This is a genomic window from Thermoflexibacter ruber (genome assembly GCF_900113045.1).
GTDB lineage: Bacteria > Bacteroidota > Bacteroidia > Cytophagales > Thermoflexibacteraceae > Thermoflexibacter > Thermoflexibacter ruber.
Window position 1 is genome coordinate 1 of record NZ_FONY01000023.1, and the last position, 57,671, is coordinate 57,671.

Here is a 57,671-nt window from a genome sequence, read left to right on the forward strand (position 1 = left end):
ACCCTGACAAGGAAAAGATTTATGTGATTTGTGATAATGCACGATATTACAAAAATAAGCACTTACAAGAAAAATTGGCAAGTAGCAGGATAAAACAGCTTTTCTTGCCTGCTTACTTGCCTAATCTTAATCTAATTGAAAGATTATGGAAATTTATGCGTAAAAAGGTCATTGATACTTGTTTTTATAGGAAGTTTCAAGATTTCAAGGAAAAGGTCTGTGAGTTTTTTACCCATATTGCCCAATATAAGCAGGAATTAGAAACCTTAATTTCTTGGAATTTTCATATCCCTAAAACCAAAACCAATTTTTATTGAGTATATATAAATTTGGAGTAACAGATGCTAATTTTAAAAGGATGAATGAAGCAATAGACGAAATGGGAGCTAACTTTGGGAAAGCAAAATTCTCTTATATTATGCCTAAAAACCAAGCCCATTTGATGGAAAAATACCTAAGAAGTTTGCATTATACCTCCACAGGGCAGTGGAGATTAGATGGAATGAAAGTTCCTTTTCCTCATGATTTAAACACGGGGAAAAGAATTCCAAAACCTTAAAAATCACTTCAATGAAAAAAAATATAGGAAGAACCTTATTTTGGTTCAAAGATGGAGATGAGAAGCTTCATAAATTAGCTGATAAATATTTTGGTTTAGGCACTTTGCTCAATAGATTGATGAATGAAGTCTATATTGGTAAAAAAATTATTTTTATTAATATTAATTTCTATTCAGAATTATCATATAAAATATATGATGGCTTACTAAAACATTATACCCATTTTGGTGGGCAAAATTTGACTCATAATGCTGTTTTGGATTTTGAGATGTTCTATGCCTTAACAGAGGAAGAAAAAGAGCATTTTCTTTGGAAAAGAGGGTATGAGATTTTGCAAGAGGCTGCTATTGTTATCAAGAATCCGTACTTGGCAGAGGCAAGCAAGTACGCATACCAAAAAGGGCTTGAAACTAATCTAAACCTTGATTTTAGGGTACTCGAAGTAGATATAATGCTTTATGATGTTCCTTTGAAAGCCTGTGTTTGGATACGTTTTACCAAAGAAGAAATGTACTCACAATTTACTTTGGAAAAAAATGGTATTATTATTTTTGAAAAACATTTGATGACTACTGTACATGGGGTTGAATTTTTCTTGGAGATGTATAAAAAGATAGAGGTAAAAGATAACATTATTCTATTGAGAGGCGCAAAAGAAGCAAAATTACCAATGAAAATTCCTATTGAGGAAGAAATTGTAAAAGGCAAAGATTGGTAAGAGTATGTTTAAATTACCGTTTGCGATAGATTTGAGCAATTTTCACTTCCGTTTTCTCAACCTTCAGCACTTCGGCAAGACTTAAAAAAGTCAAAAATAAATATAGGTTTAGCCTTAAAATCTGTAACTTTGACAAAATTAGATAGACTATGAAAGCATTAGAATTCTCAACAGTAATTGATACCACTCGTCAAATAGAAATTCCTCAAAATTACTGGAATCTGCTTTCCAAGCAGTCCAAGGTAAGAATTATCATACTGATAGATGAGCCTGAAAAAGAAGCAGAAGACTGGGATAAACTAACAGCACAACAATTTTTAGAAGGCTATGCCGCAGAAGATGCTATGTATGATAAACTATAAATCTGCCTCTTATGTATCGCTTTGGAGATATGGTATTGATAGCTTTCCCTTACTCTAATAATGAAGGAAACAAAAAGCGACCCGCACTTGTGCTTTTAGATGCAGGAGATGATGATGTACTCTTGGCAAGAGTTACCAGTCAATATACTAATACAAATTTTGATGTAGAGATTAACGAATGGCAACAAGCGGGTTTATTAGTTCCTTCGTATGTTCGTTTGCATAAACTTGCTACTCTTGAAAAAGTCTTAATAGACAGACGATTGGGGTATCTATCGTCCAATGACTTATCAAAGGTAGCGTCAAAACTCAATGAAATTTTTGGCGATTTGTAAGATTTATTCCTTACTTGCTCATTATTGGCGTATAAGTATATAAAGATAAGAAGTAAGCTATTATTTGTTGATAACCAATATTTTATAGCTAAGTAAATAAATCTTACCTTTTCATTCCAGATTCCTAATTTAGTCTTTCGGCTTGGGCATGAAGGGCTTGGATTATGTGCAGACGGCGAGTAAGGAGAATAAATGGCAGTTCAATGGAAAAGAAAAGCAGACCGAACTTGGGCTACACCACTATGATTTCAATTTACCCTCATTCATCTAATCAGAAACAAGCCTTTACTTATGTATGAAGTTTTTTTATAATATTATCGAAACCTCCTGTTAGTCCGAATTTGCAATGCGGATGTCCTTTATCAACTCTTTGTAATCCGACTTTATTTTGGGTTTATAACCATGCCTTTTCATTTCAGATTTTTATTTTCGCCTTTGTTGATATTGAACGCAGCATGCAATGCTAACAAAGGCGAAAACTTTAGAAAAACTTTATTATATGAAAATAGAATATCGAGCTAATAAAACCAAAACCCTGATGAGATTAACTACAATATGGGAAGAGAGTAAAGTCTTTGATTATCAAGAAGTCTCTCCTCTTTTGGGGAAAGATTTAGATAGGGGCAAAAGGCTGTTTTAATTTGCTTTATTACTTAATTCATTAGAAATTTAAACATAATTTTAGGCAAATATTTTGTATTTTTGCTAAAACATTGATGAATCGCTTATGCCATTTTTCTCTATTGTTATTCCTACTTATAACCGAGCGCATCTCATCGTGCCTACTATCCAGTCCGTCCTTGCCCAAGACTTCCCCGACTTTGAAATTTTAATCATAGACGATGGTAGTACAGATGACACCGAAGAAGTCATAGAAACTGTATTTGGACATCATGAGAAAATTTATTACATCAGAAAGAAAAACGAGGAGAGGTCTATTGCTCGAAATACTGGCTTCCATTTAGCAAAAGGAGAATACGTTGTTTTTTTTGATTCAGATGACTTGCTTCTCCCCCATTATTTAACTACTCTGTATGAAGCTATAGAAAAGTATCCTGAATGTAATTTCTTTGCTACCAAATACCAGATAGCTACTGATGGCGAAGTTGCTATGAACGAAATCAAGGACTTAGCAGAAGGCTTTTATGATTATCGCCTTTTGCTCAAGGGGAGTATTTTGGGGACGATGGTATGTGTAAAACGGCAAATTCCTAATTTCTGTCCATTCCCTCCTGAGTTCAATATGTGTGAGGATTGGATTTTTAACATGCTAAATCTAAGAGAAAATAAAATCTATTTGATTGATAAAGTGGGAATAACGATTGTTAATCATAATACTCGCTCTATGGCAAACAACCAAAAAGCTATAGAAGGACGACTAAAAGCAATGCAATTTATTAAGGAAAAAATATCGTTTTTGCCACAAGAAGCAAAAGAACTTACAGGCTATTCCTATTATTTTTGTGCTACCCACAGTTATATAGAGGGCAAAAGAAAACAAGCCCTCATTTTTTGGTTTAAAACGATTAAAAATTTAGGCATACAAACAAGCACTATCTTACTGTTTATCAAAATACTGATAGGCAAAAAACTGATAAACAAGGTACGGAAAAGATGAAATACCCTCAGGCGTTTACTTCATGCTTAAAATATTTGGCTAACCAAGTTTGGTAGGCAGGTACTTGCCAATGCGTATCTAAGTCTTTTTTACTCTGAACAGTATTATTGAATACCAAAGTTTCAGACAAAAACTCTCCTCTGTCAATTTTTTCCTTTAATTCCTTACTTTTTAGAGTCTTAATTTGTCCATTTTCCCAATAAGCAATGGTAAGTCTATCAAACAGTTTCAAACCAAACTCTTGCTCTATATGTCTAATAACAGCTACAGACTTATCTATGGAGCAGCCACTTGGCTCATAGTGGTCTTGATTGACAGCCAATATGATAAATCGGTGATAAAGAATTTGATACGAAGCTTGGAGCGGGTGTTGATGGGCTTCCCAGTTTTGAGTGAAGTAACGAAGTGCAAAATCTATAGTTTCTATTTCTGAAGCCTCTAAGAGTCTATCCGATTGGTAAATCCAAATACGGCTATGTACTGGTAATTGCTCAAATGGTATAAACATATTGATAATGAGTTTTCTATCTTTCTAACAGAAAAGATATGCCCTCAAGCAGGTGCTTTCAGACATATCTCATAAACCTATTAAACCTTATCTACCTTTATAAACCCTGTGCAGAGGCGATAAGTTCAGATAAATCGTAAACTTTTATTTCTGCTTCTTTTTCTTTGCGTTTTACACCGTCTATCATCATGGTCATGCAAAAAGGACAAGCTACTGCTATCGTATCTGCCTTGGTTGCTATAGCATCTTCTATGCGCTCGTGATTGATTTCTTTTTTGCCTTTCTCGGCTTCCTTGAACATCTGCGCTCCGCCTGCTCCACAGCAAAGTCCGTTCTTTTTGCTTCTTTTCATCTCTACCAAGTCAGCATCAAGGCTTTCTAAGAGCTTCCTTGGGGCTTCGTAAATATCGTTGGCTCTGCCCAGATAGCAGGAATCGTGGTAGGTGATGCGTTTGCCTTTAAAATCTCCTCCTTCTTTGAGCTTGATTTTTCCCTTGTCTATGAGTTCTTGTAAAAAAACGGAGTGATGTACCACCTCGTAAGTACCTCCTAAAGAGGGATATTCATTTTTTAGCGTATTAAAGCAATGAGGGCAAGCTGTAACTATCTTTTTTACTCCGTATCCGTTAAGCACTTGGATATTACTAATTGCCTGCATTTCAAAGAGAAACTCATTTCCAGCACGCTTAGCAGGGTCGCCTGTGCAAATCTCCTCTGTACCAAGCACCGCAAAGCTAATACCCACCTGATTCAAAATCTTTATCATAGACCAAGTTACGCGCTTGTAGCGGTCATCAAAAGCACCTGCACAACCTACCCAAAAAAGAATTTCTGGAGTTTTTCCTTGTGAGGCAAGCTCAGCCATAGTAGGTATTTGTATCTTATTTTCGGTCATCATATTTTTTGTTGCAATCTTTTTATGCCTTGTTTGTTGGCTCTAAATTAAATCAAAATTCTTTGGAATAGAAAAGTTTTGAGGAAAAGTGTTTCTTATAATCGTTATTTTTCTTATTAAATTCTTTCGTTTTTCATCTCCTCCCGTAAAAACAGCGCAGTGTGGCTATTTTTGTGCTTAGCTACCTCCTCGGGAGTGCCTTCGCAGACAATCGTACCACCACCCTCTCCGCCCTCAGGACCCATGTCTATAATATGGTCTGCAACCTTGATGATGTCCAAGTTATGCTCTATGATGAGAACCGTATTACCCTTGTCTGTCAGCTTGTTAAGTACGTCCAAAAGGTGTTCTATGTCTTGGAAGTGCAAGCCTGTGGTTGGCTCGTCCAAGATGTAAAGCGTTTTTCCTGTGTCTTTTTTGGAGAGTTCTGTGGCGAGTTTTACTCGCTGGGCTTCTCCGCCTGAGAGCGTAGTGGCGTGTTGCCCAAGCGTGATGTAACCCAAACCTACGTCATTGAGTGTCTTTAACTTGCGGTAAATTTTGGGCATTGCCTCAAAAAATTCTAAGGCATTTTCTACTGTCATGTCGAGTACATCAGAGATGGATTTGCCTTTGAAGCGCACCTCTAAGGTTTCTCTGTTGTAGCGTTTGCCCTTGCAGTTTTCGCAGTCCACGAGTACATCGGGTAGGAACTCCATTTCTATGGTTTTTTTGCCTGCACCTTCGCAAGTTTCGCATCTGCCACCTTTCACATTGAAAGAGAAACGACCTGATTTGTAGCCTCTTATCTTTGATTCGGGTAGTTCAGCAAAAAGATTTCTGATGTCGGTAAACATCTCGGTATAGGTCGCAGGATTGGAGCGTGGTGTTCTCCCTATGGGCGATTGGTCTATTTCTATCACCTTGTCCAAGTGCTCCAGTCCCTCTATGTTTTCAAAGGGAAGTGGGTCTTTTTTTGCCCTAAAAAAGTGTTTATTCAAAATTGGATACAAGGTTTCGTGAATTAGAGAGGATTTTCCGCTTCCCGATACGCCTGTAATGCAAATCATCTTGCCCAAAGGAAGTTTTAAAGTTACGTTTTTGAGATTATGTCCTGTGGCATTTTTTAGTACAATAAACTTCCCATTGCCCTTGCGTCTTTCTTTGGGAATGGCTATTTTTTGTGTTCCATTCAGATAATTAGCTGTTTGAGAGTGTTTGGTCAAAAAAACTGGGGGACTTCCCTCTGCGACTACTCGCCCTCCATGTACGCCTGCTCCTGCCCCAATGTCCAAAATGTAGTCCGAAGCCAACATCATATCTTTATCGTGTTCCACCACAATTACCGAGTTTCCCAAATCTCTCAAATCTTGCAATGCTTTGATTAGCTTTTCGTTATCTCTTTGGTGAAGCCCTATGCTTGGTTCGTCTAAAATATACAAAACGCCAACTAATTGCGTACCTATTTGTGTAGCCAACCTAATTCTTTGCGCTTCTCCTCCCGAAAGTGTTTTCATTTGGCGGTCTAATGTCAAGTAATCCAACCCCACGCCTAACAAAAAGCCCACTCTTTTGTTAATTTCCTTCATCACTTCGCTTGCGATTGCTTTCTGCTTTTCAGAAAATTGGGGTTCTGCATTCCTGAACCAATCTGCCAACTGGTTGATGTCCATTTGTGCCAACTCTGAAATATTTTTTCCTACTATTTTGAAGTGCAAAGCTTCTTTTTTTAGCCTCATGCCGTTGCAAGTAGGGCAAGTTTGCGCAACCATGAACTCATTTGCCCATTCTACCATTTTGTCAGTACCGTATTGATATTGGTCTTTTACGAAATTAATTACCCCGTTAAACTTGGTAGTCCACTCTGTTCCAGGGTATTTCACCGAAGGCACATTGACTTCTAAATCAGAACCATACAAAATTTCATGGATAATTTCTGCAGGAATTTTTTTAATTGGCGTGGTCAAACTCAGTTTGTGTTGTTTCAAAAGCGATTCTAATTGCTTGAAAATCCATATTTCCCGATACTCTCCAATGGGTGCAATTCCCCCTTGCGAAATACTTAAACTGTCGTCAGGAATGACGGATTCTTTGGTGATTTCTTCTATATAACCCAAGCCGTTGCACGTTTCGCAAGCTCCATAAGGAGAGTTGAAAGAGAACAAGTTAGGAGCTGGTTCGTTGTAGGCAATGCCCGAAGTAGGACACATCAAAAATTTAGAAAAAAAGCGAGTTTTTCCGTTTTCGTCTAAGGTAAGCATAATTCCGTTGCCTTCTTTTAAGGCTGTGCGAACCGAATTGGCAACTCTGGTGCGTTCTGTTTCTTTGGGGACAACCCTATCTACCACAATCTCAATATCATGGATTACGTAGCGGTCAAGTTGCATCTTGGGCTTGATGTCCTGCACTTCACCGTCCACACGCACTTTGGTATAGCCTTTTTTGCTAATTTCTACGAACAGTTCTCGGTAGTGTCCCTTGCGACCTTGTACTACGGGAGCAAGCAAGACCAATTTCTGTCCCTTAAAAGTTTCAATAATGTAATCAATAATCTGGTCTTCTGACCATTTTACCATCTTTTCACCTGTAATGTAAGAAAAAGCCTCGCCAGCACGAGAAAAAAGCAGTCGCATGAAATCATAAATCTCTGTAACTGTGCCAACTGTACTGCGTGGATTTTTAGAAGTGGTTTTTTGCTCAATGGAAATCACAGGGCTGAGTCCATTGATTTTGTCCACATCAGGGCGTTCCATGTCGCCAATAAAGCCACGCGCATAAGAAGAGAAACTCTCCATGTACCGCCTTTGCCCTTCGGCATAGATAGTGTCAAAAGCCAGAGAAGACTTCCCACTCCCACTTATCCCCGTGATAACCACTAACTTATTGCGGGGTATAAAGACATCTATATTTTTGAGATTGTTTTCCCTTGCTCCAAAGATTTCTATAAATTCCTCTGGCGAGGGGTTAGATGGTTGGATAGTTGAATTATTCTTTGAATTAATTGTTGTTTGATTATTGTTAATTGATAATTGTTTCTTTTTTGCTGACATGGTGATTTTTTGATTAAGTAGAGTAGATTAGTCTTTTAAGTGAAAACACGTAAAAGAAGGAATATAGTACCTCTGTACGTATTTTCACGTGCAGAGCAAAAATCTATAAAAATTATCTTACCACGAAGGCACAGAGAAATTTTAAAATACAAATCTTAGTAGCTCTGTGGCTTAGTGATAAAAAATATAAACAAGGAAGTGATTGATATGGTTTTTAGCAAAAATAAGGAAAAAACATGAGTTTTAAAGAAAAAATAAATAAAACGGTTCGCCGTAGCGATTGTAAGGAGTGAATTAAGAATTGAAAAATAGATTCAAGCAGGATTATTTGAAAAATAAATTCTCTAAAAACCGCTAAAAAATAAATCAAATCGTGTGAATGCCTCAAACTCAAATCAAAGGATATAAGTGCCGCTTTATATATTTTTCAACTGATGCTGACACTGAAAAGCAACAGGGTCAGGGTAGAGAGTACTATCTAATCCCTTCTTTTACAAACATTTTTCCGTTGAGGTCATTATAAAGACTACGATAATGCTCTAACGTTGAGGGACTTCTACTCCTATTCTGATAATTACAAATCCTCTCTCACTGTATAACTAAATAAAATTTTTGAAAAAATTTGTGCAATCAAATAATTGCATTTATATTTGCAATCAAATAGTAGTATAAAACAAAATGAAAACAAGACGAGACGTTTTTCAAGCCATTGCCGACCCTACCAGACGGGCTATCATTATGCTATTAACCGTAGGGGCAATGACACCTAATGCTGTTGCAGAACATTTTAACAGTAGCAGGCAAGCAGTATCCAAACACTTGCAAATACTTGCAGAGTGTGAAATTGTAATACCTGAACAGCAGGGTAGAGAAATTCATTACCATTTAAATGCAAAAAAAATGAACGAAATAGAAAAGTGGTTAGAGCAGTTCAAACAACTACTTTCTAAGCGCTTTAACCAATTAGATGATGTATTAGAACAACTTAAAAATAGTAAATAATGAACAATCCGATTACGGTAACTGCAACCATTAATGCAGACTCCAACAAAGTTTGGGAGTATTATACCAACCCCAAGCACATTGTTAATTGGAACTTTGCAGACCCAACGTGGCACTGTCCCAAAGCTCAAAATGAGCTAAGAAAAGGCGGACAGTATTTTGCACGAATGGAAGCCAAAGACGGCAGCTTTGGTTTTGACTTTATAGCTATCTATACCGAAGTAATTGTCTGGCAATCATTTACTTATGAGTTTGGTGGACGCAAAGCAACAGTTCAAATAAATAAAATGGACAATCAGACTGAAATTACAGTAACATTTGAGCCTGAAAGCGAACACCCAATAGACATTCAAAAAGCCGGTTGGCAAGCCATACTTAATAATTTTAAAAACTATACCGAAACTAATTAAACCCCATTTTTATGCACAAAGCCATTTTATTCAATTTCATGGTTGATAAAGACAACAATCAAATAAAGGTAGAACGCTCTTTCAATGCGCCCCTTGATTTAGTGTGGGATGCATGGACAAAAGCCGATATTTTAGACCAATGGTGGGCACCAAAACCTTGGCGAGCCGAAACTAAGTATATGGATTTCAGAGAAGGTGGTTATTGGCATTACGCTATGGTTAGTCCTGAAAATGAAAAGCATTGGTCAAGGGCAGACTATTTAGCAATTAATCATCAAAAATATTTTGCAGCCATAGATGGCTTTGCTGATGAAGCAGGTAAGCCAAATAACACGCTACCCCGCAACAAATGGGAAAATAATTTTATTGACAAAGGCGAGCAGACGCAAGTGAATATTCTTTTAACCTTCAATAGCCTAACTGACCTTGAAACCATTATTCAAATGGGCTTTAAAGAAGGGTTTACCGCAGGGCTTGAGAACCTTGACCTATACATAGAAACTCAATTCAAACTTCGTAAACAAAATAAAATCAGTAACATGGCACGAGTATCCACTTATCTCAATTTTCCGGGCAATACGGAAGAGGCATTCAACTTCTATAAAAAAGTTTTTAGGTCAGAATTCATCAACGGTATTCAGCGTTTTGGTGAGTTGCCGGCAGACCCTAACCACCCACCCATAGCAGAAGAAGTCAAGAAAATGGTGTTACACATAGAGCTACCGATTATGGACGGACATATTCTAATGGGAACAGATGCACCCAAAGAAATGGGCTTCACGGTAACAAAAGGCAACAATATGCACATACAAATTGAACCCGAAAGCAGAGAAGAAGCGAAAAGACTTTTTGACGAACTATCGGAAGGAGGTAAAGTAGAAATGCCCATCCAAGATATGTTTTGGGGGGCTTACTACGGTAGTTTTCAAGACAGGTTTGGAGTGAATTGGATGATAAACTTTCAAAATAAATGAGTAATGAATGCGAATATATAACTATTTTTGTTGAATTAACTCTATGAAAATTAGGATAAATGATTGATTGCTCGTTAAGCGTATCATTACAGGGCATTTTATAAGTAGCTAAATCAAAATCATTATTTTTCTTTCTACTACCTTTGCCTAAAATTACATATACAAAACGCTATGTTTGACTTTATAGAAGGTGAAGTACTACTCGTAGATAAACCGCTCAAATGGACATCTTTTGATGTAGTAAAAAAAATTCGCAACCAGCACAAAGCCATCAAAGTAGGTCATGCGGGTACACTTGACCCTTTGGCTACGGGCTTGCTTATCATCTGTACAGGGAAAAAAACCAAGCAGATAGAACATTATCAGGGACTTACCAAAGAATATACAGGTAGGATTTTATTGGGGAAAACTACTCCTACCTTAGACTTAGAAATGCCTTTTGATAGCGAGCATGACATTAGCCACCTGACCAAAGAGGATATTTTAGAAGTAGTAAAATCATTCACGGGCAGACAGTTGCAAGTGCCTCCTGTGTTTTCTGCGATTAAAATAGACGGCAAAAGATTGTATAAAAAAGCTCGTAAAGGCAAGGAAATAGACATAGAGATTAAGCCAAGAGAAATAGAAATTCATGCTTTTGAGATTACTGACATGAGCCTGCCTGAGATTAGCTTCAGGGTAGTATGCTCTAAGGGGACTTACATACGCTCTTTGGCAAGAGATGTAGGGGAAAAGTTAGGCGTAGGCGCTTGCCTATCTGCACTTAGGCGTACTAAAATTGGTGATTTTTCGGTAGAAAATGCTTGGCAGATTACAGATTTGATTGAAAAAATCAAAGAAAATAAGCAAATAGCAAATACACAACAAAAATAATTTTCATGTTTTTTATTTTTTTGGTGAATGTTGTTATTATTTTTACGATGTGAAAGACGGTAATAAGTCAATCAAATCCTTCAATAAAAATCTTGGTATAACATGAGAGAAATACAATTTAGAGAAGCACTAAGAGAAGCTATGTCAGAAGAAATGAGGCGCGACCCCAATGTATTTTTGATGGGAGAGGAAGTAGCTGAGTACAATGGTGCATACAAAGTAAGTCAGGGAATGTTAGATGAGTTTGGGGCAAATAGAGTAATAGATACACCTATTGCAGAGCTGGGCTTTGCAGGAATTGGAATTGGAGCGGCGATGAATGGTTTGCGACCTATCATAGAGTTTATGACTTTCAATTTTTCTTTGGTTGCTATCGACCAAGTCATCAACTCAGCAGCAAAGATGCTCTCTATGTCCGGCGGGCAATATGGAGTGCCGATTGTTTTTAGAGGACCTACAGGCAATGCCGGACAGCTGGCGGCACAGCACTCTCAAAACTTTGAAAATTGGTACGCCAACACGGCTGGATTAAAGGTAGTAGTTCCCTCTAATCCGTATGATGCCAAAGGCTTACTAAAAACGGCTATCCGCGATGATGACCCTGTCATTTTTATGGAATCAGAAGTAATGTATGGTGATAAAGGTCTGGTTCCTGAAGGCGAATACCTTATACCTATTGGAGTAGCTGACATTAAAAAAGAAGGTAATGATGTAACTGTGGTATCTTTTGGAAAAATGATGAAAGTAGCCCTGCAAGCCGCAAGCGAGGTTGCCAAAGAAGGTATTTCCGCAGAAGTAATTGACTTACGCAGTGTTAGACCTATAGACTATGCTACGGTGATTAAATCAGTACAAAAAACCAATCGCTTAGTAATTGTGGAGGAGGCTTGGCCGCTTTCTTCTATTGCTACAGATATTGCGTTCAATATCCAACGTCATGCTTTTGATTACTTAGATGCACCTATATTTAGAGTCAATTCTATGGACGTACCACTGCCTTATGCGCCTACTTTGATAGAGGCAGTACTTCCAAACGTTAAGAGAACGGTAGATGCGATTCATAGAGTACTTTATAGAAAATAGATAAAAACTATACAAATGAAAAAGGGTTAGCTCGTATCAAAGCTAACCCTTTTATTTCTTATGAAAATGGCTTTTTATTTTTCCTCTTTCTTTTTGAAATCTATAGAAAGAGAATTGACGCAATAACGCAAACCTGTTGGATTAGGACCGTCCTCAAATACGTGTCCCAAATGCCCATCACAACGAGCGCACATAATCTCTGTACGAATCATGCCATGGCTGGTGTCTAAGGCTGTTTTAATCTTACCCGCAGCAACAGCATCGTAAAAGCTGGGCCACCCACAACCAGAATCATATTTCTGCTCCGAAGTAAATAATTCATTGCCACAACCCGCACAAATATAAATGCCTTTTTCTTTGTGTTTATAAAACTTTCCGGTAAAAGCATACTCCGTTCCCTTCTTTCTTAGAATCTGAAACTGCTCAGGTGTGAGTATCTTCTTCCATTCCTCTTCCGTCTTTGTTACCTTATCGTTAGGATTTATTTTGCTATTGTCTAAGGTTTTGTCTTTGATAATCCATTTGCTTTCGTCCATAGTATTTTTAGAATTTTGAGTATTACTTTGATTTTGGGCATGGCTACAACTACTAATGCTAAAAAGTAGTGTGGCAAGGAAATAAATTTTTATCAATGAATTTTTCATAGATTTTGGGATATTTATTTAGTCAATAATTTATGCTATTTCTTTCAATTTACGTGCAAAGCCATACCGACTATAGTAAAGTAGCTGACATTTTAACAGTATTTGTAAGTAAGAAGTTTAAAGATTTGGCATAAAAACAAAAAAGCGAACCTAATGATTCGCTTTTTTGGGTAATGAGTAACTTACGATTTATTAGTTCTTTTCTGAGGCACTTTCTAAGGTGAAACCATTGCGTTCTAAGAAAAATTGGTAGATTTTCTTGAACTGCTCAGTACCCCCAGAGAGTTTGATAGCTTCTTCGTAAGCATGAATAGCATCGGCATATAGTTCTTTGTCCTCAAAGAATCTTGCCTCTATCAACTTGCCCAAAGCTCCTTGAGCCTCTTTGCTAATTGTTCCAAGCTCTATACTTATCTGCTTGCTTTCAGCATTGTCCAATCTTGTCAAAGCAACTCCATCTATGGTGTGAGTTTTTTCTAATTCTTGACCATTCTTGTCCAAAGGAGTTACTTTGCAAATGATAATGTTCTCAGTAGAAAGTTTATCCTTGCTCAAATCAATCACAGCAAAATCCTCTTTCACCTCTTGAGCAAACAGCAAGTCATCACTTAGGTTGAAAAGTTGTACTTTGTATCTGTCTATTGCTTCTTTAGGAATACCGCCTTCCTTGATGTACCATCTTAGGGTCAAGGTATTTCCAAAGATTTTTTGCTTTGCTTCCAGCATAGGAACTACACTACCGACATCTCGTTTTACCGAACCTGTTTTGTTCATGTGCTGAAAACGATTTTTGGCAGCTATACCATCACTTCCAGCTTCTGTCAATTCGTCAATAACAAATTTGCCATACTGACTTGCAAAACTTCCAGAGGAATTTATCTGTGCGGTAAGGTCTTGTACTTTGTAAGTACCTTTTTTGGTTAGTTCTATGGTTTTTCCAGAACTGTGTGCCAAGCCAAGATAAGAACCCTCACCCACCTCGATGGTTTGATTTGCTGTCAATTTAGCACCTACTTTGATAGATGCCCCACCAGCGATAACGTTATGACCTCTGCTACCTAATACCTTAAAAGCATAATCTTGTGCAGATACACTTCCAACTATCAAAAAAAACATTGCACAATAAGCAAAAAATTTAATCTTCATGTTCGTAGGGAATTAAATAAAATGTATTTTAGTTTCTTTAATTTCTGTTTTTAAGATTTATTAGCAATAAACGGTGAAACGATGCAACAGGTTTTCTTTATAAAACTATTTTTTTGCATATTAAATTCCAAAAGATGCTTCATCCTTACAACTTCTTTAAATATTCCAATTCTATCCTGTTTATGTGCTAAAATTTGTATTAGCTTAAATCTCATGCCCTTTTAGCATTTTGGGCTTTCCTGTCAAATACTTGGACAAATTTTGTACCATTACTTGATAAATCTCAATCAATTCACCTGCCAAAAGAATCACAATAAAAGTAAGTGTTAGGTCTAATTTGATATTTTGATTGATAAAAAAGTATAGCATTACATAAACAAGTAAAATCAGTTCTATGACTTGAATGAATTTGGACACCACTCCATACCAAGGTCCCCAAAACTTATGCTCAGTGAGCCATGCAAATACAGCTACATTGAGATAGCAAAAAATAACAGCTAAGAGCCAAGTGAGCCAATTAGGAATGGTATCTATGTATTCTTTATTCAAAATCATGGAAATAATATTGGCGTGAACCACCACCCCATACATATCAGGGGGGACTCTGCCCACCGGCTTTTCGTTTAGTGGAGAGTAGTACTTATCATCGTCCCATGTACTTCCTGTGTACTCATCGCCTAAGTATCCCATAAGTACGATTTTACCTTTGATAGTTTCAGCAACAAAATTGGTATCAAGCACGTCGCTCACATCTAATTTAGTGAATTTGTCTAAGTTCCCACGAAAGTTAATGATTTCTATAGGGTAGTCCTTATTCCTGTTAATAAAGGTCTGTGCTGCCAAAGAGTCAAATTTTTGAGTGATTTTGGTAGCAAAACTGTATTCTACTTGTCCGTTGGAAAGATGCTCGATAGAAGAAGTTTCTCTCCAAGTTTCGAATTTGCTTTCTCCTTCGGTTAGGGCATTGGTATAGCCATGCTCGGCTACATTGGCAAAGCGGGGAATAGTAAGTAGTAAAGAATCCCAAATGATTTTCTCCTCATCTTCGGGGTCTGGTTGCCCATTGATTACTTTGCTCCAAAGGATTAGGTTTTTGGTTTTGGCAAAAGCATCAGCCAAAAGAGAATCCTCAAAAGCATCTTTCTCCTCTGAAAACTCTACGTCTATGCCTATCACGGCAGGTTCAAAATGGTTTAGTATATTTACTTGTTGAGCTATTTCTGCTCGCCCTAATCTTCCAATATTTACAACTACTATATTGGTATCAGAGCTTGCATTAGGGACTTTGAATTGGGAAAAAGCTATATCTGTGGTATTGTAATCATCTATGACTTCTCCAAATACATCTAAAAAACTTAGATTGAAGGCTATCTGCCCCAATGCCCACATAATTAAAAACACAAAAGCAGTTCCGCCAATGCCATTCCAATTTAAAAAAATTTTCTTCATTAATTCTCTGCTATTTACTTAACTTATTTTTTACCAAGATTAAATAAAGGGGGAAGGATACTTTTATTTGAAAATCTAAAATTAGCAAAATGATGCTAAAATATTGCGATTGTAAGGAAAAACTTTAAAAAAATTTTCATTGCATAGGTCTATACTTAGATTTTTCAAAAATAAGTTGTGCTTTTGGCTCTGACATTAGTCGGGTAAGCGTTACTTCAGGGTTATTTTTGAGATAACTCCTTACGATTTGCCAACCCACCCAGCGTCCTATACGACCGGGACAGTCATCACCGATTTCGCTGGTAAAAGGTCTTTCTCCGATATACCTATTAAGCATAGCATAGCTTTTTTCAAAAAATAAGTTTTTTTCTACAAAATGCGCCCATAAAATATCTTGATTAGCAAAACATTTGGCTATTCCTTCACTGGAGTAGCTGATAATCAAAGAGTCAGCTACATGGGGGGCAGTCATTTTGGCAAACTCATAGGTCTTTCCCCAAGCAATCATCTCAGCCAACAAAGTCTTGTCCATAGGGTCTCTTTCATTGAACTGTTGGGAAACAAGAAGCATGACGGCAGGGACGATGTATTCTTTTTGGTAACGGTCAGTCATATACTGAGGAAGTCGCTCCCCGCGATGATTCCTAATAGTATAGCGAGTATGCTTTCCCAAAAAGTAATCCAAGCCAATAACGACCATGCTACTATCTACATACAAATCATTGCTAAAGCCTGTGATGATGGTATAAATAGTCGGTATGTGAAAGTCGGGATAGTAATATTTCACTACTCTAAAGGCTGTTTCCAAATCATTTCTGATGTCTTCCATTTCTCCGAAATAAGCTTCTACTTCTTGGGAAAGCGTGTCTATGTACGGGCTTTGAGAAAGCCTGTAAATCTCCTCTGCTTGAACGCTATCAGGGAAAGGAAGATAGGCTGTAGCAAAGTCCGAATACTTCTTGATAAAATTAAATGCTTCTGCAGGGTCTTTAAAATTACTTATTTCCCTGTCTAAGCGATTGATTTTCAAAGATAACTTGACTTTTGATAAATCTGGTAGTTTTTCCAACTGCTCGTCGGAGGAGCAGGATAGTAAACTTATAAGCAGAAAAACGAAGGCACTTGCTTTATACAAATATGCTTTACTCATAGTAAAAAAACAGACATTAGTAAATTTAACATTATTACTGATTAATAGCTTTTTTTGCTAAAAGTTACCCAAACTTACATTCTACCTCTATCTCCTCCAATTCCTTGATTAAATTTGTAGAAGGGTTGATTTTGAACTGGTGGGCGGCAGTAGGGACAGAAAGTCCTTCTTTACGGTCAAAGAGCTTTACTCGCAACTCATTACTGCCTTTATTTTTCTGTAAAACTTCCATGAGTCTATCTAAGAAGTCTTGGCGTTGAAGAAGTTGAACATCTATGCTTACTTCCACGCTTACATTGCCTGCTTTAAGCTCGGAAAGAGGCTTTACTTCCATTGGGTCAAAATCCCAAGTTCCGGGTTGGTTGTAGCGTTCCCTGACTTTACCTTTAATCACTACAAAAGCACCTGCTTTGAGTTGGTCTTTCACTCTTTCATAAACGTTGTTGAAAAAGGTAACTCGGCTGGCTTTTTCGTAGTCCTCAATGTTTACAAAGGCGAAGTTTCTACCATTTTTGTCGGTTCGCAAATCTACTTGGCTAATAATACCACCCACCAATACTTCCTTGCCTTTGAAAAGTTCAATATTTGCCAAACTGATGACTTTATTTTTATCCATCGCAATTTTATATTGGTCGAGAGGGTGCCCTGAAAGATAAAAACCCAGCACCTCTTTTTCTAATTTTAGTTGCTCTAACTCTGAATATTTCTCACAATCAGGAAGTTTAGGATTGCTAATGCCGTTGCCACCGCTTGCACCAAAGAGAGAAGCCCCTGAATGGTTCTTATTGGCTTGTTCGTTTGCACCATATTTGAGAATTTTCTCTATGCCAGAGGTTTGTTCATTGGGAGGTGTAAAGAAAAACTGCGCCCTGTGTATTTCATTGAAACTATCAAAGGCGCCTGCTTGGGCTAAGGATTCAAAGGTTTTTTTGTTTACTGTTCGCAAGTTTACCCTTTTAGCAAAATCCCAAATATCTTTGAAAAATCCATTTTTTTCTCTTTCTTCTATAATGTTAGCGACTGCCGCATCACCTGTTCCCTTTACTGCCCCCAAGCCAAAGCGAATTTGTCCTTTTTTGTTTACGTCAAAAGTTCTCGCACTTTCATTCACATCTGGACCTAATACCTTCAAATTCATGCGTTTACACTCCTCCACAAAAAAGGCTATTTTTTCAATTTGTCCTATGGAGTGCGTCATCACCGAAGCCATGTACTCGGCAGGATAGTTGGCTTTAAGATAGCCTGTTTGATAAGCTAAGACGGAGTAAGCGGCTGAGTGAGAACGGTTAAAGCCGTACTCCGCAAACTTTTCCATGATAGCAAAAATCTCGGCCGCCTTGTCCTCTGGAATATTGTGTAGTTGCTTTGCACCCGCAATGAACTTGTCTTTTTCCTTTGCCATCTTCTCCTTGTCCTTTTTCCCCATTGCCCTACGCAACAAGTCCGCACCGCCCAAAGAGTAACCTGCCAAGACCTGTGCGGTCTGCATGATTTGCTCTTGATAAACCATGATACCAAAGGTATAACCCAAAATTGGTTCTAAGAGCGGGTGTGGGAATTCGGTTTTCTCTCTGCCGTGTTTCCTTTCTATATAGTTGGGAATGAACTGCATAGGTCCTGGACGGTATAAGGCGTTCATAGCAATCAAGTCCTCTATATTGGTCGGTTTTAACTCCTTCAAATACATACGCATACCTTCGGACTCAAACTGGAAAGTCCCCACCGTTTCGCCTCTTTGGTAAAGTTCATAAGTTTTTTTATCATCAAAAGGAATTTTGTCTATGTCAATGTCTATGCCTTTGTTTTTCTTGATGAGGGCAAGCGCATCTTTTATGATAGTCAAGGTTTTAAGCCCCAAAAAGTCCATTTTCAACATTCCTGCATCTTCTATCACCTTGCCGTCAAACTGCGTAACCCACAAGTCCAAAGCCTCACCTCCACCTTCTTCATCATTTTCCTCATTTTTTTTCTCTCCCCCTTTGTCTTTTGCTAAGCAAACAGGGATATAGTTGGTAATATCATCTGGTGCGATGATGACCCCTGCGGCGTGAATCCCTGTATTTCTGACCGAACCCTCAATGACTTGTGCTGCTTGTAAAATCTTGGCTTTCAAATCGTTCCCTTTACGTAGGTTGTCCAATTCTGGATTTTCCTCAAAAGCCATGGCTAAGGTCGTCCCTGGTTTTTCAGGAATCATTTTAGCAATTGCATTGGACTCGTCTAAGGGCAAGTCCATGACGCGAGAAACATCTTTGACGGACATTTTTGCCGCCATAGTGCCGTAAGTAATGATTTGTGCGACTTGGTTTTTCCCGTATTTTTCTACTACATAATCAATCACTCTGCTACGTCCTTCGTCATCAAAGTCTATATCAATATCGGGCATACTCACCCTTTCTGGATTTAAAAAGCGTTCAAAAAGTAGGTTGTATTGAATCGGGTCTATGTTGGTAATGCCTGTGCAGTAGGCAACTACGGAGCCTGCCGCTGACCCGCGACCAGGACCTACCGCCACGCCTATATCTCTTGCGGCTCTAATGAAGTCCTGTACAATCAAAAAGTACCCCGGAAACCCCATTTTTGCTATAATTTCTAACTCATAGTTAATGCGTGCTTCTATCTCAGCGGTAATTGTGCCATAATGTTTTTGCGCCCCTTTGAACGCCAAGTGTCTAAGATAATCATTTTGGTCTTGGAACTCTGGTGGAAGTGGGAAGGCAGGCAAGAGAATATCTCGTTTGAGCTTGATTTTTTCTACTTTATCTAAAATTTCGTTGGTGTAGTCTATCGCCTGAGGTACATCTCTAAATAGTTCGTTCATCTGTGCTTGGGTCTTAAAATAGAACTCACTGTTGGGAAAACCAAAGCGAAAACCCTTTCCGTCCCCTTTGGGTGTAGCTTTTTTCTCTCCTGTGTTGATGCAAAGCATGGTGTCGTGGGCGTCCCAATCCTTTTCGTCTATGTAGTGCGAGTCATTGGTTGCTATCACTTTGAGGTTGTACTTTTTAGCCCATTTGAGCAAAACTTGGTTTACATCTTCTTGGCTAATGCCTGTGCCATCTATATTTTCTAAGTGATGTCGCTGTAATTCAATGTAATAGTCTTCTCCAAAAATATCAATCCACCACTGCAATAGTTTTTCTGCTTCCTCTTCGCCTTTGTGCAGAATAGTTTGAGGAATCTCCGCTCCTATGCAACAGGAGGTAGCAATTAAATCCTCATGGTATTTGAGAATCAGCTCCTTATCTATGCGTGGATACTTGCTATAATACCCCTCAATAAAGCCCAAAGAACACAATTTGGACAAGTTTTTATATCCATTTGGATTTTTTGCTAATAACAACTGATGATAACGTATATCTTTACTTCCTTTCCCAAAAGTTTTGTGGTGTCTGTTTTCAACTAAGTAAAACTCACAGCCGATAATAGGTTTTAGCCCGTGTTTATCTGCTTCATTGACAAACTTAAATGCACCAAACATATTGCCGTGGTCGGTCAGTGCGACTGCTTTCATGCCATCGGCAACTGCCTTTTTCATCATACCAGAAATGCTTGCCGCCCCGTCCAAAAGGGAAAATTGAGTATGACAGTGTAAGTGAGTAAATTGTGGCATTGTGTTTTATAGTTAAGTGCTTGGATTTATGACAGTATTTTTTTAGTAGTTTCTAAAAACGATTTGGCAATTTCTAGTGCCTTTTCTGCATCTTCTTGTGTAAGAGTTGCGTCATAATCATAATCTTCTGCTTGCCGCAAGTCAAATACAAAGTCAAGTTTTGCGCCTAAATCTTCTGGTAAAATTCTTGTCTTCAGGTAGAGTTCGTGAAATTTAATGTGAGTACCTTGGTGTGTTTTTACAAAAATACCTTTGACATAAAGTAGAGCTTGTAAACAGTCAAAAATACAGTAATAAGAACGATTAATACAAGCGATATATCTTTGAAACTGATGGTTCAGTTGTGCATCAAAAAGACAATCTTCTGCTCTGTGTATAATTTTAGTTATTTCCTCATTCATATTACTTTACCTTCTTTTCTAATTTGACTATAAAACATACTTTGAGAGTTTTCCAACTTTTTTCTGGTCGTTGGATAGTGCGAAATCATTATCCCATAATGTAAAGTAAGACGAAAAATAGCAGAATTCATAAAATAAAGTTCTTTTCCTAATGCTATCTCTTCCTCATTAAGTACTACTAAAAAATCTATATCAGAGTTTTGATTATTATCTCCTCTGGCATAAGAGCCATAAAGAATTATTTGTGAAAGTCTATCACCGTAGAGTTTATTTATCGCTTGCTTAAAATCTCTTTTAATACACTCTATCTTATTCATACTCAAAATATTCTATTACATTCACTTAATAATCATGTAAATTTAGGGAAAAAATTGGAGAAGAAAAAAAAGGCTACTTTGCAAATTAGTTGATTTTTTGTAACTTCGTATTTATTACTTCATGCGCTATATTTTTGGACAGTTTTTGTTACTATTTTCTAAATAAAACTCAGTGAAATCAATTTACCATGAAAATATGCGTCAGTCAGAGGTTTCCTCTTTGGGGGAGGCTATAGATGCATATTTGAAGGCATACAGGCTCAAAGACCGTTACCAAGAGGCAGGCATTGTAGTTTCTTGGACAGAGTTAATGGGGGCACCTATTGCCCGCTATACTCAACGAATTTTTATTAAAAACAAGACTTTATTTGTAGAGATTTCTTCTGCGCCCCTCAAAAATGAACTATTGATGTCCAAGAATCAAATCATTAAAATATTAAATCAAAACGCCGGGGGAAACTTAGTAGAAGAAGTTATTTTTTTATAAAATTATACTAACTAAATCCACAAAAATTTGAAAACAGATGAATTCAAATAACTATGTAGTTATCATGGCAGGCGGAGTAGGTACGCGTTTCTGGCCCTACAGCCGAGTTACCAATCCCAAGCAATTCCAAGATATGTTAGGCATTGGTCAAAGTCTTATTCAAATCACCATAGAAAGATTTAAAAATATCTGTCCTGATGAAAATATTTACATTGTTACCAATGCCGACTATTACGGCTTGGTAAAAAAACAATTACCTCAATTAGCAGACGAGCAGATTCTTTTGGAACCTACCATGCGTAATACTGCCCCATGTGTCGCTTACGCTTCGTATAAGATTCAGAAAAGGAATCCCAATGCCAATATCGTAGTAGCACCTGCTGACCAGATTATTCATAAGTTAGATGCTTTTACAGAGGCTTTGCTGACTGCAATCAATGCTGCGGCTACAGAAGATGTATTACTGACCTTAGGCATACAACCCACACGTCCTGACACAGGTTACGGATACATCAAAGTGGCTGATATGGAGTCTCTTTCTAAGGTGAAAAAGGTAAAAACCTTTACAGAGAAACCTAATTTAGAATTAGCTTTAGAGTTCTTGGAAAGTGGAGATTATGTATGGAACGCAGGAATTTTTATTTTTAATGTCAATACGATTACAAAAGCATTTAGGCGATACCTACCTGACATACACGGTATTTTTAATGAGTTGAAAGAAGATTTTTATTCTCTTAAAGAGGAGGAGAGCATCAAAAAAGCCTACTCCCAATGCCATAATATTTCCATAGACTATGGTATCATGGAAAAAGCGGATAACGTGTATGTTGTGCCTTGTGATTTGGGTTGGTCTGACCTTGGTACATGGAAGTCTCTCTATGAGCAGTCCCCAAAAAATAAAGACGGTAACGTGTTAAGTGGAAATATCATGACTTATGAAACTGCTAAATCTATTATCAAAACTCCAGAGGATAGATTAGTAGTGGTGCAAGGATTGGACAACTACATAGTAGCAGAGTATCAAAATGTTTTGTTGATATGCCAGAAAGACCAAGAGCAGAGGATAAAACAATTTTTAGATGATGCTATCAAACAAAAGGGAACACAATTTTCATAAAATATGCTCCTTTAATTTTGCTCTTTTAAAAAATATACCTAACTTTGCGGTCTTAAAATTCGGGTGCTTTGAGAAAGTTCAAAGAATTTGATATAGATTTAGCTGGCTTAGCTAACAAACAGCATGATTATCAGTATGTTGTAGATGATGCTTTCTTTGCTTTGTTTGAAAATAGTTTAGTAGAAGTAGGTAAGTGCGGGGTAAGCATTGCGCTAAATAAGACTGAAACTATGCTGATTTGTGATTTTGATATTAGCGGTTCTATTCGGCTTACTTGTGACCGTAGCCTTGAATTGTTTGATTATCCTATAAAGAGTACAGAACAGATAATTTTTAAGTACGGAGATGAAGCAAAAGAACTTTCTGATGAGATAATCATTATTCCGAGAGAACTTACTACGCTTAATCTTGCGCAGTACATTTATGAGTTTATCGGCTTATGTGTACCAATAAAAAAGTTACACCCAAGATTTATAGAAGAAGATTTAAGCCAAGAAGGGGACGCAGATGAAGATATTTTAGTATATTCATCTACTACAATTTCCTCTGAGGAAGATGACAGTGAAAGTTCGCAAGGAATTGACCCGAGATGGGAAGATTTAAAAAAGTTAATCAAATAAAAAATTAGTTGGTAATAAAATTATTGAGCATATATTAATTTGTTGTAACAATGGCACATCCCAAGAGTAAGATTTCGAAAACGAGAAGAGATAAACGCAGAACACATGATAAATGTACGCCTGCTACTATTGCCACTTGCCCTACTACAGGTGAAGCACATCTATATCATAGAGCGCATTGGCATGAAGGAAAGTTGTATTACAAAGGAAAAGTAGTAATGGAAAAAGAAACTACTACTACAGATTCTGAATAGAACTTAATTTGGTGTTTTCATAGTTGTTTTTAGTTTTGAAAAAGGGGGAATCTTTATGATTCCTCTTTTTTTTGGCTATCTCGATTGATGTATGCTGGTTTCTGCTCCAATAAAAAAATCCTGAACAGCTATCAAAGATTTGATAGCTGTTCAGGATTTTATATTTATTATTCATTCATACTCCTTACATTCCAGGGTCTGGAAGCATAGGGGTAGAGAGCATTTTAATCACGAATGGAACTTTATCTATCAGAATGTATAAGATAATTAAGGAAAAAAGTATCACTTGAACCATTTTAAGTTTAGCAAGCGATAAAAATGCCTCCAATAGATGTTGGATATCTTCACCATCGGTACCATGGATAAGTCGAAAATACTTCGCTACAGTGAGCGTTAGCAAACCAATAATGACGTACATGGAAGTAACTGCCAATTCATAAACCATGTCAGACCAATCCACCTCCATATCGGGGTAGAGAAAAGCGGTAAGGTAACTCAGTAAATTAATGACACCATATACAATAGCGATTACTCCTGCCCAAGTCATTCTTGTAGCTACTTTTAGGATAACCTTATTTTCTTCTGCATCAAATTCGTATTTTTGACCGTGCATATTATTTCATTTTTTGGGTGATAAAATCAAAATTTGTTGTATCTACATCAATAACGGGCTAAAACTACAAATCTTAAAACAATAAATCAACAAATTATAAGATTGTTTTAAATTTTTTAAACTCAATGTACTAAAAACTCTTTTGCTTAGCTACTTTTTGATAAAAGTTGTTTATCTTTATCTTATTTAAATCTATTTTTTATGAAGTTCATAAGACTTTTTACAATATTTCTATTTTATATGAACAGCCTGATAGCCCAACAAAGCGATATTGCTGTTTTCAAAAATGGAACGGCTTTTTTGGTCAAAAAAATGCAAATCAATGCAGAAAACGGCACTGCTATATTGCCAACCCTACCCCAAGCTACTTTTGGAACGCTGTGGTTCTTAGCGGACAATAACGCAATTAAGCAAGTAAGCAGTTTTACAGAAGAACTGAATACTTCGCTTGTCATTACTAATGTAGCCGATATGCTTAAAGCTAATCAGGGGAAAAAGGCTATTTTTGTTTTTGATAATAATGTAAGTGTAGAGGGCGTATTGGAAAGTGTGTCAGGAACAGCCGTGTTGATTCGGACAAATGCTGGAAAATATTATACTAATGATGCCCAAAACTGTAAATCCGCAGAGTTTTCTGAAAAACCTAATACGCTTTTAACTCAAAAAGAAAATAAAAGGATAGTAAAGTTAGAATTTGCGAAAAAAAATACTTCCCAACCGCTGCAAATGATGTACTTGGCAAAGGGGCTTTCTTGGGTGCCAAGCTATCATATAGACCTGCTCAATGAAACCCAAGCCAAAGTTACGCTTCGGGCTACTTTGATGAACGATTTAGAAGATTTGGAAAATGCCAACCTAAATCTGGTAGTAGGTGTACCTAATTTTGCTTATAGCTACTTATCATCTCCCCTTGTTTCTACCGAAGGGGTCGTTACTTTTCTCAATCAACTAAACCGTTACAGTAACCAATACTATGGTGGGGGGGGGAGAACGGGAGCGGTAAGCAGAGGCGATATAAGTATGCAGTCTTTTTCAAATGTGATGAGTAGTGATGTAGAAGGAGAAGACGAAGACTTACCGAGTATTGAAACAGAAGGTAAGCAATCAGAAGATTTTTTCTTTTATCAACTAAAAAATGTTACGCTAAAAAAGCAAGGTAGAACCTTTCAAGATATTTTACAGCAAAGCACTACTTACGAGCATTTGTACGAAGTAAATCTCAATAGTAACAACACAAGCAGCTACACCAATCCGAACGAAAGCACTTATGAAAACATCAGTTTGGTAAAGCATGCCGTTATGATAAAAAATGAGTCCAAATTTCCGTGGACTACGGGAACAGTACTGCTCACTAAACTACTTGATGGAGTAGCCCAGCCTATCAGCCAAGACAAGCTAAACTATACTCCCGTTGGCGGGAAAGTAAAGATTCCACTTACCGTCGTTTCTGATGTATCCGTAAAAGATAGCGAAAAAGAGGTAGATAGAAAAGTAAATATCAAACAAAAAGATGGCTATTTTTATGATTTAGTAACCGTAGAGGCAAAAATAGAAGTTAAAAGTTTCCGAAATAATGCTATTGAGTTGAAAATCAATCGTAGTTTTACAGGAGAGGGTTTGAAATGCAATATTGCATGGAATATTCAGAAATTGGTAAGCACTAATAGCTATAACTACAATGCTTTGTCAAGTGCAGAGTGGAAAATAAAATTAGAAGCAGGGAAAAGCGAAACAATTACCTATCAATATCAATTTTATGTTAGGAAATAGTTAAATTTTAATGAAGTTTTGTAACTTTGGTCTTAGTAAAATCAATCAGATATTGTTATTTTCAGATTATGGGATTAAATATGAAATTATTAAATTTTAAAAAGCTAAAACTACCCAGACTGCGACTTATTCGGACAGACCCTTTTGGCAATGTCATATTGTTAAAGCGTGCTTTGATAGGAATGTTGGCGGTAGTTACTTATAGCAGGTTCAATATTGTCAATAAGTTGAAAATTGAAGGAACAGAGTACCTCATGGATTTGCCTGACAAGAATGTGATGTTTATTTCCAACCATCAGACTTACTATGCAGACGTGATGGCTCTGTACCATATATTTTGTAGCGTAAAGTGGCGTTTTCGCGATACGGTACGCTATCCTATTTACTTTTTGCTTCCAAGAGCCAACTCCTATTATGTAGCGGCAGAGGAAACGATGAAAGACAGTGGACTGATACCTAAGATTTTTTCTTATACTGGTGCCGTAACTGTAAGGCGTTCTTGGAGAGCAAAAGGGCAAGAGATACAACGCGGTGCGGATAGAAAGGCACCAGAGAAAATACAAAAAGCATTGGAATATGGCTGGGTAGTAAACTTTCCTCAAGGTACTACCAAACCCTACGCACCTGTGCGAAGGGGAGTAGCACACTTGATTAAGGAATATAATCCTATCGTTGTTCCTGTAGTGATTAACGGATTTCGCAGAGCATTTGATAAAAAAGGCTTAAAGTTTAAGAAAAAAGGCACAACACTTTCTGTGAGATTTAAACCCCCTATTCGCTTTGACGATAGTTATACTTTAGACCAGATTCAGGAAGAAATTGCCAGATTGATAGAGCAGGAGCCTGAGAGAGCCAAGATATTTAGCACTACCGAACCTTCTATCCAAGCAGAAAGTTAAGATATGCACGCAAATACTGCAAGGCTGATTTCTGTGTTACTTCACCCAGCACTCATACCAACTTATGTTTTTTCTGTTATATTCTTTTTTGCTCCTTCTTTGATTGCGTATAAAAGTGAGCAGAAACTTGCCTTATTAGCCATGATTTTTCTGCTCACTTTTATTTTTCCTGTGCTAAGTTTATTCATCTATTACAAACTACGTCTAATCTCGTCTTTATCAATAGTAAATCGCCAAGAAAGAATCTTGCCTTTTCTTACCATTAGTATTTTTTATTTGGTGATTACCTACTTTTTTTCTACTCAACCGCATATTTTCTCTTTGGTTGGGCAGGTCATGTTAGGGATTACTTTGGTAGTAGTTGCGGTAGCTATTGCTACATTTTTTTACAAAATTAGCGTACATAGTGCGGGAGTAGGAGGGGCTGTAAGTATTTTGATGGGGCTTCAATATTTATATCCTCAAGAGTATTTTTTGTATCCTATTATTTTATGGATTTTTCTTTTGGGTTTAGTCATGTCTGCACGTCTTGCCTTAGAGGCACATACTTTTGATGAGTTAATCGCTGGTGTATTAGTAGGTTTAGGATTACCTATTATGGCTTTGTTTCTTTGAAATAGCTATTGAGCCAATTTCCAATACCTTCAGAAGTAAGCACATGGTCTATGGCAGTTACGTGCATAGCGGCTCTGGGCATAGTATCTATAAAACATTCACTTGGCTCTTGTACTATAGTAATCCCACCGCTTGCTCGTATTGCTTTCATACCAAAAGCTCCGTCTTTGTTTGCTCCTGTGAGTAAGATGCCTACCATGTCTTCTTGGAAAACTTCGGAGGCAGAGAGGAAAAGTACATCTATAGAGGGACGCGAATACTGCACCAATGGGCTGGAGGAAAGTGTAAAACACAAATCAGGCTCTACTACTAAATGATAATTGGCGGGGGCTAAGTAAATATGTCCACCCTGAATTGCCTCTCGGTCTTGTGGCTCTACAACAGGGGTGGTAGTAGAGTATTGGAGTACATCTTTCAAACCTGAGGAGGTGTCTGTTTGCAATCTATGTAGGCAAATCATCACTGCACTATTTGCTGAAACAGCCACTTTCTCCAAAATTCCTTTAACAACCTTGATGCTTCCTGCTGAGCCTCCTATGACAGCTACTTTTCTAATCATTCTTTAACTACCTTTTTTTTATGCTGAATAATAATGAGTAAGTCCTCGATAACGTGATGTAAATAATGCAGGCAAGCCTCACTTTTCACAAGGTAGTTATAAATACCTTCTGCCTGAAGTTCAGCTATTAACTCTATGCTTCTCTGTGCAGAAACAACAATAATTCTGATATTTTCATTAAAAGCCCTCACTTGTCTAATCAAATCAATGCCTTCCATATCAGGCAAAATTAAATCTGCAATAACGATTACAGGGTTTTCATGTAGTCTTTCTAACATACTTTTTCCGTCAGGAAAGATAACAAGGTCTATGTTTTCCCTTTCGGTTAAGGTTAGCTTGAGCAACATTCCTTCTGTGCGATTATCCTCTATGACAAAAATCTTGTAGGTATTTTCTGTATTAGTGTGTTCCATGTATCAATGGGAATGAGGTTGTTAGAGCAAAGTTAAATAAATAATTTTACTGAGGCTAATTTTTTACTGACTTCTGGCAACGCGAAAGCCTATATTATAACCACAATAAGAGGGATTGCCATTGAAGCGGCTGGCGACGCGATTTTTTTCTGCCGTATCGTGCCAACTTCCTCCACGTACTACTCTGCTAATGCCACTTTCCGCTCCTTTGGGGTTTTGGATAGGGCTATTGAGGTAATATTCGCTATCATACCAATCGGCACACCATTCATATACATTGCCGCTCAAGTCATATATGCCTAACTCGTTAGGTCTTTTTGTGCCTGTGGGATAAGTACCTTTGTCTTGCGAAGAGCCTATGTACCAAGCTGTTTCGTCTATATTATTGCTACCGCTATATTTATAGCCTTTGCTTTGCAGTCCTCCACGAGCCGCAAACTCCCACTCTGCCTCTGTCAGCAGGCGATAGGGCTTTTTAGTTTGCTCGGAAAGCCAATTACAGTATGCCATAGCATCATTCCAACTTACGTGAATTACAGGATGGTCGTATTCGCTCTCAGGTCGCAAATTTCCTCTTGCATCATGCCGCCATGTAATTCCTTTCATATTTTTCCAACTACCTGTATAGATGTAGCTTTTGCCTGTCTTTTCTGCTTCAGTTTGGTAGTTAGTTGCTTCTACGAAAGATTTGAACTGAGCAACGGTAATTTCAAACTTGCCAATAAAAAAATCATCTACGCTGACTTCGTGGATATTGACCTCATCGTCTTTAGCTTCAGGGTCTTTGCTTCCCATTTTGAAAGAGCCTCCTTTGACTTTTATCATTTCAGGAAGCAGCGGGACGAGGTCTTTTTTGGGCTTCCCTGTAGCTTCTGAAATTTGTGTGTCAGTGGATTTGGTAGGGACGGAATCTGTTTTTGAGTTATTTTCTAACTTATCTATTTTTCCTTGATTGCCATTGAGTTTTTCTTTACTTGTGGTATTGTTTTCATTTATCTGATTTTTTGACCGCTCATCAGTAATGATACTTGCAGAGTCTTTGGTAGAGTTTTGAATAACAGAATCCTCTCTTGCTGTTTCTTTTTCAGCTACTCTGCTCCCACAAGCCCATAGTAGAAATAACAAGGCAAAGAAAATGGCTTTACACGTAATATTCATTGGAAGTTGCAAGTCAAAAAGATGAATACATCAAAATTAGTATAATTAACAATTTGCAGGGGGTGATGACCTATGGCACGTTAGGTTATAGTACAAAGGTAAGGGAAAAAATATTTAACTTGCTATTTTCTATGCACGATTATTTGTAATTCTCCAATAATTACAAAGGATTTCTTGGCTATGTCCCAAAAAATCCTTTTTTGCGTCTATAAGATTACTCAAATCCTTTTTAATCATCTATATCGTCAATTCCTTCCAGATTTCCTCTGCCCTTGCCGTCTCGCTTAGCAATACGCTGAAGGAGCATGGCTTTGAACATTTTTTCTGCTCGATACAAAGAGGCTAACTGCCTTACATTGATAACTTTGAGAAATTCTTGTTGGTATTTTCGTTCCAAGACAATTTCTTTTTCCCTGATTTCCAATATCTTGTCCAAGTCTTTACGGAGTTGGTCATCAGACTTGTTGTTGAAGCCTCTTTGCAGTTCTCGCTGTTGTTTTTTCAATCCCTCTATTTCTTCAGTATATTTGTTATATACTACCCAAAACTGCTTTGACTGCTCAGAAGTGAGGTTCAACTGTTGAGTAATTAGTCCTACTTTTGCCGCTTCTATTCGCTCTTTGATTTCGCCTCCCTGCGCACAGAGTCCATGAACGGAGGTAGAAAATAGGATAGATAGCAATATATAATTCAGTAATTTTTTCATCATCTTCACTTGGTTTAACTATGTTTTCAAATATTTCTTACTAATATCTCGTTCCCCTTTTGCTTGGCTTAGGGAAAATCAGAGTTCTATCGGGCTACTTACAATAAGTCTGCTATTTCCTCTACATCAACATCATCACTTAAAATTTCCTCTTCCAAAAGGAACTCCTCCTCGTCTTCTAATTCTCCATTCGCCAAATAAAAACTTACCAAGTCATACTCATGAATCTCGCTTTGGAGTAAATATTCTTTGATTTCTTGGGTAGAAAAATCCAAACTTGTCAAAGTTACGGATTTCTCTTGATTTGGATTCATAAAAGTTACTCCTGCTACCAATAAAATCACTATGGAAGCAATTATTAGGGCATATTTAGGTTGTAAATACAAAGTCCAAATAGGTACTTTTTGGGACTGCTGAATCCGCTTGTTCACTTTTTGAGGCAAATTCTCAAAATACTCCTTAGGCGCATCAAAAATGCTATTTACCTTATCAGATTCATCTAAATAAAATTGCTTTTTCATTTCTTTTATCTGTTTAAAACTTATAATTCCTGCGATAGCTGTTCCTCTATTTTCTTGACTGCGTGGTGATAGGAAGCCTTTAATGCCCCTACCGAAGTCCCCAAAACCGCAGACATCTCCTCGTAAGTCATGTCGTCAAAATACTTCATATTAAACACAAGTCGCTGTTTATCAGGTAAAGTAAGTAAAACTTTTTGGAGCTTTACCTCTATTTCTTCCCCTGAAAAGTACATGGATTTACTGGATATATATGTGTTTAATTTCTGTGCCAGTTCCTTTTTTACATCGTGAATTGGGAGTAGGAATTTGCGTTTTTTCTTTTCTAAAAAAGTTAAACATTCATTACTTGCAATTCGATATAGCCAAGTAAATAACTGTGCCTCTTCGCGAAAGTTTACCAATCCCTTCCAAACCTTGATAAAGACCTCTTGCAGAAGGTCATCAGTATCATCATGGTCAATGACCATATTGCGAATATGGTGGTAAAGTCGCTCTTGGTACTTGCGTACTAAGAGATTAAAAGCATAATTTCTGCTTTCCTCATTTCTAAATCTGGCAATTAAGTCCTTATCTTCCAATTCATTCTGATTTAATTGGCTCTTATTTTTCTGCTCGTTTTGGCGAAATTGTGCTTGCTTAGGGATTTCTTGACTTTGCTCTTTGCTCATATTGGCACTTTTTTTTATTTGTCAGTTTGACTAAACAAAAGAACGAAGGTTTAATCAAAAATGAATTTTCTTTTCATTGTTTATCTGGCTTCACTTTTCCCTAAGCAAATGTTTTTTAATTTTATCTTAAAAATAGCGGATTATCAGTAATTTTAGTGCAAAACTTAATAAGTAGGGGCAAAATCTTGCCTTAAGATTTGGCGTTCTTGATAGCCATTTTGCCTTCTTTTCTCCAAAGATTCTGTCCCTACGAGTGCTGTTTTTTACAATTTATTAATAATCAATATGTTGGATTTCTAAATATATGCGTAATCGTATTTGACTATCAACTGTTAGAAAGTTGCGTTTTCATAACTATTTGTCTTGTGGTGCTGAATATTTTACAATGTCAATACCAATGCCATTAGGGTCTTCAATGGCGAAATGCCTGTCGCCCCAAGGTTCATTGCGGATTTCTATTTTTATCGGCACACCCTTCTTTTTAAGGTCGTTGTAGATGTTGTCCACATCATCTACTTCAATAGTCAGATACATTCCTTGCCCCAAAAAAGGTTTGTGGAATAAAGGTTGCTGACTGGGGTGGTTGGGAAGCAAAAAACTAATTTCTGCTTCGTGGTTTGGGGTGTGTAATAAGAGGTAGAACTCATTTTCAAACGTTACCCCGAAACCTAAATCGTTGGTATAAAAAGCCTTGCTTTCTGCCAACTTTGTGGTGATAATTCCTGCGTTTAACTTCATTTTGTTCTGATTTTTAGTTGTTGAACTTGATTGTGAAAAAGCATTTGCCGTTAAGCAAACCATTGTTAGAATTGTAAGTATTCGTTTCATCATTCTTTGTTTTGATTTACGATACAAAATTCAATTAAATCAAGCCTCAAACCTTGTAAAAAACGGACATAATCATCTACCAAACGCTTTGCTTGGGGTTACTCCATAAAAATTCTTAAACTCTTTTATAAAGTGGGCTTGGTCGTAATATCCTACATCAAAAAATAATTTGTTCTGTCGCAGACTTTGTTGCGAAGGCTTGGCACGAAGAATATTTTGAAAACGAACCACTTTTGCAAAAGTCTTAGCCGTATCACCTATGTAGTATTCAAACAGTCTGCGAAGCTGTCTTTGACTTATGCCCGTGTCTAAGTCCTTTTCAATATTGATAACTCCAAACTCATTAAGAATTTTTCCAATTGCATTGTAGAGCCTGCTGTCGTTGTCAAAAGTAATGTCTTCAGTTAGATTGATAAAATAACTATCAAATGTTTTTTGTATTTGTTCTGGCGTTAATTGATGATGAAAATTATCAGCAATGAAAGTTGACACTCTGGGAACTACATTGCCCAATTGTTCAAAACGATTACTCAATTCAGAAGCATTAACCCTGAAAAGTTGCGGGAACATTGTTGGCAAGAAACGAACTCCTATGTAATGAAATGAGTTGTCAAGCGGGAACTCCGTGAACTTTTTACAAAATCCCATTACAAAACTGTCTCGGGGATTGTTGAGTTCAAAAAAGATGTCAATACAACCGTCAGCTACCACACGATAAATAAATGGTTCAGAAAGTATCTCGGTCGTTTTAAGTTGCCAATAACAATAAATATAGTTTTGCAGTCTTATGTCGGGCAGAAATTCCGAATAGGCTACGTTGTCAGCCGATTGTTTAACTGTCGGTTGAATGGGTTTGTAAAGTTGTCGTATGTCAGCCGATGTTTTCAATATTTGCGGTGTCTTTGTAGTATAAAAAAATTATAATCAGTAGTGTTTTTCGTTTACGACAAAAGTTCACAGATGGCATTTGTATCTTTTTCAGGTTGCTCTTCTAATGAAAAATGTCTGCTTGTTTCAAGTTTACACTTACTTAATTATCTGAATAATTACCTCTTTTAGGCACAGATAGTTCCCCCAACCTGTCCTATTCTACAAATACAAATAATAATCTTTCATCAAATCCACAAAATCACTTGTATATGCGTCTGTCGCATCTTTAATCGTTAATAACTTAGTAATAATTTTTGAATCATAATTTTGAGATGATTTTTTCAAAGTCAAAATAACTCTGTGAGGTTGTTTTGAAGGATTATCCGAGATAAATAACTTTTCAATCACTTGTAAATAAGCACTTTGCAAATAAAAATCTTGCAATATATTTTCAAAAATTTCTGATTCTCGGATAGGAAGCAGAACTACAAAAAGGGAACCTTGGTGAGTAAGTTTTTCTGCTCCTATAAGCAAGTCTTCAAATGGTAAACTGTCTGTATGCCTTGCTAAGTTTTTCTCCTTTTTTTCTGATTTCAAGCTATTGACAAAAAATGGGGGATTGCAGATGAGTAAGTCGTATGATAGGGTAGGGGAGAAAGCATTGAAGTATTCTTGGAAAGATTGATAGAAAATATGCAGTCTATCTGTCCAAGTGCTGTTGGCAAAATTGGATTTTGCTTGTAAGAATGATTTTTCATCTATTTCTATAGCTGTAATATTTGCTTGGCTTGCTTGGGCAAGCATCAGAGAGAGTACGCCTGTTCCTGCCCCTATGTCTAAAATAGTTCTTGGACTCTGAGCATAATTTTTTGCTACATAAGCCCCTAATATACAGGCATCGGTGCTTACTTTCATGGCACAGTTAGCTTGCTCTATGCGAAATTGTTTGAATTGGAAATAGGTATTGGGCATGGGGAAACGCTCTACTTTACTCGATAAAAGAAGCCTTTGGGATTGACCCTAAAAATGCCTGACCCTGCTTTCAAAATGTCATGTATTTGGGCATTAGCTAAGTTTTCTATGTCTTCTTCTATGGTATGCACTGACCCCCCTGTAAACTTAGCAATGTTGAGGTACTGCGGATTGATACGCCCATTTTCTACTCCACATAAGATAACTCTGACAGGTTTAGTAATTTGTGGAGTTAGGCGAATATCTCTGACAGGGCTATTATTATCAGCTATCAGAATTACTTCCTCTATGTCTTTGTATTTTTCTATGCCTGCTAAGATAGCTTCTATATCATTCTCAGGGACATCGCCTCCATGACCATTTTGCAGGGCTTGTATCATCACCTCTATGATATGGCTAATGTCATTGGTTTGGGTAAAATAGACTCCTCCTGTTTCTCCTATTTTTTTTTCTTTATCTTTTTTGTCATCTCCGTCATTGAAAAACACAAAATGCCTTACCAATTTATCTTTCAAGTTGAGCCTATACCAATTCACGATTTGGGAGGAGTAAGGGTAAATACTTCCTGTCCAATCACTTACAATTAGCGCATTTTTCCATTTCTTTTTATTTCTTTCTATGACCTTGAATACTACTGAATCTTTAAAAGTACCTTCAAAAACATATTTTTTTACTTTTTCTATTTCTTTTTTCTTTGCCGCTAAGGTAGGAGGGAGTTTTTCATCCTCAAAATGCACCACGACTCCGTGGAACATTTTTACTGCATTCGCATAATTCTTGCAATCTGTTTGCTTAATTAAACTCCATGTAACTTTTTGATTATAAGATAATTCTGGCAAAAGTTTTAGTAATTGTTTGACTCTGTTGGTATTTAGCTTGTCAAAATTGCGACCAGCAGGAAAGTCAGTATAAACGATGTCTATTTGTTGGATAGTGCGGTTTTGCAGTGCTGCCAAGGTGCCTTGGTCAATCACATACTCGCTGGCAAAAGACATTTTTAAGAAAACCAAGTTGGCACTGTCTTTTTTTACTTGGTACTGGGGTATGGCTATCTCTTGCATCTTTTTAAAAATAGAATCTGCCACTTGCGCATTTAGAGAGCAAGGGCAAAGAAACAAGCAGAGAAATGCAAAGAGAGTAATGCCAATAAAATTTTTAGTGAATATCAAAATGTTAAACTTTTAAGTAGTATTGAAGATTATAGTAGTATTAGTTTATTACCCATTTTTATACCAAAAGTTTTATTTAGTAAACACAAATGTAGCATATATTTTCTATAAAGACTCTAAAAACGCAATTAATGCTTTTCTATCTCTTTTAGACATCTTTAAGAAAGCATTTTTAGAAAATTCTGCCTCTCCTCCATGCCAAAGGATAGCTTCGGATAGATTTCTTGCCCTACCGTCGTGCAAAAAGTTGCTATGCCCGTTGATTTTTGGGATTAGCCCTATGCCCCAGAGCGGTGGAGTGCGCCATTCCCGACCGCTTGCCTCGAAGTCCTCCCTGCCGTCTGCCAGCCCTTCTCCCATGTCGTGTAAAAGCAAATCTGTGTAAGGGCGAATAACTATGCCTTGATATTCAGGATATTCTTTAGTGGCTTGCGTAATAAACTTAGGAGTATGGCAGGAAGCACATTTGGCTTCGGCAAACAGTTTTTTCCCTCGTAGTACTTCTTTGCTTTGTGCGTTTCTTCGCACAGGCACTGCCAAAGAGGAAGAGTAGGCAGTAGTAAACGCTAATATCTCATCAGAAATCTCTGGATTCCCTCCACTCGTTGCTTTCTTGCAGTTGGTTTGATAGTCAGTACAGTGGTCTGAGGTAAAAATAGAAGTAGTCAGCCCAATATCTCCATTAAAAGCACTGGCTACCTGCTGTTTGAGGTTCGGTTGATTGGCTTTCCACCCAAATCTACCGAGTACTTTCTCTTTTTTCACATAGTCCCAAACGTAATTGGGTTTGCCTGAGATGCCATCGCCATTTTTATCTTCTATGTCTGCATTGGCTAAAATATCTTTTTCAGGAATCGCCTCTAACAAGCCCAGTCCTATCATAAAGGGAGCAGTGCGTGGAGAAAACTTGGTTTGAGGGTGCATAGCACCATATTGTAAATTAGTAAACTCATAAATAGGCTTTTTCAAAGAAAACTCCTCACCGTCAGCAAACAAGCCCTTGATTTCTTCGTATTTTATTCTCACATCGCCTTCTGCCTTTACTCCTTGGATGGCACGGTTTTGCAACTGCCCACCGTAGGTAGGTTCTGGCAAAGGTGCCCCTTCGGCAGTCTTTCCTTCTATGCTCAAACGGACTAACATAGAAATCAGCGGTTCTCCATATTTTTGAGGTGGTGCCCCTCTACCATCTCTGATATGACAACCTGTGCAAGAAATAGAATTGAATAAGGGTCCTAAACCATCTCGGGCAGAGGCGGTGGCTGGTGCTGTTACCCAAGCGGAGCGAAAAAAGGAATTACCCGTTTGGAATCGGTCAAAATTCCTTTCTGACAGATTGGGAGCTGGACGGTCAAAAGCCCTAAGAGAACTATCATTGGTAGTGCAAGCACTTGCAGAAAGTTCCTCTCCTACTTCGTAATCTGCTAATTGAGCAATAGGTTTGCATTGGACAGCAAATAAAATTACTGATAAATAAACTATGATAGAAAATAATACTAACCAATAAGACGTTTTCACCATTACTTTATTGTCATCATTTTGTAAACAAACCTGCTTTACTTTACCTTTTGTAAATACAATTTGTTGGCAAAATTACTAATAAATTATTGCTTTACTACTAAAAGTGGGCAAGTGGTTTGAAATATCATTTGTTTAGTTTTGCTCGGTCTAAAAATATGCTCATACCACATTCTTTCGTTGGTTGCCATAGCCATGACTGAGGGCTTTTTCTGAGCCACATACGCCTCTATGCCGTCTATGAGGTCATCTCCTGCCTCTTTTAAGCGAACAAAAGCAAGCGTAAAATGCTCATAGTCAAACTGTTTTTTGATTTCTTCTAAAAAACTATTGCGGTCAAAGGTGCTTGGGTCTGTTTGCCCTCTTGCCCCTGCAAAATATACGTTAAAAAGTTCTATGGAAGCGTTGAAAAACTTAGCAAAGTTTACCACTACGCCTAAACTCTGTTCTACATTTTGGAAATCTGTGGCATAGGCTACTCGAGTAACAGGGGCATTGCTGTACTCGGCAGGAATTGCCAACACAGGGCAGGGGGCTTTTTCCATGACATCTGCCGTATTGCTCCCTACAAATATTTTCTTTAAGCCTGATGCCCCCAGAGTTCCCATGACTATCAAATCTATGCCTAATTCTTTGACAGTACTGACTATCTCCTCATTAAAGCTGCCATACTTTACCAAGACATCATTATTGACCTCTCCCTCCCCTACAATCATTTTGTGATAAATTTCTATTACTCTTTGTTTAAGTCTTGTCAAGTCTGCTTCAAGTTGAGTAGCTATTGTATCTTCCAACTCTTTTTTAGAAATTCCTGTAGGTATCAGGTCGCTATTGACATGGAAAAAGGTCAGATGAGCCTCTTTATTGCCTTGCACCATACGTATAGCGAATTGCATGGCTTTCTCGGCATTAGTAGAAAAGTCTGTAGGGACTAAAATTTTCTTCATTATATTATAGCTTTTTAATTTGCATAAATTTTACGGATTCTTGCCAAAACTACTCCTGTTCTCCTTTCTTCTTGAAAGCAAATAAAGGGATTTCTGTATGAAACAGCATCTCTTTGGTAAGACTTGGGTTGATGAGTTTTTCAATCCAAGCACGGTCATAAGTTGCCATTGCCAAAATGGAAGGGTGCTTTTCGCTCACGTACATTTGTATCCCCAACAGGGCATCGTCGCTGTCTTCCTCACTAAGTTCTATAAATTCCAAAGTCAAGGCATCATAGTCAAACTTCTTTTTGAGCTTTTCTACAAACTGGGTTTTATCAAAAGTATCAGGCTCTATCCTGTGCGGTAAGATAGAATTGATGTGGAAAATATCAATAGAAGCATTGAATAGCTTTGCCAGTTCCACTACATATTCAAAACCTTCCTCTACTGCCAAGAAGTCCGCAGCGTAGGCGATGTGTTTGACAGCGTGAAACTTATAATTATCAGGAATAGCCAATAAAGGGCAGTTTACTCTTTCCATTACGCTTACCGTATTACTTCCAAAAAATACTTTCTTGAGTCCGCTTGCCCCACAAGTTCCCATGATAATCATATCTATCCCCAATCTTTTGACTTCACTTTGGATATTATCTTTGAAACTTCCGTAAATTGCTACTGTTTCGCTACTTACATCGCTTGGGTTCATCTCCAACTCTTTGAATTGGGCGTGTACTTCTTTTTTCAGTTTTTCTAATCCTTCGGCAATATCTTCTTCTACCAACTCAGCATACATACGACTGGGGGTACGTGCAGGAATTTCGGTGCTTGTAGCATGAAAAAATACCAAGTGCATCTGTGGATTATTTTGTGCGGCACGCATGGCAAATCGCATTGCTTTTCCTGCATTGTTAGAGAAGTCTGTGGGAATCAAAAATTTTTTCATAGTATAGTGTTGTTAAGATGGAGTTATTAAAATTTTATGAGATGTTTGGTTATCTGAAAATTTTTTCATGCCTAAAATTAGTGCTAAGCTACACTTTAAACAATGAGAAAAGTCATATTTGCAAAAATAATTTTCTTCATCTTGACAAAAGAAAAGTGAATTAAAAGAGAATAGACGGTTAAATCTGCCAAAAGTGAGTTAAGTCATTTTTTTGTTTTTGCCCTGTTTTTAGCTTTGCCCTCATAAAAACATCAAACATGAAGATTAGACTTGCTGTAAAAAACACTCGATACTTAAAATTTATCTTATTTTTTTATTACCTATGCCTTTTCAATTCCGAATATCAGGCAGTAGCACAAGCCTCCTCTGCACCTGCAAAGATTTTTACCGAGCAGTATCGGGCTTGGTGGGGCTACATGACTACGGCTCGCATCAGCAAGAAACTGTCTATCTGGAACGATTTTCATTTTGTTGGGCAGACCTTTACTGTACTGCGAACAGGGCTGATGACGCATTTGACGGATAATACTACTTTTACGGCAGGTTATGGGTATTTGATTTTGCCTATTAGTGTGAATGGTAATCTACTCAATCGGAAAGAGCATCGTCCATGGGTGCAGTTACAAACTTCTTCTCCCTTGCACAAAAATATACAACTGACTAACCGAATCCGCTATGATTTCCGCAATGTGCAAAGAGTAGTGAACTGGGAACTTTCCGAGGAGTATGTATCTTATCATCGCTTGCGGTTTTTGGTTTCTTTCCGATATAGATTTCACAAATTAAAGTGGAAAGAAGGCACGCCTTTTATTAACTTAGCCGATGAGGTACTGCTTAACTTTGGCAGAGAAATTCTCTATAATCAGTTTGACCAAAATAGGATTTCTCTTACTACGGGAATACAATTTAAAAACTTAGTTTTCCAAACAGGATATATGTATAGATTTGTGCAGCAAAGTGCAGGTAATCACTTTATTAACAATCATTTATGGATAATTTGGGCAAATCATACTATCAATCTAACCAAGAAAGATGCAAACAAATAAAACTATGAAAACAACTCAAACTAAAAACAAACCTTTTCGCTTCTCACTTCCTATTCTCGGACTTTTTTTAGGCTTTTCCATTTTTGTTCTTTTTTTGGCTTTGCCTACTTTTGATTCGTTCAAAGAACTTTTGCAAAGCAAGTATCCCAATCAGAGTGCAGAGAATATAGCTATTGCGGCAGAAAGTATGCAAAAATCTTTTGGATTGCTCTTGATGATGATTATATGGTGGCTAACAGAGGCAGTCCCTATCCCTGTAACGGCTCTTGTTCCTGCTGTAATGATTCCATTCTTAGATATTTATAAAATTAATGAAAGTAGCATTAAGAAAATTACCAACTTGGAAATCCTTTCTAATTATGCTGACCCCATTGTGTTTTTATTTTTAGGTGGATTTGTGCTTGCTTCTGCTATGACTTATCACCACTTGGACAGACGCATTACTTTTAACTTATTGTCTTACCCCATTTTTACTAAAACTCCTCAAAGGCTTCTGCTTGGGCTGATGCTAGCGACAGCTTTTACTTCTATGTGGATAAACAATACTGCCGTAGCGGCAATGCTGATGCCCATAGGGATAGGGATTGCTCATAGTACAGCGTCTTTGTCTGGTGAAAAAGCTGACGCTCATGCAGTTAGCAACTTTGCCGCTTGTATTGCTATTAGTATTGCTTACAGTGCTTCCATTGGGGGAGTGGCTACTATCGTAGGTAGTACCCCTAACGGCATTGTCGTTTCCGTACTCAAGCAACAAGGCATAGCAAGCATGAATTTTTTGAGTTGGCTCGCTTACGGCTTACCTATTATGCTTATGCTTTTATTGTTTACTTACTTTTATCTTTCAAATGCATTATCTTTCAAAGGTGTATCTTTTGAGAATATAGAAGAAAAGGTCAAAGTAGAATTAAAAAGTTTGGGCAAGATGAAATCAGGAGAACGCCGCACAATGTATGTTTTCCTTATTACCGCTTTTTGCTGGTTACTTCTCCCTTTTTTGAAAGGCGTATTTATCCCAAGCATAGATAAAATTGTTTCTGCTATAGATACTTGGGTGGTAGCCATGCTGTCTGCCCTTGCCTTATTTTTTATTCCAGAAGGCAAAGTTACCAGCAAGAAAACAGTCTCCCATCCTTTAAAAGACTTGTCAGAAGAAGAAATAGAAGGTTTAGCTTCTGCCTTAGATGCCCCTAAGGCAGTCGAGAATACCCGCTTAGTATCTTGGGAACATGCTCAAAAAACAGTGGATTGGGGGGCATTGATTCTTTTTGGGGGAGGATTGGCAATGTCCAAGATTCTATTTGAAACGCAGAGCGTAGAGTTTATCGCCAAGCAAATCTCCATGCTACTTGGTCAACCTCCCTTGTGGGTATTTGTTTTGGTCATCACGCTTTCGGTCAATCTACTCACCGAAGTAAGTTCCAATACTGCCGTAGCCTCTATTATGACCCCCATAGCCATTTCCATTGCTATAACTTCTGGATTTTCGCCAGTAGCATTGAGTTTAGCTATTGCTTTTGGAGCGTCTATGGCATTTATGCTTCCCATAGCTACTCCTCCCAATGCGATTGCTTACGGTACGGGGCTAATAAAAATCCGCCAAATGGTCAGCGTAGGTTTTGTACTCAATATTATTTCTACGCTTATTATTACTTTGGTCATTATGTTGAATAGCTAAACGGAAAGGGCTTTTTTCATAAAAACTCCTTTGGGAAAAAATTTTTTACATTTCGTTAAGCCTTTTTCACTATTTTTGCGTTTAGAGTAAAACCAAGATAACTAAAAATTATCTTAGAGGGTAAGGCATATTTTTTAACAAATTAATAATTAATACTTAACCTAACCAAAAACGAATTTTTTGAAAATCTCTTATCTAAGATGCAACTATTTTGGCTTGATTTGGGTCTTGACCCTGAAGGCAGATAAGCTGATTTTCTTCTCTAAAACTACCTGAGCGAATTTTTGAATGCAGCAAATCAATCACGATAGCGAAGAAAGGAAATTAGTATCCGCCTGTATCCGTAATGATGCTAAAGCACAAAGAATTTTGTACGAGCATTATTACAAGAAGATGTATGTGGTGGCTTTGCGTTATTCCAAAACCACTTTTGAGGCAGAGGATATTTTACAAGAGGCTTTCATCAAAATTTTTCAAAATATCCAAAACTTCAATTTTGATTCCTCTTTGGACTATTGGATAAAACGCATCGTAGTCAATACAGCATTGAAGCAAAATCGCAAAATCTTAGAAAAAATGCACATGGAAGATGTGGCAGAAATACATGATGAACCTGTGGCGGATACTGTATTTGCTACGCATAATTTCCAAGAACTGCTAAAAATGATTCAAAAACTCTCCACAGGCTACCAAGTCATCTTCAACTTGTATGCGATTGAGGGTTATAAACATAGCGAAATTGCAGAAATGTTAGGTATTTCAGAGGGGACATCTAAATCCCAATATGCAAGAGCAAAAGCACAAATTCAAAAAATGTTAGAAAAAGAAGAAGAAAAAATAAGAATAAACCAAACGGCATGAACAACTAATTGATGAAGCCCCAAGATAAAAACATAGAAGACCTGTTTAGGTCTGCATTTGAAAATGCTTCTTTAGAACCCCCACGCAAGGAGGAGATGTGGACGCATATTCAAAGTGCAGTGCAAAAACCACCTGTATCTCTTTGGAGAACTAAGCGATTCAGAGTAAGTAGTATTGCTGCTTCTATTGCTTTACTCATCGGGCTATTGTACTATTCCTATCAAGACAATGCTGTTTCTTCTGCTGATAAAAAAAGTAATGAGTCTGTGGTTTCTTCTCCTTCAGTAGAAAATCAGGCTTCTTTAGATGAGCAAGCACTTACAGAAAAGAATACATTGCTTAAAAAAGGCAATGAGAATGAGTTAAAAACAGAAAAAAATAATAAAGTAGAGAAAAAACAAGACTTTGAAAGTGATGGGAAAAGTGATAGAAACGATAACGATATAGTTCTCAAATCTAAATCTGCGAAGTCAAATTCAAATGATGTTTTAAAAGACGAGTTTGAGAATGAAAGTGAGTTGAGTGCTTTGTTAGAAAATATAGATAATCCTACTACTCCCAAGGATGAGAAAACACTCGCAAAAACATACTTAGAAGTCAAAGAGATTATTTCCATAGCCAATCCTAAAATTATCGTTCCTTTTGCTTTAGACAAACAACCTGTCTTGCAATTAGTAAAGGTGGCGCCTGTTGTGCTTCAGACAGATAAAGACGAAAAAGCAGAAAATGAGTGGTGGATAGGCTTTACAGGTTTTTATAATCATTATACGCCTAATATTACTGTTACTTCGCCAGATTTGCCTACATCTCTGCTTAAATTTAGCACGACAAGAAATTTTACTGATTGTACCAACGTTGCTAAAGCAATCAGAGATGATATTCAGGTGAGTCCTTCTATCTCGGTGGGAATAGATATTGGTAAATTGGTAGGTAAAAACTGGTTTTTTAGGTCTGGTATTAGCTTTACTAATTTCAGATACAGTTTTAATTCTCCTATTTTAGAAAAACCTTCTGCCAGTTCAGCACAATCAAGGGCAATAAGGTACGAAAATGTTACATCTAATACTACTTCGCAAATAGTTATTCCTGTCCAATTTGGTTATCAGTCTTTTAGCAAGAGTAACTTGTTAGACTGGTTTGTGGCGGGAGGCTTTACTTCAGATATTTTGTTGAATAACTCTTTAACCCCGACCTACTCTGAAGTAACTTATGACTTTGGTACTTACAAGTCTTTAAATATCTCTTTCACGGGCAGTGCAGGCGTGCTATACCATGTTACTCCCAAGTTTAGCACTTTATTAGAGTTAAACTACCGCCGTACCACTTCTTCTGTGTATGATTCTCCTAACTTAACTTCACAGCCACACTGGATTGGGGTAGGGTTAGGGGCAAGATTGAAGTTTTAAAAAACGTTTATAAGGTCTTACTCAACCCTATAAACGTTTGTGCCAAAAGATTACTTATCCGCCGCTTTGAACTCCTCAAAACTTCTAAGTTTGATTTCCTCTAATTTAAGTTTGGCTAATTGAGTATTGATAGTTAGTAAGATTTTACTTTTGAAACTATCTACCTCACTTTGTGCGGTTTTAAGTTTCCCTTCTAACAGTGCTAAGTTACTCAGCTGCGCATTAGAGGGTCTGCCGTAATAGCCAGCCACTTCACTATACAAGGTAGCTATTTTTTCCCTTAGCTGCGGTTCAGCACTACCTACGTAGTTATCGCCTTTGGTAATGACCAAAGTTTCTTTGAGCTTGCTTAGCTGATTGAGATAAGGAGTAAAACTTTTTTTCAAAGTAGCATTTTTATTTGCTCTATCACTAATTGCTTCGCTGAGGGCATCTACGTTGTCGACCATGTAAGCCAACTGCTCAGTCATATTGTAAAGTTTCATGGCAGTTTCGTACTGTATTTTGCGGTCAGCGTCAGTATGTAGGCTATTAGGGTCAGCGACAAGTTCTATTTTGGTTTCGTAGGTTTCATTGCCTTTGACCATTCTTACTGTATAAATGCCTGCTGGCAAGCGTGGGGCAGTAAAACCTCCAAAAGATAGAGTTTTTCCTTTGGCAACTTTGGGAGTTTTAAGCCTATAATTCCAATTCACAATATTGATTCCTTTGGCTTTGCTTGGGGCTAAATCTGCTATTACCTTTCCGTTTTGGTCTAATACTTCTAAGGTCATTTTCCCAAAGGTATGTCGGTTTTTGAGGTAATAAATCACTTGTGCGTTTCTGTTTGGATTTGCCCCTACGTACTCGCCCATATCGCCACCTTCGGAGAAAGGGGTATCATCTCTGAGTACAGTAGGCTTAGTTTTGAAAAAATACACATTTTTACTGATATTTTCATTGGTAATTTGTCGCAAAGGGCTAATATCGTCTATGATGATAATTCCTCTGCCATGCGTACCCATCACCAAATCATTGGTTTCAGGGTGAATAGTGATGTAGTGAACGGCTACACTTGGCATATTGTTAGTAAACTGCGACCAATTTTGTCCTCCATCTACGGTAATGAACAAACCTACTTCCGTACCTAAAAATAAGAGGTTAGGGTTTTCTAAATCTTCTTTGATGTTTCTTGTAAATCCTTTAATATCAGGTGTAACCAAAGATTTCCAAGTTTTGCCCATGTCGGTAGTTTTGTAAACGTAAGGGGTCATATCGTTTTGGGTATGCCCTTCAAAGACTACATAGCAAATGTTTTTATCAAAACGGCTGGGTTCTACGTGGTAAGTCCACGTATTTTTAGGCAAATTAGGGACGTTGGCAATGAGGTTTGTCCAAGTTTTTCCTCCATCAGTAGTAAGTTGTAAATTACCGTCATCAGTGCCTACCCAGATGATATTTTCATCTAAGGGCGACTCGGCTATGGTAAAAATAGTACAGTGATTTTCTGCCCCAGAGTTATCCACAGAGATTCCACCTGAGTTTTCTTGGTCTTGCTTTTTCTTATCATTGGTGGTCAAATCGGGAGAAATTTTTACCCAAGTTTCGCCCATGTCGTCTGACCTATGCAAAAACTGACTACCTACATAGAGCCTATCGGGTTTGTGTGGGCTAATTTGGATAGGGGTATTCCAGTTGAAACGCAGTTTTTCTTTCTCATCGGTAGGGTAGGGCTTAATAATTTTTGACTGTTGCTTGTCTGTATTGTATCGCCAAATATTTTCTGCCCCCTGCATTTCAGAGTAGATAATGTTTGGCTTAGTTGGGTGGCGATATACCCTAAAGCCATCGCCTGCGCCTACGGAAAACCAATCTCTGTTCTCTATGCCCCCGGGGCTTTCTGAAGGACCGTACCAGGAGCCATTGTCCTGCAACCCACCATAGATTTTATAAGGTTTGGAATTGTCCACGCTGACGTGATAGTATTGGGAAACAGGAACATTTTTGACCATTTCAAAGACATTGCCACCGTCCCAAGAGCGATACAAGCCTCCGTCAGTTGCTACAAAAAGCATATTGGAATTATTGATGTCAAACCAATAATCGTGAATATCGCTATGTACGCCTCCATGTTGGCGGAAAGTTTTGCCTCCATCTCGGCTGATAGAGCCATTCAAACCCGCCTTGCAAATAATATCAGGGTTTTTAGGGTCTATGACGATGCGTGAAAAATAAAAAGGTCTAACAGTAAGTTCAAAATCTCCGTTTAAGAACTTCCAATTTTGCCCTCCATCATCAGAACGGTACAAACCTTTGCTTTCAGGTTTTTCAGATTCTATGACTGCATACAGAATATTGGTATTAGAAGGGGCGATAGCTACAGCGATGCGTCCCAGTTTGCCTGTGGGGAAACCATTGTGGATTTTCTGCCAAGTTTTTCCTGCGTCAGTAGATTTGTATAAAGCACTTTTTGTACCTCCTGAACTGAAAGAGTAAGCAGTTCTGCGAAACTCCCAAAAGGCAGCATACAAAATGTTAGGATTTTTAGGGTCTATACTTAGGTCAGAGCAACCTGTGGTCTCGTCCACGTACAAGATTTTTTCCCAAGTTTTCCCACCGTCAGTAGTTTTGTAAACTCCTCTTTCTGTACTATTTCCCCAAAGATTGCCTAGTACACCCACATAAATCGTACTCGGATTGTTAGGGTCTATTTGGATACTACTGATGCGTTCGGATTTTTCCAAGCCCATTTTCGTCCAATTTTGTCCGCCATCTTCGCTTTTGTAAATGCCATCGCCAATAGAAACGCTGTTGCGTGTCCAGACCTCTCCTGTACCTACCCAGACTATCTTGTCGGGGGTCTTAGGGTCGACAGCTACTGCGCCTATAGATTGGATATGCTTATCAAAAATGGGTTTGAAAATTACCCCCCCGTCAGTAGATTTCCACACACCGCCGCCCGCAGTGCCTATGTAGATAATGCGGGAGTCGGTAGGGTGTCCCTCTATGTCCGTAATACGACCGCTCATAAGGGCAGGACCTATCTGCCTTGCGCGCATAGAGCCAAAAAGCTCTTCGCCTTTAAGTAGAATTGCTTCTTGGGCAAGAACGGCTACGAGGGAAAAAAAGTAGCAAATTGCCAATAAATACAGTTTTCTCATTTTTTTTGTATTTTTAAGTTATTGAATTGTTGGTATTTTCTGTGATTAGAGTTTTTACTATTTGATTTTCAATAGCCTACTTTTTTAGTATTCAATGGTTAATTCATCTAAGTTGTTGCTGACTATTGATAAAACACAGACTTTTGAGTAATTCATCAGTGAAAATCGGTCTAATCTATAAAATCTGTGTTCTAAAATTATTACATGAAAGGTTATTCATTCAACTTGGTAATTCATATACAAGTGAAAGCTCTAATTTCTATAAAAAAACTATATACTTGATAACAAATATAAACTTTTAGAAAAAATCCTAAAAATTGTAAGAGGCTTTTTGGGCTAAAGTTTGGGCTACTTCAAAAGATTTTCATGATTTTTTTGAATGATTGAGAGCCAAAGAAGTTTTTATATTTGAAAAAATAATCTAAGTACATGAGCAAATTAAAACAGCCTTCTGCCCCTATCTAAATCTTTCCCCACAGGAGAAAGAATTCTTGATAATCAAAGGCTTGACTCTCTTCCCCAAAAGGGGGTGCAGTGCAACGGAAGGGTTGGGGATGGGGCGGTTATTTTTGTTGATGTACTTAAGGCGAGCATTTTAATTTAAAAGACCATAGCGAATGAAAAATATACTCCTTAATTTCATCTCAAATTATATTTCTCTCACCGAAGAGGAAATGAATGCTATATTTTCTTTGGACATATTTCGTTCAGTAAAGAAAGGTACGATTTTATTAAGAGAAGGGCAAAAATCAAAAGAAAGCTACTTTGTTCTTAAAGGCTGTATTAGAACCTATTTCCTAATAGACGGAGAAGAAAAAACAACTGCTTTCTATACAGAAATGGAGGCTTTGACTCCCCCTTGTGTGATAAGCCAAACTCCCTCTGAATATTATGTGAGTTGTTTGGAGGACACTATTCTTGTTGCTTCAAATGCTGACATGGAAGCAGAAATGAACAGTAAATTTCCAAAGTTTGAGATTATGTGCAGAAAACTGTCAGAAGAACTATTAGCAAAACAACGGATAGATTTTGATGAATTTAAGACTTCTTCACCCGAGCAGCGATACCTGAATTTATTGCACAAACGCCCCGACCTTATTCAGCGTGTACCTCAACATCAGTTAGCAAGCTACCTTGGCATAACACCGCAATCATTGAGCAGACTTAGGGCAAGAATTATGGAAAAAAGCAAGGGCTAATTTCGTTTCTTAACTTAGGTGAACGAATTATTGTAGGGTACCAATCTACTTTTGCAGTATCGTTTAACAAAAACACATACAGATATGCAAAAGAAAATTTTTTGGATTGGACTTGCCTTAGTTTTGGCAAGCAGTTTACAAGTGAATGCACAATATGCCAAGACCGACAGTACTTACAAGCGGTGGTTTGTAGGGACTTCTCTTTTTGTCATAATGGGTAATTTTGATAAAGAAAATCCACCCAATTTTGCTCAAATAGATATAGGTTATCGGATTACAGGAAAAGATATAATTAGATTTTCTCCCAAAACTTGGAAATATGCTTGGCCGAATGGTATTCACCCATTTTTAAACGAAGCCTACAAAAAGCCCGAAGAAAAATTTCCTGGGTATGTACGTGAGATAGGTATAACAGCGTCATATCAAAGATTTTTATGGAAAGGTTTGTATGCCCAATTGGACGTTATGCCTACTTGGCAAATTTTTGCGAATGACAATGGTAACAAAATAAAAGACGGTTTTCAAATTTTTAATTCATACCGTTTGGGTTATCATATCAAGCTCTTTAAAGACAAATTTTTCTTCCAACCTTCAATATGTGTAACCCACCGTGCCTATCATACACAATTACCCGATGGGTTTAAGCAGTTGGACGATAAGTGGTCTAAGTTTGTCTTTCCTGAACCAGGGTTTAATATTGGTTTTAATTTTTAAAGAAACAGAAATGAAAGCCGCAATTTGCACAAAATATGGTTCGCCTGAAGTCATAATCATTCAGGATATACCAAAGCCCAATCCCAGCAAGCAACAAATCCTTGTAAAAATAATGGCAACTGCCGTCAATTCGGGTGATGGTGGTAATTTTACAAAAATACCTTACTAAATTTCAATTAAATAAAAAAATGAAGAGATTAATTTTAGCAATTTCACTAATTCTAATTGGACAATTAACATTTGGACAAGACCGCATCAAAAAACTTGATAGTTTATTGACAGCAATGCACTCAAATGAAAATCTAAATGGCAACATTCTAATCGCTGAAGAAGGCAAAGTTATGTATAAAAAAAGCTTTGGAAATGCAGATGAAGATACTAAACAAAAACTAAATGAAAACTCCATTTTTGAATTAGCATCTTGTTCCAAGCAATTTACTGCAATGGCAATAATGATACTAAAAGAAAAAGGGAAATTAAATTTAGATGATAATATTTCAAAATTTATTCCTGAATTAGCGAACTACAAAAATATAACAATCAAAAATCTACTTAATCATACAGGCGGACTGCCTGATTATATGGATTTAATGGACAGCTTGTTTGATAAATCAAAAATTGCAACTAACAAAGACATAATTGCACTATTTAGTAAAGTCCAACCCAAAATCCTATTTGCACCAAATACAAAATATGAATACAGTAACACAGGATATGCCTTATTAGCCTCAATTATAGAAAAAGCATCAGGACAATCCTATGCCGATTTTTTACAAAACAACATTTTTAAACCTTTAAAAATGACAAGGAGCTTTGTTTATACACGAAGATTTGCACCAAAGAATATAGACAATTATGCTTTTGGTTATATTTATTCAGACAGTTTAAAAAAATATATTTTACCTGATGACTTGACTGAAACAAAAAGTGTGATTTGGTTAGATGGAATTGTTGGCGATGGTTGTGTAAACTCAACCATAAATGATTTATTGAAATGGGACAGAGCCTTATATACAAACAAATTACTTTCAAAAAATGGAATGAAAGAACTTTTTGAAGCAGCTACTTTAAATGACAAGTCCAAAACTAAATATGGTTTTGGCTGGGTAATTGATGACAATGCCGACTTTGGGAAAATTGTTTCGCATGGTGGGGTTTGGCCGGGTTATGTAACCTATATTGAAAGACACATCGCAAATGACAAAACTATTATTATACTACAAAACCATGATAATGTATCAATTCCATTTAAACATATAAGAAGTATTTTGTATAACAGGTCACATTACCACCAACGAAAATAAGAACTGAAATAAAATTGCCAGTTGAGCAGTTACAGAACTATGTTGGAACGTATGAAATTGATAAAGACTTCAAATTGATAATCAAATTAAAAAATGACCAATTATTTGCAGAAGCAACGGGACAGAACGCATTGCCAATATTTGCTGAAAGTGAAACACTCTTTTTCCTGAAAGTTGTGGATGCTCAATTAGAATTTGAAAAAAATGATAAAAATGAAATTGTAAAATTATTTTTACTTCAGAATGGAAATAGAATAGAAGCAAAACGGACAGAGTAAAAAACTGCTACCAACAGCCGTATTCCAAAAGCGAGGGTGAAGTGCTTCGATTAACAGTTTTTTCGTATAATTGAAGGGCGGTTTTCCAAATGAACGGTAGTGCTAAAAAGCCCTGCCTTCCCAAAGAGGCAACACGTTGGGCGAAAAATGGTCAAAATTTGTCTTCCCAGAGCCATTAATATTGGTTTTAATTTTTAAAGAAACAGAAATGAAAGCCGCAATTTGCACAAAATATGGTTCGCCTGAAGTCATAATCATTCAGGATATACCAAAGCCCAATCCCAGCAAGCAACAAATCCTTGTAAAAATAATGGCAACTGCCGTCAATTCGGGTGATGTACGTACTCGTAGTCTTGATGCAAAGGGGATTTTGAAATTTTTGATGAGGATAGTTCTGGGTTGGTCAAAGCCAAGAAAACCTATTTTAGGAACTGTATTTTCTGGCATAGTTGAAAGTGTTGGCAATAAGGTTACTACATTTAAAGCAGGAGATAAAGTATTTGGAATGACGGGGTTTAATTTTGGTGCCCATGCAGAGTATATTGTTGTTAATGAAAATAGTCATGTTTTACCAAAGCCAGAGAATGCCGGCTTTGATGAAGCAGCAGCCATTGTTTTTGGTGGACAAACTGCTATATATTATTTGCATAAAGCCAAAATAACACAAAGACAAAAAGCAAAAGTGTTGATATTGGGTGCAACAGGTTCAGTAGGTATTGCGGCTTTGCAAATAGCCAAATATTATAAGGCTAATATAACTGCTGTTTGCAGTACCCAAGGAGAACAAATAGTAAATGAGTTAGGGGCAGAGCAAATTTTACTTTACGACAAAGAAGGCATTTTTCAATGTAAAGAAAATTTTGACATTGTTTTTGATGCAGTGGGTAAATACAGCAAAAATCAATGCAAGCATTTTTTGAACAAAAATGGAATTTTCGTTACCGTAAAAAATGGATATGCTGCAGAAACCTTGCAACAATTACAACTGTTAAAAAAACTTTTTGAACAAGGGCATCTAAAAGCAGTAATTGATAAAATTTTTTTATTGGAAGAAATTGTTGAAGCTCATCGTTATGTAGATACAGGACGTAAGAAGGGTAATGTAGTTTTAAAAATTAGTCATCACCAATAATCATACAAATATGAATTATCTAATTAACTTTTTATATGTTTTACTTGTGTTGAATATTATTACAAGTTGTAATGGTCAAACAAAATCTAAGCAACCAATCAGTAATCAACCCCAATCTATAGCTGCAAAAGCAGTAGGTGGCGGTTGTGAAGGTTGTGAGTTAATGTATGTAGGTATGCCGGAAAATATATCAACTGAACATACAAGTATTGGTTGGAATGAAGGCAAACAGAAACTTATTATAACAGGAAAGATTTTTAAAGTGGATGGCAAAACACCTGCATCTAATGTAATAGTATATTATTGGCATACAGATGATAATGGTTTATATGCTGCGGATAGTTCAACTCCTGCAAAAGCCAAAGAGCATGGCAAACTAAGAGGCTGGATAAAAACTGATGAAAACGGTAATTACAAAATAAAAACCTCACGTCCGGCAGCATACCCTAATCAAAATATTCCACAACATATTCATTTATCCATTAAAGAGCCGAATATCAACGAATATTACGCAGACCTTTATTTTGATGATGACCCTTTGTATCTCAATCATAAGAAAAGGTATGGCAAACTTGATAGAGCAGGAACAGAAATTTTAAGAATTGTTTTGGACGATAACATTCAAATTGCAGAACACAATATTGTGTTAGGGTTGAACATACCAGACTACCCTGCAAAAAAAGAAACTGCTACTCAGTCTGGTTTAAACATTGGCGAAGACCAACCTTCTTTCATGCCCTTTCATGCATTTGGACCAGATAAAGGAACCAGAACTTGCCCTGTTTGTAAATATGGTCGCTATCATGGCATAGTATATTTTGTAGGCAATAAACCCAATTGGGAAGAAATAAAACAATGGCTCAAATATTTAGACAATGAAAGCCTGAAAAGAGAAAAATACCTGAAAGCCTATTTTGTTTATGGAAATGCTTACGATTACAATAAACAGGCAAGGCAAACAGCTTTAGAAAAAATAGGAGTAGCATTAGGGCTTCAAAAAGTTGCTTTAACTTTTGTGCCATCCTTTACTGATACAGAAAGCGAGGCAAACCTTAATAAAATAAATGCTGAAGTTGAAAATACTTTTATCATTTACAGACACCGTACCATTATAGATAAATTCATCAACATTAAACCTACAAAAGATAATTTTGATAAAATTTCAGATGCCCTAAATAAAACAAAAAGTGAGTATTTTAACTTTTCTGAACCAAAACATGAATAGTGTAGGCATAAGCCTCAAAATTACAAAAAATTTAAAGATGAAATCATTAATAAATTCAAATCAAGTCATTTCAACAGAGCAATGGATATAAAAAAAATTCACTATATATCAGGTATCCTATTATTTTCATTTATTGCACTGCACCTGTCTAACCACTTATATAGTATTTATGGAGCAGAAGCCCATATACAATTGATGAAAACCCTGCGTAGGCTATATCGCAATACGCTGGTGGAAAGTATCTTGTTGCTTGCAGTTATATTTCAAATATATTCAGGTGTAAAATTGGTTTTACTTAGAAAAAAAAGTGCAGGGGCATTTTTTGAAAAACTGCATATTTGGTCTGGGCTTTACATAGCTTTTTTTCTGGTTATACATGTGAGTGCTGTACTGGTAGGTAGGACAGTACTTAAACTGGATACTAATTTTTATTTTGGTGCAGCGGGTATTAATTCCTTTCCTGTAAACCTGTTTTTTGTACCTTACTATGCTTTGGCTATTTTGTCTTTCTTTGCACATATAGCTTCTATTCATGCTCAAAAGATGAAAATGCAAGTCTTTAACTTAGCTCCTGTTCAGCAATCTTATTTTATTCTGGGGATAGGTTTGAGCATTACCATTCTGATATTTTACGGGCTTACTCAGCAATTCAATGGTTTAGCAATTCCTAAGGAATATGAAATTTTAACAGGTAAATTATCAGCAAATTGAATAAAATGATACAGGCGAGTCTGTTACCAATCACAAAGCCAACAAGTGAATCTGTCAATCCCTCATTTATCAACTTGCCGATATCGAGTTTTCTAAATGGGCTACTCAGGGGATAGTCTTTATAAGTTTGAAAATAAAATAGTTGAACGGTGGTACTAAAATCCCTACCTTTGCAAAGCCGCAAAAATGTTAGCATACATATAGCAACTCATGCGATTTGGTAAATTTTGAGTAGTTATATTTATTGGAGAAATAGCTCTATTTTTGGGTTATAAAAAAACAATAATATGAATTGGATAACTGAAATTGACCAAATTACAGATGCCTTTAAACAAAACTTTAGTCATCTGAACAATGCCCAATTGAATTGGAAACCCAACCTAAACGCTTGGAGTATTGCACAAAATATGGAGCATTTGATAGTCGTAAATGAGTCGTACTATCCTGTTTTAGCCTCTTTAAAAGAGGGAACTTATAAAACACCTCTCATCGCCAAAATCGGATTTATGGTTTCTTTCTTTGGTAAAATAGTGTTGAAGGCAGTAAGTCCAGACAGAAGAAAGAAAATGAAAACTTTTCCAATTTGGCAGCCAAGCACGAGTGAAGTGCATACCGATATTTTGATGTGTTTTGACAATCATCAGAACGAACTCAAACGACAGATAGAAAATGCCAAAGTATTTGTTGAGAAAGGTGTAACTATATCATCGCCTGCCGATAAGAATATTGTTTACAAATTAGGAACGGCTTTTGACATCATCGTTACACACGAAAAACGGCATCTCGAGCAAGCTAAAGAAGTGTTAAATCTTTTGAATAATACAAGCCAGAAGTAAAAATCCCATTCAAAGCACCTTATTTTCTCTTTTCTTAGTTTCTTATCTCGACCAAATAGTTTATTTTTGTATTAGGCAACGGTATTCTCATTTTACCAATAACAAGCATCAATGAAAGTTTTTACCCAATTTCTCTGTAAATATATCTCTATTTGTTTTTTACTTTTTGCTTTCTCCTGCTCCCCAAAAGAGCCAGAAAAAGAAAGTATGCCTGTCCAAGAGGAAACCAAGCAGGAAGAAACCCTATTTACCTTGCTATCCCCGAACCAAACTAACATTAATTTCCAAAATACCTTGGAAGAAGGTTTGAATACCAATATCTTGATGTATGAATATTTTTACAATGGCGGTGGCACTGCGACAGCTGATTTTAATGGGGACGGTTTGATAGACATTTATTTTGTTTCCAACATGGGAGAAAACAAATTTTATCTGAATAAAGGGAAAATGGTTTTTGAAGATGTTACGGAAGTTGCCAAAGTAAGCGGCGAAAAGCGACCTTGGAAGACAGGAGTTACGGCAGTGGATATAAATGCTGATGGAAAACTGGATTTGTATTTATGCTATTCTGGTGCTTTGCCCCCAGAAAAACGTAAAAATCAACTCTTTATTAATCAAGGGAATAACGAAAAAGGGATTCCAATTTTTGAGGAAAAAGCCGAAGAATACGGTTTGGCAAGCGTAGGTTTTAGCAATCAGGCTTACTTTTTTGACTATGACCTCGACCACGATTTGGATATGCTCTTGCTCAATCATAATCCCAAAAATCTGCCACTCCTAAACGAAGTAGGCACAGCCGAACTACTCAAACAAGACAGCCCAGAAATGGGTTTGCGACTTTTTAAGCAAGACAAAGGGAAATTTACAGATGTTACCACCAAATCGGGGATAAATGGTTCAGAGTTAAGCTACGGTTTGGGTATAGGCATTTCTGATTTTAATGAAGATGGCTATCCCGATTTTTACCTTTCCAACGACTATTCTGTGCCTGATTATTACTACATCAATAACAAAAATGGCACTTTTTCCAACCAACTGACCAAAGCAATAGGTCATATCAGTCAGTTTTCTATGGGCAATGATGTGGCGGACATTAATAATGACGGATTCCAAGACATTTTCACTTTGGATATGTTGCCAGAGGACAATGCAAGGCAGAAACTGCTCTTAGGCGCAGATAATTTTGGCAAGTTTGACCTCAACGTAAAAAGTGGTTTTTACTACCAATACATGAGAAATATGTTACAGCTGAACAATGGAAACGGCACTTTTAGCGAAATAGGGCAGTTGGCAGGAATCTCGAACACCGATTGGAGTTGGTCAGCTTTATTCGCTGATTATGACAATGATGGCTGGAAAGACCTTTTCATTACCAATGGTTACGTCAGGGACTATACCAACATGGATTTCATCAAATACATGGACGATTTTGTGAAGCAAAAAGGCAGGTTGGCAAGGACTGATGTCTTGGAAATCATCAGTAAAATGCCTGCTTCCAATGTGGTAAACTATATTTTCAAAAACAATCAGGGTATTACTTTTAGCAAGCAAACCCAATCTTGGGGAATGAATCGCCCCTCGAATAGTAATGGGGCAGCTTATGCTGATTTAGACAATGATGGCGATTTAGATTTGGTCGTAAATAATATCAACCAAACAGCTTTTATTTACGAAAATAATGCTCAAAAACTCTTCAGACAAAACTATATCCAACTCAAATTGAATGGATTAGCAGGAAATACGCAAGGCATTGGAGCGAAAGTAAAAATTTTCATTAAAGGGAAAGTACAAGTCTTGGAGCAGTCGCCTGCAAAGGGTTATTTGTCCTCAGTTTCGCCTATTTTGCATTTTGGTTTGGGAGAAAATACACTCATTGACACCTTGCAAATCACTTGGATAGGAGGCAAGGCACAACTTTTGACCAATGTAACTGCCAACCAAGTTTTAGTTTTAGAAGAAAAAAATGCCAATGCCAAACCAATCATAGAAAAAAGTCAAAAACCTATTTTCCAAGAAGCTACGAGCGGTATTGACTTTGTTCATGCCAAATCTCCTTTCCGAGATTTTGATAGGCAATCTCTACTTTTGAACGAATTTTCTCATATTGGCACTTGCTTCGTTAAAGACGATTTAAACAAAGATGGTTTGGAAGATGTGTATGTAGGAGGCGGTTTTGAGCAAGCAGCAGCTATTTATTTTCAGGAAAAAAATGGGACATTTAAAAAAAAGGAAATTACCGCTTTTGAAGCAGATAAAAAGTACATAGATGCCGATGCAGTGATTTTTGATGCGAATGGAGATGGCAATTTGGATATTTACGTAGCAAGTGGTGGCTATCACAATTTTACTGAAAATGATGAGAACCTCCAAGACCGCTTGTATCTCTCAGACGGAAAGGGGAACTATGAGAAAGCCAATAACTTGCCGAAATTATTATCAAGCAAGTCTTGCGTAAGGGCAAGCGACTTGAATAACGATGGTTTTATAGATTTGTTTGTAGGTGGGCGAGTCGTTGCAGGGAAGTATCCAGAAACACCTGAAAGCTATGTACTTATCAATGATGGAAAGGGAAATTTTACCAATGCCACTCAAAAAATCGCCCCAGAAATCCAAAGAATCGGCATGGTTACAGATGCAATTTTTGCTGACTTGGACGGAGATAAAATCAATGAATTAGTGATAGTTGGCGAGTTTATGCCTATCAAAGTGTTTAGTTTCCCATCTGGTACAGCCAAAGACGCAAGTTCCCAATATTTTGAAAAAGAGTACAAGGGATTTTGGAACAAAATAGCGATTGGCGATTTTAATGGGGACAGCAAGCCTGATTTTATAGTAGGAAATATTGGTAAAAATGTTCAGTTCAATGCCACCGACAGCGACCCGGCCGTTTTGTATTATGACGATTTTGACCAAAACGGGCAGATTGACCCTATTTTTACTTTCAATATTCAAGGTGTAAGCTACCCCTACGTTTCCAGAGATGAGTTGCAAAACCAAATGCCCTTATTCCGAAGGCTTTACACCGATTTTAAAAGCTACTCAACCGTTAGTACTCCCCAATTATTCAAAAATGGAGAATTGGAAAAGGCAAAAAAACTCTCAGCTAATTTTACAGAAACGACCTGTTTTTTAAGTACAAATACTGGGAGATATGTACAAAAATCGCTACCTATAGAGGTACAGTACTCCCCAATCTATGCAATTTTAGTTTTTGACTACGACAAAGACGGCAAGCAAGACTTGATTTTGGGTGGCAACTCTTTTTATGCTAAATTGCGACTTGGGAAGTTTGATGCCAACTACGGTATCTTGCTGAAAGGCTACGGGCAAGGCGAATTTCAATACATCAATCAGCGTGCATCAGGACTAAATGTGAGTGGAGATGTGAGAAGTATTATTGAGATTAAAAACAAGATTTTCTTTGGAGT

General features: G+C 37.2%; 59 protein-coding genes (1 of these 59 running past the window's edge). 34 read left to right on the forward strand and 25 right to left on the reverse strand.

Going from position 1 to position 57,671, the window contains the following annotated elements:
- The 8 genes from BM141_RS13080 to BM141_RS13110 all read left to right on the forward strand — a co-directional run.
- The coding region (locus tag BM141_RS13080; protein WP_177217376.1) for a transposase at positions 1-317 on the forward strand (317 nt) is incomplete at its 5' end.
- The gene (locus BM141_RS13085) at positions 314-559 is read left to right on the forward strand and encodes a hypothetical protein (protein ID WP_091546195.1); all 246 of its coding nucleotides are present in this window, start codon (positions 314-316) and stop codon (positions 557-559) included. The genes BM141_RS13080 and BM141_RS13085, both read left to right, overlap by 4 nt.
- Before the next feature lie 11 nt (positions 560-570).
- Positions 571-1,278 (forward strand): hypothetical protein, encoded by a 708-nt coding sequence (locus BM141_RS13090; RefSeq protein ID WP_091546198.1) that lies wholly within the window; start codon positions 571-573, stop codon positions 1,276-1,278.
- 149 nt (positions 1,279-1,427) lie between these two features.
- Positions 1,428-1,640: a hypothetical protein gene (locus BM141_RS13095; protein ID WP_091546201.1), complete on the forward strand. Its 213-nt coding sequence runs from the start codon at positions 1,428-1,430 to the stop codon at positions 1,638-1,640.
- Positions 1,641-1,651: 11 nt separating this feature from the next.
- On the forward strand, positions 1,652-1,975 hold the full coding sequence (locus tag BM141_RS13100) for a type II toxin-antitoxin system PemK/MazF family toxin (protein WP_091546203.1): 324 nt from the start codon (positions 1,652-1,654) through the stop codon (positions 1,973-1,975).
- Positions 1,976-2,123: 148 nt separating this feature from the next.
- Positions 2,124-2,246 (forward strand): hypothetical protein, encoded by a 123-nt coding sequence (locus BM141_RS23665; protein WP_262509457.1) that lies wholly within the window; start codon positions 2,124-2,126, stop codon positions 2,244-2,246.
- Between the two features lie 228 nt (positions 2,247-2,474).
- The gene (locus tag BM141_RS22970; RefSeq protein ID WP_177217377.1) at positions 2,475-2,615 is read left to right on the forward strand and encodes a hypothetical protein; all 141 of its coding nucleotides are present in this window, start codon (positions 2,475-2,477) and stop codon (positions 2,613-2,615) included.
- An 87-nt stretch (positions 2,616-2,702) separates the two neighbouring features.
- Positions 2,703-3,593 carry a glycosyltransferase family 2 protein gene (locus BM141_RS13110; RefSeq protein ID WP_091546209.1) on the forward strand — a complete coding sequence of 297 codons (891 nt, stop codon included), beginning with the start codon at positions 2,703-2,705 and terminating at the stop codon, positions 3,591-3,593.
- Between the two features lie 7 nt (positions 3,594-3,600).
- Here the strand turns inward: BM141_RS13110 and BM141_RS13115 are convergent, their stop codons facing one another.
- The 3 genes from BM141_RS13115 to uvrA all read right to left on the reverse strand — a co-directional run bounded on the left by BM141_RS13115 (position 3,601) and on the right by uvrA (position 8,025).
- Positions 3,601-4,101: a hypothetical protein gene (locus BM141_RS13115; RefSeq protein WP_091546211.1), complete on the reverse strand. Its 501-nt coding sequence runs from the start codon at positions 4,099-4,101 to the stop codon at positions 3,601-3,603.
- A 97-nt stretch (positions 4,102-4,198) separates the two neighbouring features.
- On the reverse strand, positions 4,199-4,999 hold the full coding sequence (locus BM141_RS13120) for a (Fe-S)-binding protein (RefSeq protein ID WP_394331681.1): 801 nt from the start codon (positions 4,997-4,999) through the stop codon (positions 4,199-4,201).
- 113 nt (positions 5,000-5,112) lie between these two features.
- On the reverse strand, positions 5,113-8,025 hold the full coding sequence (gene uvrA / locus BM141_RS13125; RefSeq protein ID WP_091546216.1) for an excinuclease ABC subunit UvrA: 2,913 nt from the start codon (positions 8,023-8,025) through the stop codon (positions 5,113-5,115).
- 678 nt (positions 8,026-8,703) lie between these two features.
- On the opposite strand from uvrA, the gene BM141_RS13130 reads away from it, so the two are divergent.
- The 5 genes from BM141_RS13130 to BM141_RS13150 all read left to right on the forward strand — a co-directional run bounded on the left by BM141_RS13130 (position 8,704) and on the right by BM141_RS13150 (position 12,367).
- Positions 8,704-9,027 carry an ArsR/SmtB family transcription factor gene (locus BM141_RS13130; RefSeq protein ID WP_091546219.1) on the forward strand — a complete coding sequence of 108 codons (324 nt, stop codon included), beginning with the start codon at positions 8,704-8,706 and terminating at the stop codon, positions 9,025-9,027.
- On the forward strand, positions 9,027-9,437 hold the full coding sequence (locus BM141_RS13135) for an SRPBCC domain-containing protein (RefSeq protein ID WP_091546222.1): 411 nt from the start codon (positions 9,027-9,029) through the stop codon (positions 9,435-9,437). Before BM141_RS13130 ends, BM141_RS13135 begins: the two co-directional genes overlap by 1 nt.
- 11 nt (positions 9,438-9,448) lie before the next feature.
- Entirely contained in the window at positions 9,449-10,411 is a 963-nt protein-coding gene (locus BM141_RS13140) for an SRPBCC domain-containing protein (RefSeq protein WP_091546225.1), read from the forward strand.
- A gap of 171 nt (positions 10,412-10,582) precedes the next feature.
- Positions 10,583-11,284, forward strand: a complete 702-nt coding sequence (gene truB / locus BM141_RS13145) for a tRNA pseudouridine(55) synthase TruB (protein ID WP_091546228.1) — start codon at positions 10,583-10,585, stop codon at positions 11,282-11,284.
- 102 nt (positions 11,285-11,386) lie between these two features.
- Complete coding sequence (locus BM141_RS13150) at positions 11,387-12,367, forward strand: pyruvate dehydrogenase complex E1 component subunit beta (RefSeq protein ID WP_091546229.1); 981 nt, start codon at positions 11,387-11,389, stop codon at positions 12,365-12,367.
- A 74-nt stretch (positions 12,368-12,441) separates the two neighbouring features.
- Here the strand turns inward: BM141_RS13150 and msrB are convergent, their stop codons facing one another.
- From msrB to BM141_RS13185, 7 genes are all read right to left on the reverse strand, one after another.
- Positions 12,442-13,011, reverse strand: a complete 570-nt coding sequence (gene msrB, locus BM141_RS13155) for a peptide-methionine (R)-S-oxide reductase MsrB (protein ID WP_245764057.1) — start codon at positions 13,009-13,011, stop codon at positions 12,442-12,444.
- A gap of 192 nt (positions 13,012-13,203) precedes the next feature.
- Positions 13,204-14,157, reverse strand: a complete 954-nt coding sequence (locus tag BM141_RS13160; RefSeq protein WP_143090923.1) for a hypothetical protein — start codon at positions 14,155-14,157, stop codon at positions 13,204-13,206.
- 204 nt (positions 14,158-14,361) lie between these two features.
- On the reverse strand, positions 14,362-15,606 hold the full coding sequence (locus tag BM141_RS13165; RefSeq protein ID WP_091546235.1) for a CHASE2 domain-containing protein: 1,245 nt from the start codon (positions 15,604-15,606) through the stop codon (positions 14,362-14,364).
- Between the two features lie 136 nt (positions 15,607-15,742).
- Positions 15,743-16,756 (reverse strand): gliding motility lipoprotein GldB, encoded by a 1,014-nt coding sequence (gldB, locus tag BM141_RS13170; protein ID WP_091546239.1) that lies wholly within the window; start codon positions 16,754-16,756, stop codon positions 15,743-15,745.
- Between the two features lie 64 nt (positions 16,757-16,820).
- A complete protein-coding gene (dnaE, locus tag BM141_RS13175; protein WP_091546242.1) occupies positions 16,821-20,369 on the reverse strand; it encodes a DNA polymerase III subunit alpha in 3,549 nt (1,182 codons plus the stop codon).
- A gap of 26 nt (positions 20,370-20,395) precedes the next feature.
- Positions 20,396-20,770: a HEPN domain-containing protein gene (locus tag BM141_RS13180; RefSeq protein WP_091546245.1), complete on the reverse strand. Its 375-nt coding sequence runs from the start codon at positions 20,768-20,770 to the stop codon at positions 20,396-20,398.
- Complete coding sequence (locus tag BM141_RS13185; protein WP_091546248.1) at positions 20,767-21,087, reverse strand: nucleotidyltransferase family protein; 321 nt, start codon at positions 21,085-21,087, stop codon at positions 20,767-20,769. Before BM141_RS13185 ends, BM141_RS13180 begins: the two co-directional genes overlap by 4 nt.
- A gap of 172 nt (positions 21,088-21,259) precedes the next feature.
- Between BM141_RS13185 and BM141_RS13190 the strand changes: the two genes are divergently transcribed.
- From BM141_RS13190 to rpmF, 4 genes are all read left to right on the forward strand, one after another.
- Positions 21,260-21,574, forward strand: coding sequence for a DciA family protein (locus BM141_RS13190; protein ID WP_091546251.1), 315 nt, complete (start codon positions 21,260-21,262; stop codon positions 21,572-21,574).
- A gap of 37 nt (positions 21,575-21,611) precedes the next feature.
- Entirely contained in the window at positions 21,612-22,691 is a 1,080-nt protein-coding gene (locus tag BM141_RS13195; protein WP_091546255.1) for a mannose-1-phosphate guanylyltransferase, read from the forward strand.
- A 68-nt stretch (positions 22,692-22,759) separates the two neighbouring features.
- Positions 22,760-23,311 (forward strand): YceD family protein, encoded by a 552-nt coding sequence (locus tag BM141_RS13200; RefSeq protein WP_091546258.1) that lies wholly within the window; start codon positions 22,760-22,762, stop codon positions 23,309-23,311.
- A 50-nt stretch (positions 23,312-23,361) separates the two neighbouring features.
- Positions 23,362-23,565: a 50S ribosomal protein L32 gene (gene rpmF, locus BM141_RS13205; RefSeq protein WP_091546260.1), complete on the forward strand. Its 204-nt coding sequence runs from the start codon at positions 23,362-23,364 to the stop codon at positions 23,563-23,565.
- A gap of 184 nt (positions 23,566-23,749) precedes the next feature.
- Here rpmF and BM141_RS13210 read toward each other — a convergent pair whose 3' ends face one another.
- A complete protein-coding gene (locus tag BM141_RS13210; protein WP_091546263.1) occupies positions 23,750-24,178 on the reverse strand; it encodes a hypothetical protein in 429 nt (142 codons plus the stop codon).
- A 201-nt stretch (positions 24,179-24,379) separates the two neighbouring features.
- On the opposite strand from BM141_RS13210, the gene BM141_RS13215 reads away from it, so the two are divergent.
- From BM141_RS13215 to BM141_RS13225, 3 genes are all read left to right on the forward strand, one after another.
- Complete coding sequence (locus tag BM141_RS13215) at positions 24,380-25,948, forward strand: DUF4139 domain-containing protein (RefSeq protein ID WP_143090924.1); 1,569 nt, start codon at positions 24,380-24,382, stop codon at positions 25,946-25,948.
- An 80-nt stretch (positions 25,949-26,028) separates the two neighbouring features.
- Complete coding sequence (locus tag BM141_RS13220) at positions 26,029-26,847, forward strand: lysophospholipid acyltransferase family protein (RefSeq protein ID WP_091546270.1); 819 nt, start codon at positions 26,029-26,031, stop codon at positions 26,845-26,847.
- Between the two features lie 3 nt (positions 26,848-26,850).
- Positions 26,851-27,462: a hypothetical protein gene (locus tag BM141_RS13225; protein ID WP_091546273.1), complete on the forward strand. Its 612-nt coding sequence runs from the start codon at positions 26,851-26,853 to the stop codon at positions 27,460-27,462.
- Here BM141_RS13225 and BM141_RS13230 read toward each other — a convergent pair.
- The 13 genes from BM141_RS13230 to BM141_RS13290 form a co-directional block, all read right to left on the reverse strand.
- Positions 27,443-28,021 (reverse strand): chemotaxis protein CheB, encoded by a 579-nt coding sequence (locus BM141_RS13230; protein WP_091546276.1) that lies wholly within the window; start codon positions 28,019-28,021, stop codon positions 27,443-27,445. The genes BM141_RS13225 and BM141_RS13230 overlap by 20 nt on opposite strands.
- Entirely contained in the window at positions 28,018-28,434 is a 417-nt protein-coding gene (locus tag BM141_RS13235; RefSeq protein WP_091546279.1) for a response regulator, read from the reverse strand. The genes BM141_RS13230 and BM141_RS13235 overlap by 4 nt, the downstream gene beginning before the upstream one ends.
- 63 nt (positions 28,435-28,497) lie before the next feature.
- Positions 28,498-29,592, reverse strand: coding sequence for a formylglycine-generating enzyme family protein (locus tag BM141_RS13240; RefSeq protein WP_091546280.1), 1,095 nt, complete (start codon positions 29,590-29,592; stop codon positions 28,498-28,500).
- A gap of 229 nt (positions 29,593-29,821) precedes the next feature.
- Entirely contained in the window at positions 29,822-30,301 is a 480-nt protein-coding gene (locus BM141_RS13245; RefSeq protein ID WP_091546287.1) for a Spy/CpxP family protein refolding chaperone, read from the reverse strand.
- A gap of 95 nt (positions 30,302-30,396) precedes the next feature.
- Complete coding sequence (locus tag BM141_RS13250; RefSeq protein ID WP_091546289.1) at positions 30,397-30,819, reverse strand: hypothetical protein; 423 nt, start codon at positions 30,817-30,819, stop codon at positions 30,397-30,399.
- A gap of 20 nt (positions 30,820-30,839) precedes the next feature.
- The gene (locus BM141_RS13255; protein ID WP_091546443.1) at positions 30,840-31,397 is read right to left on the reverse strand and encodes an RNA polymerase sigma factor; all 558 of its coding nucleotides are present in this window, start codon (positions 31,395-31,397) and stop codon (positions 30,840-30,842) included.
- Between the two features lie 444 nt (positions 31,398-31,841).
- Positions 31,842-32,225: a VOC family protein gene (locus BM141_RS13260; RefSeq protein WP_091546292.1), complete on the reverse strand. Its 384-nt coding sequence runs from the start codon at positions 32,223-32,225 to the stop codon at positions 31,842-31,844.
- A 162-nt stretch (positions 32,226-32,387) separates the two neighbouring features.
- The gene (locus BM141_RS13265) at positions 32,388-33,203 is read right to left on the reverse strand and encodes an AraC family transcriptional regulator (RefSeq protein WP_091546294.1); all 816 of its coding nucleotides are present in this window, start codon (positions 33,201-33,203) and stop codon (positions 32,388-32,390) included.
- A gap of 201 nt (positions 33,204-33,404) precedes the next feature.
- A complete protein-coding gene (locus tag BM141_RS13270; RefSeq protein ID WP_091546296.1) occupies positions 33,405-34,157 on the reverse strand; it encodes a tRNA1(Val) (adenine(37)-N6)-methyltransferase in 753 nt (250 codons plus the stop codon).
- A gap of 11 nt (positions 34,158-34,168) precedes the next feature.
- Entirely contained in the window at positions 34,169-35,242 is a 1,074-nt protein-coding gene (locus BM141_RS13275; protein ID WP_091546299.1) for a hypothetical protein, read from the reverse strand.
- Positions 35,243-35,431: 189 nt separating this feature from the next.
- Positions 35,432-36,847 carry a di-heme oxidoreductase family protein gene (locus BM141_RS13280; RefSeq protein WP_091546302.1) on the reverse strand — a complete coding sequence of 472 codons (1,416 nt, stop codon included), beginning with the start codon at positions 36,845-36,847 and terminating at the stop codon, positions 35,432-35,434.
- Positions 36,848-36,930: 83 nt separating this feature from the next.
- A complete protein-coding gene (locus BM141_RS13285; protein WP_091546304.1) occupies positions 36,931-37,791 on the reverse strand; it encodes a universal stress protein in 861 nt (286 codons plus the stop codon).
- A gap of 49 nt (positions 37,792-37,840) precedes the next feature.
- Positions 37,841-38,716 (reverse strand): universal stress protein, encoded by an 876-nt coding sequence (locus tag BM141_RS13290; RefSeq protein ID WP_091546306.1) that lies wholly within the window; start codon positions 38,714-38,716, stop codon positions 37,841-37,843.
- Between the two features lie 257 nt (positions 38,717-38,973).
- Between BM141_RS13290 and BM141_RS13295 the strand changes: the two genes are divergently transcribed.
- The 4 genes from BM141_RS13295 to BM141_RS13310 all read left to right on the forward strand — a co-directional run bounded on the left by BM141_RS13295 (position 38,974) and on the right by BM141_RS13310 (position 43,704).
- The gene (locus tag BM141_RS13295; RefSeq protein WP_091546309.1) at positions 38,974-39,762 is read left to right on the forward strand and encodes a DUF2490 domain-containing protein; all 789 of its coding nucleotides are present in this window, start codon (positions 38,974-38,976) and stop codon (positions 39,760-39,762) included.
- A gap of 4 nt (positions 39,763-39,766) precedes the next feature.
- Positions 39,767-41,437: an SLC13 family permease gene (locus BM141_RS13300; protein ID WP_177217378.1), complete on the forward strand. Its 1,671-nt coding sequence runs from the start codon at positions 39,767-39,769 to the stop codon at positions 41,435-41,437.
- A 288-nt stretch (positions 41,438-41,725) separates the two neighbouring features.
- Positions 41,726-42,298, forward strand: a complete 573-nt coding sequence (locus tag BM141_RS13305; RefSeq protein WP_091546328.1) for an RNA polymerase sigma factor — start codon at positions 41,726-41,728, stop codon at positions 42,296-42,298.
- Between the two features lie 11 nt (positions 42,299-42,309).
- Entirely contained in the window at positions 42,310-43,704 is a 1,395-nt protein-coding gene (locus tag BM141_RS13310) for an outer membrane beta-barrel protein (RefSeq protein ID WP_091546330.1), read from the forward strand.
- A 50-nt stretch (positions 43,705-43,754) separates the two neighbouring features.
- On the opposite strand, the gene BM141_RS13315 is transcribed toward BM141_RS13310, so the two are convergent.
- Positions 43,755-46,844, reverse strand: a complete 3,090-nt coding sequence (locus tag BM141_RS13315; RefSeq protein WP_091546331.1) for a WD40/YVTN/BNR-like repeat-containing protein — start codon at positions 46,842-46,844, stop codon at positions 43,755-43,757.
- Positions 46,845-47,461: 617 nt separating this feature from the next.
- On the opposite strand from BM141_RS13315, the gene BM141_RS13320 reads away from it, so the two are divergent.
- The 10 genes from BM141_RS13320 to BM141_RS13365 form a co-directional block, all read left to right on the forward strand.
- Positions 47,462-48,043, forward strand: a complete 582-nt coding sequence (locus BM141_RS13320; RefSeq protein WP_091546332.1) for a Crp/Fnr family transcriptional regulator — start codon at positions 47,462-47,464, stop codon at positions 48,041-48,043.
- Between the two features lie 84 nt (positions 48,044-48,127).
- Positions 48,128-48,757: a hypothetical protein gene (locus BM141_RS13325; RefSeq protein ID WP_091546335.1), complete on the forward strand. Its 630-nt coding sequence runs from the start codon at positions 48,128-48,130 to the stop codon at positions 48,755-48,757.
- 10 nt (positions 48,758-48,767) lie between these two features.
- Positions 48,768-48,926 carry a hypothetical protein gene (locus tag BM141_RS22975; RefSeq protein ID WP_177217380.1) on the forward strand — a complete coding sequence of 53 codons (159 nt, stop codon included), beginning with the start codon at positions 48,768-48,770 and terminating at the stop codon, positions 48,924-48,926.
- Between the two features lie 19 nt (positions 48,927-48,945).
- Positions 48,946-50,061, forward strand: coding sequence for a serine hydrolase domain-containing protein (locus BM141_RS13335; protein WP_091546445.1), 1,116 nt, complete (start codon positions 48,946-48,948; stop codon positions 50,059-50,061).
- A gap of 14 nt (positions 50,062-50,075) precedes the next feature.
- The gene (locus tag BM141_RS23435) at positions 50,076-50,339 is read left to right on the forward strand and encodes a DUF3471 domain-containing protein (protein ID WP_221407680.1); all 264 of its coding nucleotides are present in this window, start codon (positions 50,076-50,078) and stop codon (positions 50,337-50,339) included.
- A gap of 136 nt (positions 50,340-50,475) precedes the next feature.
- A complete protein-coding gene (locus BM141_RS13345) occupies positions 50,476-51,471 on the forward strand; it encodes an NAD(P)-dependent alcohol dehydrogenase (protein WP_245764058.1) in 996 nt (331 codons plus the stop codon).
- Between the two features lie 10 nt (positions 51,472-51,481).
- A complete protein-coding gene (locus BM141_RS13350; RefSeq protein ID WP_091546344.1) occupies positions 51,482-52,696 on the forward strand; it encodes a dioxygenase family protein in 1,215 nt (404 codons plus the stop codon).
- An 81-nt stretch (positions 52,697-52,777) separates the two neighbouring features.
- Entirely contained in the window at positions 52,778-53,407 is a 630-nt protein-coding gene (locus tag BM141_RS13355) for a hypothetical protein (RefSeq protein WP_091546347.1), read from the forward strand.
- A gap of 287 nt (positions 53,408-53,694) precedes the next feature.
- On the forward strand, positions 53,695-54,243 hold the full coding sequence (locus BM141_RS13360; RefSeq protein ID WP_091546350.1) for a DinB family protein: 549 nt from the start codon (positions 53,695-53,697) through the stop codon (positions 54,241-54,243).
- Positions 54,244-54,354: 111 nt separating this feature from the next.
- Positions 54,355-57,671, forward strand: partial view of a VCBS repeat-containing protein gene (locus tag BM141_RS13365; RefSeq protein ID WP_091546353.1) — the 5' portion only. 37 nt of this gene lie beyond the right edge of the window; the window shows 3,317 of its 3,354 coding nt (coding positions 1-3,317); the start codon lies at positions 54,355-54,357; the stop codon falls past the right edge of the window.

What these genes read in the sequence shown, in the direction of transcription:
- BM141_RS13290 (WP_091546306.1), bottom strand. Translation starts at nt 38,716, where the DNA reads ATGAAAAAATTTTTGATTCCCACAGACTTCTCTAACAATGCAGGAAAA.
- BM141_RS13325 (WP_091546335.1), top strand. Translation starts at nt 48,128, where the DNA reads ATGCAAAAGAAAATTTTTTGGATTGGACTTGCCTTAGTTTTGGCAAGC.
- BM141_RS13355 (WP_091546347.1), top strand. Translation starts at nt 52,778, where the DNA reads ATGGATATAAAAAAAATTCACTATATATCAGGTATCCTATTATTTTCA.
- BM141_RS13335 (WP_091546445.1), top strand. Translation starts at nt 48,946, where the DNA reads ATGAAGAGATTAATTTTAGCAATTTCACTAATTCTAATTGGACAATTA.
- BM141_RS22970 (WP_177217377.1), top strand. Translation starts at nt 2,475, where the DNA reads ATGAAAATAGAATATCGAGCTAATAAAACCAAAACCCTGATGAGATTA.
- BM141_RS13115 (WP_091546211.1), bottom strand. Translation starts at nt 4,101, where the DNA reads ATGTTTATACCATTTGAGCAATTACCAGTACATAGCCGTATTTGGATT.
- BM141_RS13150 (WP_091546229.1), top strand. Translation starts at nt 11,387, where the DNA reads ATGAGAGAAATACAATTTAGAGAAGCACTAAGAGAAGCTATGTCAGAA.
- BM141_RS13210 (WP_091546263.1), bottom strand. Translation starts at nt 24,178, where the DNA reads ATGCACGGTCAAAAATACGAATTTGATGCAGAAGAAAATAAGGTTATC.
- BM141_RS13350 (WP_091546344.1), top strand. Translation starts at nt 51,482, where the DNA reads ATGAATTATCTAATTAACTTTTTATATGTTTTACTTGTGTTGAATATT.
- BM141_RS13270 (WP_091546296.1), bottom strand. Translation starts at nt 34,157, where the DNA reads ATGCCCAATACCTATTTCCAATTCAAACAATTTCGCATAGAGCAAGCT.
- truB (WP_091546228.1), top strand. Translation starts at nt 10,583, where the DNA reads ATGTTTGACTTTATAGAAGGTGAAGTACTACTCGTAGATAAACCGCTC.
- BM141_RS13260 (WP_091546292.1), bottom strand. Translation starts at nt 32,225, where the DNA reads ATGAAGTTAAACGCAGGAATTATCACCACAAAGTTGGCAGAAAGCAAG.
- BM141_RS13305 (WP_091546328.1), top strand. Translation starts at nt 41,726, where the DNA reads ATGCAGCAAATCAATCACGATAGCGAAGAAAGGAAATTAGTATCCGCC.
- dnaE (WP_091546242.1), bottom strand. Translation starts at nt 20,369, where the DNA reads ATGCCACAATTTACTCACTTACACTGTCATACTCAATTTTCCCTTTTG.
- rpmF (WP_091546260.1), top strand. Translation starts at nt 23,362, where the DNA reads ATGGCACATCCCAAGAGTAAGATTTCGAAAACGAGAAGAGATAAACGC.
- BM141_RS13310 (WP_091546330.1), top strand. Translation starts at nt 42,310, where the DNA reads ATGAAGCCCCAAGATAAAAACATAGAAGACCTGTTTAGGTCTGCATTT.
- BM141_RS13090 (WP_091546198.1), top strand. Translation starts at nt 571, where the DNA reads ATGAAAAAAAATATAGGAAGAACCTTATTTTGGTTCAAAGATGGAGAT.
- BM141_RS13120 (WP_394331681.1), bottom strand. Translation starts at nt 4,999, where the DNA reads ATGATGACCGAAAATAAGATACAAATACCTACTATGGCTGAGCTTGCC.
- BM141_RS13195 (WP_091546255.1), top strand. Translation starts at nt 21,612, where the DNA reads ATGAATTCAAATAACTATGTAGTTATCATGGCAGGCGGAGTAGGTACG.
- BM141_RS13180 (WP_091546245.1), bottom strand. Translation starts at nt 20,770, where the DNA reads ATGAATGAGGAAATAACTAAAATTATACACAGAGCAGAAGATTGTCTT.
- BM141_RS13095 (WP_091546201.1), top strand. Translation starts at nt 1,428, where the DNA reads ATGAAAGCATTAGAATTCTCAACAGTAATTGATACCACTCGTCAAATA.
- BM141_RS13230 (WP_091546276.1), bottom strand. Translation starts at nt 28,021, where the DNA reads ATGATTAGAAAAGTAGCTGTCATAGGAGGCTCAGCAGGAAGCATCAAG.
- BM141_RS13225 (WP_091546273.1), top strand. Translation starts at nt 26,851, where the DNA reads ATGCACGCAAATACTGCAAGGCTGATTTCTGTGTTACTTCACCCAGCA.
- gldB (WP_091546239.1), bottom strand. Translation starts at nt 16,756, where the DNA reads ATGAGTAAAGCATATTTGTATAAAGCAAGTGCCTTCGTTTTTCTGCTT.
- BM141_RS13140 (WP_091546225.1), top strand. Translation starts at nt 9,449, where the DNA reads ATGCACAAAGCCATTTTATTCAATTTCATGGTTGATAAAGACAACAAT.
- BM141_RS13110 (WP_091546209.1), top strand. Translation starts at nt 2,703, where the DNA reads ATGCCATTTTTCTCTATTGTTATTCCTACTTATAACCGAGCGCATCTC.
- BM141_RS13320 (WP_091546332.1), top strand. Translation starts at nt 47,462, where the DNA reads ATGAAAAATATACTCCTTAATTTCATCTCAAATTATATTTCTCTCACC.
- BM141_RS23665 (WP_262509457.1), top strand. Translation starts at nt 2,124, where the DNA reads ATGAAGGGCTTGGATTATGTGCAGACGGCGAGTAAGGAGAATAAATGG.
- BM141_RS13300 (WP_177217378.1), top strand. Translation starts at nt 39,767, where the DNA reads ATGAAAACAACTCAAACTAAAAACAAACCTTTTCGCTTCTCACTTCCT.
- BM141_RS13245 (WP_091546287.1), bottom strand. Translation starts at nt 30,301, where the DNA reads ATGATGAAAAAATTACTGAATTATATATTGCTATCTATCCTATTTTCT.
- BM141_RS13250 (WP_091546289.1), bottom strand. Translation starts at nt 30,819, where the DNA reads ATGAAAAAGCAATTTTATTTAGATGAATCTGATAAGGTAAATAGCATT.
- BM141_RS13135 (WP_091546222.1), top strand. Translation starts at nt 9,027, where the DNA reads ATGAACAATCCGATTACGGTAACTGCAACCATTAATGCAGACTCCAAC.
- BM141_RS13285 (WP_091546304.1), bottom strand. Translation starts at nt 37,791, where the DNA reads ATGAAGAAAATTTTAGTCCCTACAGACTTTTCTACTAATGCCGAGAAA.
- uvrA (WP_091546216.1), bottom strand. Translation starts at nt 8,025, where the DNA reads ATGTCAGCAAAAAAGAAACAATTATCAATTAACAATAATCAAACAACA.
- BM141_RS13360 (WP_091546350.1), top strand. Translation starts at nt 53,695, where the DNA reads ATGAATTGGATAACTGAAATTGACCAAATTACAGATGCCTTTAAACAA.
- BM141_RS13280 (WP_091546302.1), bottom strand. Translation starts at nt 36,847, where the DNA reads ATGGTGAAAACGTCTTATTGGTTAGTATTATTTTCTATCATAGTTTAT.
- BM141_RS13315 (WP_091546331.1), bottom strand. Translation starts at nt 46,844, where the DNA reads ATGAGAAAACTGTATTTATTGGCAATTTGCTACTTTTTTTCCCTCGTA.
- BM141_RS13235 (WP_091546279.1), bottom strand. Translation starts at nt 28,434, where the DNA reads ATGGAACACACTAATACAGAAAATACCTACAAGATTTTTGTCATAGAG.
- msrB (WP_245764057.1), bottom strand. Translation starts at nt 13,011, where the DNA reads ATGAAAAATTCATTGATAAAAATTTATTTCCTTGCCACACTACTTTTT.
- BM141_RS13220 (WP_091546270.1), top strand. Translation starts at nt 26,029, where the DNA reads ATGAAATTATTAAATTTTAAAAAGCTAAAACTACCCAGACTGCGACTT.
- BM141_RS13160 (WP_143090923.1), bottom strand. Translation starts at nt 14,157, where the DNA reads ATGAAGATTAAATTTTTTGCTTATTGTGCAATGTTTTTTTTGATAGTT.
- BM141_RS13215 (WP_143090924.1), top strand. Translation starts at nt 24,380, where the DNA reads ATGAAGTTCATAAGACTTTTTACAATATTTCTATTTTATATGAACAGC.
- BM141_RS13165 (WP_091546235.1), bottom strand. Translation starts at nt 15,606, where the DNA reads ATGAAGAAAATTTTTTTAAATTGGAATGGCATTGGCGGAACTGCTTTT.
- BM141_RS13240 (WP_091546280.1), bottom strand. Translation starts at nt 29,592, where the DNA reads ATGAATATTACGTGTAAAGCCATTTTCTTTGCCTTGTTATTTCTACTA.
- BM141_RS13100 (WP_091546203.1), top strand. Translation starts at nt 1,652, where the DNA reads ATGTATCGCTTTGGAGATATGGTATTGATAGCTTTCCCTTACTCTAAT.
- BM141_RS13295 (WP_091546309.1), top strand. Translation starts at nt 38,974, where the DNA reads ATGAAGATTAGACTTGCTGTAAAAAACACTCGATACTTAAAATTTATC.
- BM141_RS13185 (WP_091546248.1), bottom strand. Translation starts at nt 21,087, where the DNA reads ATGAATAAGATAGAGTGTATTAAAAGAGATTTTAAGCAAGCGATAAAT.
- BM141_RS22975 (WP_177217380.1), top strand. Translation starts at nt 48,768, where the DNA reads ATGAAAGCCGCAATTTGCACAAAATATGGTTCGCCTGAAGTCATAATC.
- BM141_RS13130 (WP_091546219.1), top strand. Translation starts at nt 8,704, where the DNA reads ATGAAAACAAGACGAGACGTTTTTCAAGCCATTGCCGACCCTACCAGA.